General features: G+C 33.5%; 46 protein-coding genes (1 of these 46 running past the window's edge). 15 read left to right on the top strand and 31 right to left on the bottom strand.

All coding sequences use genetic code 11. The features are described from left to right. Window positions 1-421, top strand: partial view of an OmpH/Skp family outer membrane protein gene (locus BUE10_RS21945; RefSeq protein ID WP_177178064.1) — the 3' portion only. The gene continues 83 nt to the left of window position 1, outside the view; only the last 421 of its 504 coding nucleotides appear in the window; the start codon falls outside the window, past its left edge; its stop codon occupies window positions 419-421. Between the two features lie 149 nt (window positions 422-570). After that, on the top strand, window positions 571-1,347 hold the full coding sequence (gene murI, locus BUE10_RS21940) for a glutamate racemase (protein ID WP_073489036.1): 777 nt from the start codon (window positions 571-573) through the stop codon (window positions 1,345-1,347). Here murI and BUE10_RS21935 read toward each other — a convergent pair whose 3' ends face one another. Both BUE10_RS21935 and BUE10_RS21930 read right to left on the bottom strand, forming a co-directional pair. After that, window positions 1,348-2,586, bottom strand: coding sequence for an aromatic hydrocarbon degradation protein (locus BUE10_RS21935; RefSeq protein ID WP_073489034.1), 1,239 nt, complete (start codon window positions 2,584-2,586; stop codon window positions 1,348-1,350). After that, window positions 2,587-3,915 carry a DUF4270 family protein gene (locus BUE10_RS21930; protein ID WP_073489032.1) on the bottom strand — a complete coding sequence of 443 codons (1,329 nt, stop codon included), beginning with the start codon at window positions 3,913-3,915 and terminating at the stop codon, window positions 2,587-2,589. A 281-nt stretch (window positions 3,916-4,196) separates the two neighbouring features. On the opposite strand from BUE10_RS21930, the gene BUE10_RS21925 reads away from it, so the two are divergent. From BUE10_RS21925 to BUE10_RS21905, 5 genes are all read left to right on the top strand, one after another. Next, window positions 4,197-4,988, top strand: a complete 792-nt coding sequence (locus tag BUE10_RS21925; RefSeq protein ID WP_234984790.1) for a DUF6268 family outer membrane beta-barrel protein — start codon at window positions 4,197-4,199, stop codon at window positions 4,986-4,988. A gap of 16 nt (window positions 4,989-5,004) precedes the next feature. After that, window positions 5,005-6,012, top strand: a complete 1,008-nt coding sequence (locus tag BUE10_RS21920; RefSeq protein WP_073489029.1) for a Kelch repeat-containing protein — start codon at window positions 5,005-5,007, stop codon at window positions 6,010-6,012. Next, complete coding sequence (locus BUE10_RS21915) at window positions 6,002-6,331, top strand: DUF4907 domain-containing protein (RefSeq protein ID WP_073489027.1); 330 nt, start codon at window positions 6,002-6,004, stop codon at window positions 6,329-6,331. Before BUE10_RS21920 ends, BUE10_RS21915 begins: the two co-directional genes overlap by 11 nt. Continuing rightward, window positions 6,332-7,423 carry a sensor histidine kinase gene (locus BUE10_RS21910; RefSeq protein WP_073489025.1) on the top strand — a complete coding sequence of 364 codons (1,092 nt, stop codon included), beginning with the start codon at window positions 6,332-6,334 and terminating at the stop codon, window positions 7,421-7,423. Between the two features lie 117 nt (window positions 7,424-7,540). Continuing rightward, on the top strand, window positions 7,541-8,257 hold the full coding sequence (locus BUE10_RS21905; RefSeq protein WP_073489024.1) for a LytR/AlgR family response regulator transcription factor: 717 nt from the start codon (window positions 7,541-7,543) through the stop codon (window positions 8,255-8,257). Between the two features lie 94 nt (window positions 8,258-8,351). On the opposite strand, the gene BUE10_RS21900 is transcribed toward BUE10_RS21905, so the two are convergent. Together BUE10_RS21900 and BUE10_RS21895 are read right to left on the bottom strand one after the other, a co-directional pair. Further along, entirely contained in the window at window positions 8,352-8,864 is a 513-nt protein-coding gene (locus BUE10_RS21900) for a gamma carbonic anhydrase family protein (RefSeq protein WP_073489022.1), read from the bottom strand. Window positions 8,865-8,873: 9 nt separating this feature from the next. Next, entirely contained in the window at window positions 8,874-9,863 is a 990-nt protein-coding gene (locus tag BUE10_RS21895; protein ID WP_073489020.1) for a PorP/SprF family type IX secretion system membrane protein, read from the bottom strand. Window positions 9,864-10,006: 143 nt separating this feature from the next. Between BUE10_RS21895 and BUE10_RS21890 the strand changes: the two genes are divergently transcribed. The 3 genes from BUE10_RS21890 (at window position 10,007) to BUE10_RS21880 (ending at window position 12,271) form a co-directional block, all read left to right on the top strand. Further along, window positions 10,007-10,906 (top strand): NifU family protein, encoded by a 900-nt coding sequence (locus BUE10_RS21890; protein ID WP_073489018.1) that lies wholly within the window; start codon window positions 10,007-10,009, stop codon window positions 10,904-10,906. 134 nt (window positions 10,907-11,040) lie between these two features. Further along, the gene (locus tag BUE10_RS21885; protein WP_073489016.1) at window positions 11,041-11,367 is read left to right on the top strand and encodes a hypothetical protein; all 327 of its coding nucleotides are present in this window, start codon (window positions 11,041-11,043) and stop codon (window positions 11,365-11,367) included. Between the two features lie 91 nt (window positions 11,368-11,458). After that, window positions 11,459-12,271 (top strand): mechanosensitive ion channel family protein, encoded by an 813-nt coding sequence (locus BUE10_RS21880; protein ID WP_073489015.1) that lies wholly within the window; start codon window positions 11,459-11,461, stop codon window positions 12,269-12,271. Between the two features lie 7 nt (window positions 12,272-12,278). On the opposite strand, the gene tsaB is transcribed toward BUE10_RS21880, so the two are convergent. From tsaB to BUE10_RS21845, 7 genes are all read right to left on the bottom strand, one after another. Next, complete coding sequence (tsaB, locus tag BUE10_RS21875; protein ID WP_073489013.1) at window positions 12,279-12,953, bottom strand: tRNA (adenosine(37)-N6)-threonylcarbamoyltransferase complex dimerization subunit type 1 TsaB; 675 nt, start codon at window positions 12,951-12,953, stop codon at window positions 12,279-12,281. 114 nt (window positions 12,954-13,067) lie between these two features. Then, window positions 13,068-14,357, bottom strand: coding sequence for an efflux RND transporter periplasmic adaptor subunit (locus BUE10_RS21870; RefSeq protein ID WP_073489011.1), 1,290 nt, complete (start codon window positions 14,355-14,357; stop codon window positions 13,068-13,070). Window positions 14,358-14,363: 6 nt separating this feature from the next. After that, a complete protein-coding gene (locus BUE10_RS21865; protein ID WP_073489182.1) occupies window positions 14,364-15,815 on the bottom strand; it encodes a TolC family protein in 1,452 nt (483 codons plus the stop codon). A gap of 81 nt (window positions 15,816-15,896) precedes the next feature. Then, on the bottom strand, window positions 15,897-17,015 hold the full coding sequence (locus BUE10_RS21860) for an efflux RND transporter periplasmic adaptor subunit (RefSeq protein WP_073489009.1): 1,119 nt from the start codon (window positions 17,013-17,015) through the stop codon (window positions 15,897-15,899). Between the two features lie 42 nt (window positions 17,016-17,057). After that, complete coding sequence (locus BUE10_RS21855; RefSeq protein WP_073489008.1) at window positions 17,058-18,320, bottom strand: ABC transporter permease; 1,263 nt, start codon at window positions 18,318-18,320, stop codon at window positions 17,058-17,060. Between the two features lie 3 nt (window positions 18,321-18,323). Continuing rightward, window positions 18,324-19,568, bottom strand: coding sequence for an ABC transporter permease (locus BUE10_RS21850; protein ID WP_073489006.1), 1,245 nt, complete (start codon window positions 19,566-19,568; stop codon window positions 18,324-18,326). After that, a complete protein-coding gene (locus tag BUE10_RS21845; RefSeq protein ID WP_073489004.1) occupies window positions 19,561-20,262 on the bottom strand; it encodes an ABC transporter ATP-binding protein in 702 nt (233 codons plus the stop codon). The genes BUE10_RS21850 and BUE10_RS21845 overlap by 8 nt, the downstream gene beginning before the upstream one ends. Window positions 20,263-20,440: 178 nt before the next feature. Here BUE10_RS21845 and BUE10_RS21840 point away from each other — a divergent pair, with 178 nt between their 5' ends. The 4 genes from BUE10_RS21840 (at window position 20,441) to BUE10_RS21825 (ending at window position 29,670) form a co-directional block, all read left to right on the top strand. After that, the gene (locus BUE10_RS21840; RefSeq protein ID WP_073489002.1) at window positions 20,441-21,847 is read left to right on the top strand and encodes a DUF4403 family protein; all 1,407 of its coding nucleotides are present in this window, start codon (window positions 20,441-20,443) and stop codon (window positions 21,845-21,847) included. A gap of 305 nt (window positions 21,848-22,152) precedes the next feature. Further along, on the top strand, window positions 22,153-25,527 hold the full coding sequence (locus BUE10_RS21835) for an RHS repeat domain-containing protein (protein WP_143056024.1): 3,375 nt from the start codon (window positions 22,153-22,155) through the stop codon (window positions 25,525-25,527). A gap of 17 nt (window positions 25,528-25,544) precedes the next feature. Continuing rightward, window positions 25,545-29,159, top strand: a complete 3,615-nt coding sequence (locus BUE10_RS21830; protein ID WP_234984789.1) for a DUF6443 domain-containing protein — start codon at window positions 25,545-25,547, stop codon at window positions 29,157-29,159. Then, window positions 29,137-29,670: a hypothetical protein gene (locus tag BUE10_RS21825; protein WP_143056025.1), complete on the top strand. Its 534-nt coding sequence runs from the start codon at window positions 29,137-29,139 to the stop codon at window positions 29,668-29,670. The genes BUE10_RS21830 and BUE10_RS21825 overlap by 23 nt, the downstream gene beginning before the upstream one ends. A 996-nt stretch (window positions 29,671-30,666) precedes the next feature. On the opposite strand, the gene BUE10_RS21820 is transcribed toward BUE10_RS21825, so the two are convergent. From BUE10_RS21820 to BUE10_RS24390, 17 genes are all read right to left on the bottom strand, one after another. Beyond that, window positions 30,667-30,924 (bottom strand): hypothetical protein, encoded by a 258-nt coding sequence (locus BUE10_RS21820; RefSeq protein ID WP_073488996.1) that lies wholly within the window; start codon window positions 30,922-30,924, stop codon window positions 30,667-30,669. After that, on the bottom strand, window positions 30,914-31,498 hold the full coding sequence (locus BUE10_RS21815) for a DUF420 domain-containing protein (protein WP_073488994.1): 585 nt from the start codon (window positions 31,496-31,498) through the stop codon (window positions 30,914-30,916). The genes BUE10_RS21820 and BUE10_RS21815 overlap by 11 nt, the downstream gene beginning before the upstream one ends. 2 nt (window positions 31,499-31,500) lie before the next feature. Further along, window positions 31,501-32,187, bottom strand: a complete 687-nt coding sequence (locus BUE10_RS21810; RefSeq protein ID WP_073488992.1) for an SCO family protein — start codon at window positions 32,185-32,187, stop codon at window positions 31,501-31,503. Window positions 32,188-32,198: 11 nt separating this feature from the next. Then, the gene (locus tag BUE10_RS21805; RefSeq protein WP_073488990.1) at window positions 32,199-32,858 is read right to left on the bottom strand and encodes a hypothetical protein; all 660 of its coding nucleotides are present in this window, start codon (window positions 32,856-32,858) and stop codon (window positions 32,199-32,201) included. A gap of 78 nt (window positions 32,859-32,936) precedes the next feature. Next, window positions 32,937-33,287, bottom strand: a complete 351-nt coding sequence (locus tag BUE10_RS21800; protein ID WP_073488988.1) for a cytochrome C oxidase subunit IV family protein — start codon at window positions 33,285-33,287, stop codon at window positions 32,937-32,939. Window positions 33,288-33,305: 18 nt separating this feature from the next. Beyond that, the gene (locus BUE10_RS21795; RefSeq protein ID WP_073488986.1) at window positions 33,306-34,292 is read right to left on the bottom strand and encodes a cytochrome c oxidase subunit 3; all 987 of its coding nucleotides are present in this window, start codon (window positions 34,290-34,292) and stop codon (window positions 33,306-33,308) included. Window positions 34,293-34,334: 42 nt separating this feature from the next. Further along, window positions 34,335-34,922, bottom strand: a complete 588-nt coding sequence (locus BUE10_RS21790; RefSeq protein ID WP_073488984.1) for a cytochrome c oxidase subunit 3 — start codon at window positions 34,920-34,922, stop codon at window positions 34,335-34,337. A 2-nt stretch (window positions 34,923-34,924) separates the two neighbouring features. Then, on the bottom strand, window positions 34,925-35,827 hold the full coding sequence (cyoE, locus tag BUE10_RS21785; RefSeq protein WP_073488982.1) for a heme o synthase: 903 nt from the start codon (window positions 35,825-35,827) through the stop codon (window positions 34,925-34,927). Window positions 35,828-35,985: 158 nt separating this feature from the next. Next, a complete protein-coding gene (locus BUE10_RS21780; RefSeq protein ID WP_073488980.1) occupies window positions 35,986-38,100 on the bottom strand; it encodes an energy transducer TonB in 2,115 nt (704 codons plus the stop codon). 19 nt (window positions 38,101-38,119) lie between these two features. Continuing rightward, window positions 38,120-38,863 carry a deoxyribose-phosphate aldolase gene (deoC, locus tag BUE10_RS21775; RefSeq protein WP_083598254.1) on the bottom strand — a complete coding sequence of 248 codons (744 nt, stop codon included), beginning with the start codon at window positions 38,861-38,863 and terminating at the stop codon, window positions 38,120-38,122. A gap of 114 nt (window positions 38,864-38,977) precedes the next feature. Further along, window positions 38,978-39,361, bottom strand: coding sequence for a VanZ family protein (locus tag BUE10_RS21770; protein ID WP_073488978.1), 384 nt, complete (start codon window positions 39,359-39,361; stop codon window positions 38,978-38,980). After that, on the bottom strand, window positions 39,354-39,734 hold the full coding sequence (gene gcvH, locus BUE10_RS21765; protein WP_073488976.1) for a glycine cleavage system protein GcvH: 381 nt from the start codon (window positions 39,732-39,734) through the stop codon (window positions 39,354-39,356). The genes BUE10_RS21770 and gcvH overlap by 8 nt, the downstream gene beginning before the upstream one ends. An 85-nt stretch (window positions 39,735-39,819) precedes the next feature. Next, the gene (gene sprA / locus BUE10_RS21760; RefSeq protein WP_073488974.1) at window positions 39,820-47,040 is read right to left on the bottom strand and encodes a T9SS outer membrane translocon Sov/SprA; all 7,221 of its coding nucleotides are present in this window, start codon (window positions 47,038-47,040) and stop codon (window positions 39,820-39,822) included. 24 nt (window positions 47,041-47,064) lie between these two features. Further along, a complete protein-coding gene (ruvA, locus tag BUE10_RS21755; protein ID WP_053471666.1) occupies window positions 47,065-47,646 on the bottom strand; it encodes a Holliday junction branch migration protein RuvA in 582 nt (193 codons plus the stop codon). Between the two features lie 80 nt (window positions 47,647-47,726). Further along, complete coding sequence (locus tag BUE10_RS21750; protein ID WP_073488972.1) at window positions 47,727-50,018, bottom strand: NADP-dependent malic enzyme; 2,292 nt, start codon at window positions 50,016-50,018, stop codon at window positions 47,727-47,729. Window positions 50,019-50,174: 156 nt separating this feature from the next. Next, entirely contained in the window at window positions 50,175-50,600 is a 426-nt protein-coding gene (locus BUE10_RS21745; RefSeq protein WP_053471668.1) for a CBS domain-containing protein, read from the bottom strand. Between the two features lie 902 nt (window positions 50,601-51,502). Continuing rightward, window positions 51,503-51,748 carry a helix-turn-helix domain-containing protein gene (locus BUE10_RS24390; protein ID WP_083598252.1) on the bottom strand — a complete coding sequence of 82 codons (246 nt, stop codon included), beginning with the start codon at window positions 51,746-51,748 and terminating at the stop codon, window positions 51,503-51,505. 70 nt (window positions 51,749-51,818) lie between these two features. On the opposite strand from BUE10_RS24390, the gene BUE10_RS21735 reads away from it, so the two are divergent. Further along, the gene (locus tag BUE10_RS21735; RefSeq protein ID WP_317043651.1) at window positions 51,819-52,175 is read left to right on the top strand and encodes a hypothetical protein; all 357 of its coding nucleotides are present in this window, start codon (window positions 51,819-51,821) and stop codon (window positions 52,173-52,175) included. A gap of 49 nt (window positions 52,176-52,224) precedes the next feature. On the opposite strand, the gene BUE10_RS21730 is transcribed toward BUE10_RS21735, so the two are convergent. The 3 genes from BUE10_RS21730 to BUE10_RS21720 all read right to left on the bottom strand — a co-directional run. Continuing rightward, window positions 52,225-54,228 (bottom strand): OmpA family protein, encoded by a 2,004-nt coding sequence (locus BUE10_RS21730; RefSeq protein WP_073488969.1) that lies wholly within the window; start codon window positions 54,226-54,228, stop codon window positions 52,225-52,227. Window positions 54,229-54,237: 9 nt separating this feature from the next. Next, the gene (locus BUE10_RS21725) at window positions 54,238-55,149 is read right to left on the bottom strand and encodes a PorP/SprF family type IX secretion system membrane protein (RefSeq protein WP_073488967.1); all 912 of its coding nucleotides are present in this window, start codon (window positions 55,147-55,149) and stop codon (window positions 54,238-54,240) included. Window positions 55,150-55,199: 50 nt separating this feature from the next. Continuing rightward, on the bottom strand, window positions 55,200-57,671 hold a 2,472-nt coding region (locus BUE10_RS21720; RefSeq protein ID WP_143187754.1), incomplete at its 5' end, for a T9SS type B sorting domain-containing protein.

Raw genomic sequence — 57,671 nt, 5'->3', positions numbered from 1 at the left:
TGCCCATGTTGATGTTAGCGAGATTATGTCGAAAATGCCTGCTATGTTAGATGCTCAAAATCAACTGCAAAAATTAAGTGGGACATATGATGCTGAATACAAAAAAATGGTTGACGAATACCAAACTAAAATTAAAAAGTATGAAGCTGAAGCTGCAACTGTAACTGAAGCTGTAAACGGTGACCGTTCTAAAGAAGTTCAGGATATGCAAAAAAGAATTGTTGATTACAGAGACAATGCTCAAAAAGAACTTCAACAAAAAGAAACTGATATCGTAAAACCTTTAATGGAAAAAGTAAGAGCTTCTATCCAAAAAGTTGGTAAAGCTAAAGGTTTCCAATACGTTTTAGATGGTTCTACTCTTTTATTAGCTGATGGTCCAAACATTACTGCTGATGTGAAAAAAGACTTAGGATTCTAATAAACGAATTCCTTTTAATTAAACTGCTTAAATTTTAAAAATTTAAGCAGTTTTTTTTTACATTTATTTAAAATTAAAATCCATTAATATTTCCAGATTTCTACTAAATTGGAATATATTTTTATTTCAAAAAATACTAATTTTGTATTATGACAAACAATAATCCTATAGGCGTTTTCGACTCTGGTATTGGAGGAACTTCAATCTGGAAAGAAATTCACGATTTACTTCCAAACGAAAAAACAATTTATTTAGCCGATAGCAAAAATGCTCCCTACGGTCAAAAAACAAAAGAAGAGATTGTTGCCTTAAGTAAAAAAAATGTAGAGTTTTTACTTGAAAATAATTGCAAATTAATTGTCGTTGCGTGTAATACTGCAACAACAAATGCAATTTGGGAACTTCGTAATGATTATGATGTACCCTTTATAGGGATTGAACCTGCAATAAAACCTGCTGCCAATAATTCTAAGACACAGGTTATTGGAATCCTGGCCACAAAAGGAACCTTAAACAGCGAACTGTTTAATAAAACGGCAGAGATGTTTCAGCATACTACAATTATTGAACAGGTTGGTTACAACCTGGTTAAATTAATTGAAGACGGCAATTTACATTCTCCGGAAATGACCCAATTATTAAAAGAATATTTACAGCCTATGATCGATGCCAATATTGATTATCTTGTTTTAGGCTGCAGTCATTATCCTTATTTAATTCCGCAGATTAAAAAGATACTACCTGACCACATTCAAATCATAGATTCTGGAGAGGCAGTAGCAAGACAAACACAAAATATTTTGCGTGAAAAAGTCGGTTTTACTGACACTCCAAAAAGCGAACCTATATTTTATGTCAATTCAAATCCAGCGGTTTTAAAATCAATTTTAGAAGATAAATATCCGGTAATTGAAAAAGACTTTTAATTAATCAAACTTTCGTTTCACAAACCAAATTCCGTCTAAAGATAAATTAAGAGATATCTTATGGTAATTCTCTTTAATAAGATTCTCTGATATCCTGCCTCTTTGTCCATAGGAATAGGAAATATTTAAGGCCGAAGAGGTGTTTTCGATTGGCAGATTAATTCCGACTGAAATTGAGGCATTGTTAACTCTTTTCCCGTCGACTTCAAGATAACCGGTATCAAAATTTGCTCCCGCAGAATATGTTATTCTATCCCAATATTTGCGAATATTTCTATTGGCATTAAAATAAGAAAATCCGAGGGCAAACCTGTCCTGGTTTACAAAATCACCATAAAGATCAGACTGTCTGGTATCATTCCACAAACTTTTTTCGTAATCTAAAGTCATGTTCAAAACATTCTTAAATCGTTTGCTGATCCCTATTCCTATTTCTAAAGGCATATAATAATCATCCACATCCGAAGCTGCTTCAGACTCAATAACATTAGTAACTCCATCTGTAGACGTTTGAACAGATTGAACTTTTGAGCCTTTAATTTGTGCCGGAAGTTTAAAAGTTGTTCCAATTGTTAATGTGGAATCGATTTTATACTGCGTTCCTAAAGTAGCACGAAATCCATTATAATCTGTTTTTTTATGAACATTAGTAATTGAATTCAAAATAGTAAAGGTGCGGTCGTCTGTAATATTTCCAAATAACAAAGCGGCAGTAGCTCCAACCGTCAGCTTTTTACCAAAACGATATCCATACGAGAAATCGAAGTCATTTAATCCTCCTGAACCTGCGGCAGATAAATTATACGATTCCTGGCTATCGGCAATAGGCAGTAAAAGATTTGAAATTTTATAAGTAGAACTCGAATAAGGCTTGAGTGCGATACTAAACCCTGAATTTTTCGTTACCGGAAAAGCAAAAGCTAAATGCGAAAACTGAAAATTATTTCGTTTCTCTGTTTTGGATTTACTTTGGTAAGTTGTTCCAATGGCTTTTCCACCAACATCAAGCATAAAATGATTTAAAGGCATAAAACCTAAAGACGCCGGATTTAGATTATTGATAAAACCTTCTGACGGCAAAGCAATTCCAGAAGATCCAATGGATGAAATCGCACCAAAATCGGCATCATACACACTTCCTAAACCATACAATGAATAGGGCGAACTCGAAATACTTTGAGAAAATGAAGTCAGCGCCATTAAAATGAAGCAGCTTACAAAAATTATTTTCTTTTTCATTTAATAGGAGAGGTAATAAATTTTTATTAGAATTTTATTTTCGGGGTGTTTTTGATCTCCTAAAACAAGTCTGTTAACTGATTTAGAAATTCCGGGCAATGTTAATATCAGGGATGACCTTGAATCTGATGCTTTCAGCATTTCTTTTTGCAAAAAACTGCCAAGCGGAATGGTATAACCTATATTTTCATTAAACTCATCGCTTTTCTGGCTCAAAGTTCCATAAACTGCCGTTCCTGCAGCATTAAGTAAACTGCCGCTAATTCTGTTTAAATTATCGCCTACATATACTTTTAAAGAATCTGCCAGAGGATATTTATCAGAATACGAATTGTTTACAGGTTTTATAAACATTTGAGCGTCAACAATGGCTCCGTTCGATGAAATATTTTTAAGCTGTTTTATGTTTGGAAAATCAATCCGGCAGGCAACTCCGGTTCCGGACTGAATAAATCCTTGTTTGTTTGTTAAGGAACTTGAAAGTTTACTGGTCGAAATGGGGAGATTTTGAATTATAGTTCCTGTTTTATCGAGCGATATAGAGTTAAATTGTGTCGATGTATTTGACATCAGGAAATCGATAAAAAAAGAATCGACATCTGCATCACCCTGATATTTTGAATAATACATTCGAACTTTACTGGTAGTGGTATGAAAACCTATTACACTCGACGAATTTGAACTTGAAGGAACAAGCACTAATCCTTTTAAATATTCCGTCAGATTATCCAACCCTGTAATTTCTCTCTTTTTTATTTTTTGAAAAAGGGCATCTCCAAAAGCATCACTCATTCTAATATTAATAGAATCTTTTTCTATTGGGCGGGGTTTATACGAAATAGTACCCAGGCTTTCGTCACTGTAACTTAAAGTTGAGTTATTATAAAAACTATCATCATCAGTATTTGGTTTTACTTTTTGGGTCAATCGATGAATGTCAAATTTTTGAACCTGCGTAGTATCTCCGTAATGGTAATTATCATATTTTAAAATCATTGAGATAGAATCAAAAACGAAATTTACAGCCTCGGTATCTGAACCTGAATTATTCAAAGCATAAGAACTTGCAGAAAGCTGGAAATAACTGTTTGATTTTACTTTTCCAAAAACAGGATCATCATAATTACCTATTAAAATACGGTTTTGTCCCGAAGTAATAAGTGAATCAAAATTTATGGTTGACATTTCGACTGTCAGCGTGTCGATTAAAACAACTTTATTATTTATAGCCAAATAATCAGAACCAACAACAAATTCTCCTGCATCAGTATCTGTACCGCATGAAAATATAGTAAAAGCAAAAACTAACATTAATAAAAACTTGCTCATAATCAATTTTTTGAGCAAATATAAAATGCAGTCTTCTGCACCACACTATAACATATACAGTCTCGTGTTTTTAGACTATCAACGGCGAAAAAACATCTACAATGGAATATCGCAAATAAATATTTCATTCGACCTTAAAAAAGGCTGTTTTGTCTATCAAAAAGAGCCATACATATATCTTCTTTTTTTTAAAACCTTCTCCAACCTACTTTTGAACCAATAAATAAGTAATGAAAATAAGGTTTATAATTTGTTCGGTTTTTTTAGTGTCATTTCTAAATATGAAAGCGCAGGAAAATTTTTCAGTACACCTGAATTTAAAAACAGAGCCTACTGACAAAATTGATTTTACTGAAACAAGTATTGGAATCTCGCTCAGCAAAAAAATAAGTTCAAAAAGCCTGATTACAAATACACTGGAATATTCGAATTTGAATATAAACTATGATTTAGGTCGTTATGAATCTTTTGAAGATTTAGACAAGCTGCAGCTGATTAAGGGCAAATTTGAATTTTCGCAGAAAATATCAAATTCGACAAAACTGAATTTTACGTTTACGCCAATGTTCAGTTTTCAGGAAAATTTAAGTTTTTCTGATTTTACACTTTTAGGAGGTTTTGAAATAAAACAGCAATTAAATTCAAAAACAACTTTAAGTATTGGAGCAGCCAGAACAAGTATTTTTGGAAACCCAAAATTTCTGCCGTCAGCCTCTTTAAATTATAAAGTGAATGACAACGCTAATGTGCTTATTGGTTTTCCTGATTCAAGGATTTCGTATTCGAATAACATACGCAACAAGTTTAGTTTAAGTAACAGCTTTAACGGAAGTTTTTACAATTTAAATATTCAGAATGAAATTGATAAAAATGCTGCAAAAGCTACTTTATCACAAATGACAACCTCATTTGAATATGAAAGAAATGTTGACAAAAACTGGTTTTTAAATTTTAAAGCCGGATATGATTTTGACAAAAAATACAAATTAACCGATGGTGAAAATCATACCGTTTATGATTTCAACATAAGCAACGGTTATATTTTAGGAATTGGGATCAAATACAAACAATAAATAAATTTTAAACACTATGAATAATCTAAAAAAAGGAATATTATTCGCAACCCTGCTTTCGAGCCTCTTTTTTATAAGCTGCAGCAATGATGACGATGATGATGATTTAGTAGGTAACTGGATTAAAAAATCAGCGTTTGACGGTCCTGCAAGATCTAGTGCAACAAGTTTTGTAATTGGAGATTTTGCTTATGTAGCAACGGGTTATACCGGAGATGAATATTTAAAAGATTTATGGGCTTACAACTCAACTGGAGATTACTGGGAACAAAAAGCTAATTTCACAGGTGTTGCAAGAAGTTCTGCATCTAGCTTTACATTAAATGATAAAGGTTATGTTGGGCTTGGTTATGATGGAACTAATAAACTGAAAGATTTCTATCAATATGATCCATCTGGAAACACCTGGACTCAAAAAGCTGATTTTGCAGGAACCGGCCGTTATGGTGCCGTTGGTTTTCAGGCTGGCGGAAAAGCTTATTTTGGAACTGGTTATGATGGAAATTATTTAAAAGATTTTTATCAGTATGATGACCAGGCAAATACATGGACGCTTGTAAACGGATTTAGCGGTAATAAAAGGCGTAATGCAACTGTATTTGTAATTTCAGATAAAGCTTATTTGGTAACTGGAGTTAACAATGGGGTTTATCAGGAAGATTTTTGGGAATTTGATCCTGCAACCGATGTGTGGACAAGAAAAAGAGATATCGATAAAGATACTGATGATGATTACACTTGGAATGATGAATATGCCATTACAAGATCTAATGCTTCTAGTTTCTCAATGAACGGATTAGGATATGTTGTTGGTGGTGAAAACATCAAAACAGTTTGGGAATACAATCCTTCAACAGATCTTTGGGAAGAAAGAACAGCTATGGAAGGCGCAACAAGAACTGATGCTGTTGGTTTTACAATTAACAATCGCGGTTTTTATATGTTAGGAAGAGTCGGTTCTACTTACTTTGACGATGCATGGGAATTTAGACCACAAGATGAACAAAGCGACGATGACAATTAATACTAAACAATTCTTCTGGGGTAAAATCCAGAAGAATTTATTGCTTTTGGTACTGGTTTTACAAATCGTTTCCTGTACAAAAAAGGAGGCTTTTAAAACCGAATCATTTAAAACAAATTCAGGCTGGGGATATTCGATTTCTTATAAAGACAAAATCATAATCAAACAATCGATCATTCCTGTAATAAATGATAACAAAAGTTTTTCGACAGAAAAAGACGCCTTAAAAACAGCCCATTTTGTGGTTGAAAAACTCAAACAAAACTTATCTCCAACGGTAACCAAAAATGAATTAATTTTATTAAAAATAAAATTATAAATGACACTAGATACCATTAAAAATACAAATTCAAATAAAATACTATTCCATTTTATGATTTGGATTTTCTTTATTCTAACATCGCTGATTCAATTTTATGAAAGTCCATTTAGAATCAATAATGATTTCTATGTACAATGGGCAACGGGAATTCTGCTGTTTTATCTGAATTATTTTTACTTGGTACCTGCCCTTCTTTTACAAAAAAAATATTGGAAATATTTTCTGTTTATTTTTATTATTATCGCCGTATTTATGATTATCAGGATTCATTATTTTATTCCTGAGTTTAGACATATGAGAACAAGAATGATTCCGCCCGAAGCAATTAACCTGTTTAAGCAAAAAGGCAGAGTAATGATGGCACCTGCGAGACAGCCATTGTTTTTTAAAATTGGCCCATCTTTTTTCTATATTCTAATTATTACCATAAGCGCCGTTATTAGAACATTGACAGAATTTTATAATAATCAGCAAAACAAATTAATCGCCGAAACACACAGAACGAATACAGAATTGATCTATCTGCGTAAGCAAACCAATCCGCATTTTTTATTCAATTCCTTAAACAGTATTTATTCTCTGGCACATAAGAAATCTGATTTGGTCCCTGACGCCATCGTAACCTTATCTGAATTAATGCGCTATATGCTCTACGAAACAGATAACAAAACGGTGGCTTTAGAAAAAGAAATCAATTACATTCAAAATTATATTGAACTGCAAAAACTCAGGCTGAATAATATTGAAGACATTGTAATAAATGTTCACGGCAATACCAAAAACAAGTTTATTGAACCTTTGCTTTTAATTTCTTTTGTTGAAAATGCTTTTAAGTACGGAACCGATTACAAAGGTGCTACGCACGTAAAAATTAAGATATTCATTTCTGAAAATGATCTGGATTTTTGGATTGAGAATACTATCGAAAATTATGAAAAAGATCCTGACAATTCTGGCATAGGACTTATAAATATTCAAAACCGATTAGATTTACTTTATCCCAACGCCCACGAACTAACTATTAATCAGGACAATCATTTTTATCGGGTTCATCTAAATTTAAAATTAGACGAAATCAAAACGACATAAACGTTAAATTGATACTGGAATTAATTCCGTATTTTTATGATAATTTTAAAACTTAATTTATTGGTTTAAAACTACTTTTGACTGCCAAAACAAATTTAAAAACTTAATTTTCAACAGATGAAATGTGTAATTATAGATGATGAACCTTTAGCAGTTGAACTATTAGAAGATTTTGTCAAGAAGGTAGATTCGCTTGAATTGGTCAGTACTTTCAATAATGCGATCGATGCCGTTTCCTTTATCAATCAAAATAATATCGATTTGATTTTTCTTGATATTCAAATGCCGCATTTTTCAGGAATTGACTTTTTAAATACAATCGAAAAAAAACCTTTGGTAATTTTTACAACCGCTTATTCTGATTATGCCGTTGAAGGATTTAATCTTGGTGCGGTTGATTACTTAGTAAAACCCATTCCGTTTCATCGTTTTTTAAAATCTGTGGTTAGAGCGCAGCAAATCAGTAATCCTGCAGCGGCTGTTCACCCAATTTCTGAAAATATTGCCGCTCCGGAAGTAGAACAGGATTTTATGTTTGTGAGAGCTGAATATGAAAATGTAAAAATGAATTTTTCGGATATTCTTTTTATCGAAGGTTTGAAAGATTATGTAAAAATTTACACGACAGATAATAAATTCACGCTAACTTTAATCAGTTTGATAAAATTAGAAAACCTGCTTTCAAGCAAAGGATTTTCGCGAATTCACAGATCTTATATTATCAATATAAAACACGTAAAATCAATACAAAAAAATAAGGTTTTGATTAGCGATAAACGAATTCCAATTAGCGAAAGTTATAAAAATGCTTTCTTCGAAAAAATCAATTTGTAAAGTATTAAATTCCAAAAATGAAAATTCCAAATTCCAATAGTTATTGACACTTCATTGGAATTTGGAATTTTTTATTATTGGAATTTTATTGAATTTATTCTTTAAACCAGCCAGAATACATTACGTAGTTGTTTGAAATACGTTCAATTTCTCCGGCAAAATCAGACTGGTCAATATCTTTTACTTTTTTAGCAGGAACGCCGGCAAAAATAGTTCCTGAAGGAACAACCGTATTTTGGGTTAAAACCGCTCCGGCCGCCACAATCGAATTACTTTCGACAACGCAGTTATCCATTACGATAGCGCCCATTCCTATTAAAACATTGTCGTGAATTGTACAACCGTGAACAATGGCATTGTGCCCTATTGAAACATTGTTTCCTATAATTGTTGGGTGTTTTTGATACGTACAGTGAATTATTGCACCATCCTGGATATTTACTTTATGTCCTATTTTGATAAAGTGAACATCGCCACGAACAACTGCATTAAACCAAACGCTGCAAGATTCACCAAAAGAAACATCGCCCACTATAGTTGCATTTTCGGCTACGTAACAATCTTCTGGAATTGCAGGTGATTTTCCGTTTACAGATTTAATAAGCATAATAAAATTTTAATTAATTGCCGGACAGTTACAATCGTAACGTTCCTTTCTACAAAATATATTAACTCCTAAAGTAATCTGGTGGTATCCGCCAGTATCAAATTTTACATCGCCCGTAACCTGAGAATAGGTATAAGCAAACATAAAGTTTTTAAAATTCACGCCCACAATTGGGGTAAAATATTGTAGTTTTTGATTTGAAACTCCACTTCCAGTACTAAATTGAGCTCCGTCAAAACTCCTTCTATAAGATAAGGCCGCCCATAAACTTCCAAAATCTAAATTCTTATAAGCTTTCAGGTTCAAGTCAATCGATTTTTCTTTTGTTTGATCAAACAATTGGAATAAAATAGAAGGTTCCCAGGTAATTTTATCTCTTTTTCCAAATACATAACCTGCACTGAAAAGAAACTTTCTTAAATTATCACTTTCGTAATCTGTATACAATTCTCTTCTCGTTTCAAGAACGCCCTGAACTGTAGCGTGCGCATAAAAATCTAAATAGTTATATGAAGCTCCAAAATCTACATTAAAATAAGAATCTTTTTGAATCGAACCAAAAACAATTGGATCAAAAGTACCGCCAAATTTTGTTTCATCTAATTGATTCTGAATCAATCCTCCGCTAATACCAAAAGAGAGCTGATTTAAATCGACTTCATCTCTTGAAAACATAATATGATGCGCATAGGTAAGCTTTACTCCTTTTTCAGAATGATATCCGTTTTTATCATTAAAAACAATAATTCCGGCACCAGAACGTTCTCCTATCCTTCCGTTAACACTTAAAGTTTGAAGTGTAGGCGCATCTTCCTGACCAAACCATTGCTTTCTGGCTGTTAATCTAACTTTTGTGCAATTAGCAGCTCCGGCCATAGAAGGGTGAATTAAGTAGTAATTATCTGATAAATAATCAGAGTAAACAGGAATTCCTTCTTGAGAATAAGTATAAAAAGTCGTTATTAAAAAAACAATTAATAACTTAATTTTTAATTTCATAATGGCGGGCTAGTTAGTCTAATTTTTACACTCTTAATAATTTCGTACGAATTATTTGAATAGAGTCTTAATTATTTTATTAAAAAATCAAATATAGGTAATAGTAGAAAATAACTTTAGTAAATTTGCAAAAAATTACTACCATGACAAAAATCACTATAAAAGAGACTCAAAATCCTACTATCCTAAAATTCGAGTTTGAAGATTTTATTACTCAAAATCAAAACTTTGAATTCAAAAATATTGATGAAGCCCAAGCTTCGCCTTTAGCACAGCAATTGTTCTATCTGCCATTTGTAAAAACAGTTTATATTTCAGGAAATTTTATTGCAATCGAAAGATATAGCATTGTAGAATGGAGCGATGTTCAGGACGATGTTGCAGAGCAAATTGCAGCATTTGTAGACAAAGGCGGCGTTATCATTAAAGTTGACGAAAACAAAGCAAAAAAACAACCTATTACGGTTTACGGAGAAACAACTCCTAACCCTTCGGCACTTAAATTTGTGGTAAGCAGAATGTTGACTAGAAACGCGGTTGAATACAAAAATATTGATCAGACTGCTTCTTCTCCGCTTGCACAGGAATTATTCAAATTTCCTTATGTAAAAGAGGTTTTTATTGATGAAAATTATATTTCGGTTACTAAATACGAAATCAACGACTGGTCTGAAATCACTTTAGAGGTAAGAACATTCATTAAACAATTTATTGAAAACGGAGGAACTGTTTTAGATGAAAGTTTAATTCAGACCACTACTAAAAATGATGTTACAAAAGATGAAGCATTTGACAAATTAGATGTTACGTCTCAGCAAATTATCAATATTTTAGAAGAATACGTAAAACCAGCGGTTGCGGCCGATGGTGGAAATATTGCTTTCGATTCTTATAATGAAGAGGATAAGACTGTAAAAGTGATTTTACAAGGTGCGTGCAGCGGTTGTCCATCGTCTACTTTTACTTTAAAAAGCGGTATCGAAAATATGCTGAAAAGTATGCTGAATGATGAAGGTATTAAAGTTGAAGCTTTAAATGCATAAAAATTTCAATTGTATATAATTTTAAGCGTCTCATTTGAGGCGCTTTTTTTATTTTATAATTAATTAAACGAAAATTAAATTGTTTCTCTCCAAAAATAATTAATATTGTAACCTTAACTAATCATTTTAAAACCATGGGATTATCATCATTTTTCAGCAATTTGTTTGGCTCGGCAAAAGAAACAGCAGTAGATTTTGCAGATCAGGCCGAAAATACTTTTGAAGAAGTTAAAGAAGCCTCAGAACCTATAATCGATTCTGCTGCCGAATATCTGGAACATACTAAAGATGCCGTGAGCGAATATGTAGAAAAAGCATCTGACTCTATACACGATGTGATTGATTCTATCAAAGAAGTAATTACTGAAACGGCGAATGAGGATTATAAATTGGTTACAGAAACTGTAGTGGATGTGAGCGAAGACGGAGTAACAGATTCAGACTCTGAAGAAGAGAAGTAACGGAAAGTATTTTTATATAAAAACAAAATATAGCTATATTTGCAAAATCAATTTACCTTCTCTTTGAGAAGGTTTTTTTATTCAAAATAATATGTACATCAATCCTGAACAGTTTAGCGGTTACGCTACAAAATTCATCAATATTTTAATCGATTATTCGCCAAAATTAATCTCGGCACTGCTGATTTTATTTGTTGGTTTATATGCTATTCGATTAATCAACAGAATAATTAGAAAAGTAATGGTTAAGAGAAATCTTGACCCAACATTAACAAAATTCCTTGCTGACATTTTATTGTGGGCGCTTCGGGTTTTATTGTTTGTTACTTTTATTTCAAAACTCGGAATCGAGACGTCTTCATTTGTAGCTATTCTGGGTGCAATGGGTCTGGCAATTGGTTTATCACTTCAGGGTTCACTTTCGAATTTTGCGGGCGGAATGCTGATTATCGTTTTCAAACCTTTTAAAGTTGGAGATACAATCGAAGCTCAAGGAGTTATTGCAACGGTTTTAGAGATTCAGATTTTTGTCACTAAAATGCTGACCGGAAATAATCAAACGGTTTTTGTTCCGAATGGTGCTTTGTCAAACGGAACTATTATTAATTATTCGATGCAGGGAGAAAGAAGAGCCGATTTGACATTCTCAGTTTCTTATGATTCTGACATTAAAAAGGCGAAAGAAGTTTTATTGGATGTTTTAAATAAAAATCCAAAAGTACTTAAAAAGCCGGCACCGGAAGTTTTCGTAAAAAATTTGTCTGCAAGTTCTGTTGATTTTGCGGTTCGTCCGTGGGCAAAAAATATTAATTACGGAGCTGTTTTTTCTGATACTTTAGAAAATTGCAAAACAGCTTTAGACGAAGCAGGAATTTCTGTTCAGCCGTTTACTGTTCAAAAATAAAAGTAGTTTATTGTTTTTTTGATGGCAGTGTCATCATAAAATCTTTTAAATAATAAGGTTCAAAATAAGCGACATCAACAGTGTCGCTTTTTTGATATTTATCAAAACTGATTTTACTCATTTCTCTTGCCGAAGGGTATTTGATTTCTTCTAAAAACACAAAGTTTTCTTTAGTTAAAACTGGTTTGCATTTCTCTGCACAATCTCCAACGAAATAAATCTTTTCTGTATATGCTGCAAAAGATTCTTCTGTAATAATCTCCGCTTGAATTCCTCTTTCAACTTCTAAATCAGCATTAAAAACCTCGCTGTAAACTTCCATTCTTCTGGCGTCCAGCATCGGAATAATTTTTCCGTCAGAAACATTCGCTTTTGAGGCCAAAGTCTGTAAAGTATCTACAGCAATTAATGGAATATTTAATGCAAAACACAGTCCTTTTGCTGCCGAAACCCCAATTCGTAAACCTGTATAAGAACCTGGTCCCTGACTTACTGCAATGGCTTTTAAATCCTGAACTGAAATACCTGATTCTGCAATAACTTCTTCAATAAAAACATGAAGTTTTTCAGCATGCGAATATCCTTCTTCAGCAATTTCTTTACAGAGAACAGTTTCTCCATTTTTTGCAATTGAGACTGAACAGTTTTTGGTAGCGGTTTCGATATTGAGAATGAAAGACAATGTGCGTAATTTTAAAATTAATATTATGTCAGGCTGAGCGAAGTCGAAGGCTTATAAAGCAACGAGGCTTCGACTTCGCTCAGCCTGACAAATATCTTAAATATATCTTATTATTTATTTCTTAGGAGCTTCTGCTTTTTTAAGCTTTACTTTATCTCCAGAATTTAACTCTTTAGAAACTGTTGTATATGGCCCAGTAATTACCACATCTCCCGGTTTCAAACCAGACATTACTTCGATATTTGTATCATCCTGAATTCCAGTTTTAATAATTCTGATTTTAGCTTTGTCTCCTACTTTTACAAAAACGCATTCGAATTTTTTATCGCTTTTTGGAGCTGCTTTTTTCTCATTTGGATCTTCAACCGTAAAATCTTTTACAGCAGTTGTGTCAGATTTTACCACAACAGAACTAATTGGCACTGCCAAAACATTGTTTTTAGTCGTTGTAATAATATCAACAGTAGCTGTCATTCCAGGTCTAAAAGGCGAATACGCTGCTGGTTTTCCTTCTAATAAATCCTGATATGATTCTTTTAAAATACGAACTTTAACTTTGAAATTGGTAACCTGATCTGAAGTTAATGTTGTACTTGCAGAATTTGAAATACTGGTTACAACACCTTTAAATTTCTTTTTTAAATAAGCATCGACTTCAACATTTGCCTCGTCCCCTATTTTAATTTTTACAATGTCATTTTCGTTTACATCAACTTCAACTTCCATGTTATTAAGGTTCGCAACTCTTAAAAGCTCCGTTCCGGCCATTTGCTGCGTTCCTAAAACACGTTCTCCCAATTCAACATTTAGTACCGAAATTGTACCATCTGCAGGAGCATAAATTGTTGTACGTCCTAAATTGTCTCTAGCTTCTGTTACAGATGCCGAAGCACTTTGAACATTATAGTAAGAAGATTGTTTTGTTGCCTTTGCAACTTCATATGTCGATATAGCTTTATCCCAATCTGATTTTGAAATTACACCTTTATCATAAAGCGTTTTGTTACGCTCATAATTTGCTTTTGCCTCTTTAAAACTGGCTTCAGACTGCACTAAACCGGCTTTAGTTCCAGATAAATTTGCTACCGATCTTTCTAAACCTGAAGTATACAAATCAGGATTTATTTTTACCAGTAAATCGCCTTTTTTTACAACTTGGCCTTCTTTTACATTTAATGCAATAATTTCACCGGAAACCATTGATGAAAGTTTTACTTCAATTTCCGGCTGGATTTTTCCTGTTGCCGAAACTGTTTCTACAATTGTCGAAGCGTTTACTTTTGATGTTTCAACTTCTTTTCCTTCATCTTTGTTTCCTATTACTCCTGCTTTGGAAAGCCCTATTAATGCTATGATAATAATTACAGCTCCGCCAACTAAGAAGTAAATTGTTTTTTTTGACATAATAAATTATTTTGTAATAATTGGAACAATTGGAATTCCGAAATAAAATTCAAGTATTTTTATTTTGAACATGTAATCGTATTTCGTTCTGATAACATCAGATTGTGCATTTGTCAGCAATGTTTGTGCTTGTGTAAAATCGAATGAATTCATTAAACCAACATCGTACTTTTCTTTAGCATAATTATATGCCTGCTGTCTTGCTTCTAAAGTAATTGTTGAAGATTCATAAGTATTTAAAGCGCCTTTTGCATCTGTAAATGCTGTATAAACGTTACGTTGCAAATCTAAACTTTTTTGCTCTAAATCTATTTTAGATTTCTCTAAACTTACTTTGTTTCTTTCAACATTGTTTCTTGTAGCGAAGCCATTAAATATTGGAACCGATAGCTGTAAACCAAAAGACTGCCCTTTATTATCTTTAAACTGGTCTAAAATTGGTGCAGCATTTCCTAAAACAGAACTGTAATTATCGCGTACTACAGGTTGATTTGTTCCTTCAACATATCCAATTTGCTGGGTAGGATTTGCTGTGTTTAAAGTCGATCCGGTAATAATATCAGAATAACTTGCTCTGGTATTAAAGTTATAGAAAGCACTTAATGTAGGCTGATAAGCTCCACGTGCTATTGAAACATTTTTTTCTGCAATTTCAAGATTCGTTTGTGCTAATTTTAACTCTGTTCGAGTTTCCTTAGCTTTATTATAAATATCAATTGGGCTTTGCGCCATGATATTATTTTCGTCTTGTAAGTTTGTATTATCTATTACATCAAAATCTGCAAATTCTTTTAATTGTAAAAGCTGAGCCAAACTTAATTTCGAAATCAATAAATTGTTTTCAGAAACTGTAATATTTTGTTTATCTGTAGCTACAGTTGCTTTTAGATCAAATAAATCTCCACGCGGAATTGTTCCTGCATTTACCATTTCTTCAGAGCGGGCATAACGTTTTTCATCAATTGCTAACTGCTCTTTTTTTACTTTTAAATCTTCTTTGTTAGATAAAATCTGTAAAAAAGCGCTCGCAACATTTAATGAAATATCTTCCTGCATTTTCAACAATTGATATTTTGAAGCTACAATAGAAAGATTTGCTCTTCGCAGTGTATTTTGATTTTGAAGTCCTTTGTAAATATCAACCCCAACAGAAGCTCCAATAGATGAATATTGTGTAGTTTGATTTTCAAGTAAACCTGTTGTGATATTTTGGTTCAAACCAATATTCCAAGAGTGTGACGCATTTGCATTAACTGACGGAAGATAATTACCTATTGCCGTTTTTTTATCAATCGACGCCGTTTTTAAATCTAGCTCAGTCAACTTTATTGTAATGTTATTATCTAATGCATATTTCACACATTCTTCTAGTGTCCATTGTTTTGATTGCGCGTGTCCGGCTAATCCAAACCCAAACAACATAGCAAAAATAAGACTATTATATTTATTTATTTTCATATATTTTGAATGAAAGCGCAGTAAACCAAACCACGCAAATTTAACATTTTTTAAACCCAAAAAACTCTTTACAGCTTCAAATTACTTTTTCTCTTCTTTCTCGTCAATTAAACCCTGATTCCAGATTTTAATTTTATCCGTGTTTTTTATTCCGCTTTTAACCTGAACGTAAATTCCGTCACTTACACCCAAAACTAAATCTCTTCTTTCAAATTTTTGAGGTGCTGTTTCAACTTCTACATATGGTTTTTGAGTTTTTTTGTCAAATTGAACTAATGATTCTTTTATAGCCAGAACTTTATCTGCTTTTTCAAGAATAATAGATGCATTTGCACTTAAACCGGCTCTAATAAATGTATCATCTCTATTTTCTAATCTTGCTTTTATTTCAAACTGAATTGCTCCGTTTTCTACAACTCCTTTTGGTGCGATATCAGTCAAAACTGCTTCGAATTTTTTATTTTCAATTGCTCCAACAGTAATTTCAATTGCCATTTTTTCTTTGATTTTCCCAACCTCAGATTCATCAATTTTTCCAATAAAAATCATTCTTCCAACATCGGCAACACTTGCAATTGTAGTTCCTTCGTTGAAATTATTACTTTCAATAACCTGGTTTCCTACTTTTACCGGAACCTGTAAAACCATTCCGTTTACTGTTGAACGAATTAAAGTATTAGCATAACTTCCTAACGAAGTAGTTGTACCTGTTTTTACAATATCTAAGTTTTGTCTTGCAGCCAGATAGGTTTGTTTTGCTTGTTTGTAAGCTACTTGCGCTGCATCAAAATCATTGGCAGAAATTACATCTTTATCAAAAAGTATTTTTTGTCTTTGATAAATTTTCTCCTGATTATCTAAAGCAATTTTAGCAGTCTGAACCTGATTTTGAGTACTGCTTACGTTAGAAACGTTTGCAACCACTCGAATTTTAGCGATCATATCTCCTGCTTTGATTTTTTCTCCTGCTTTGATATAAACTTCTTCAATAATACCTGAAATATTTGGTTTGATTAATACCTCTTCATCAGGTTGAATGTTACCAGTCGCAATTGTATTTTTTACGATCGTTTTAATCTCTGCTTTCTCCGTTTTAAAAACAATTGGCGATTCTTGATTCTTTGCGTATAAATAGTAAAGCGCGCCAAAAAAGACTATAGCAATTAAAATTAAAATGGTTACGGTTACTCCTTTTTTCATTTTGTTTTTTAGTTTAATCGATTATTTTTTTGATTGATAATTTTATTCTGTTCGTAAAGCATCTACAGGCTTTACATTAATTGCGGTCTGCGCCGGAATAAATCCTGCCAGCAAACCAGATCCTACTAATATTACTAAGGCAACAAATACAACTCCTAAGTCAACACTCGGGTTGGCAAACATGGTATCGTTGCCGGGCGGCATCGAATCTAACGCCAAATTTAAGAGAGCTATAATTCCTGTTGCCACGGCAATACCAAACATTCCTGAAATGATCGTTAAAAATATAGATTCAGATAAAATCTGACTGCGAATTGCTCCCGGGGTTGCGCCTAAAGCTCTTCTGATGCCTATTTCTTTTGTACGTTCTTTAACTACGATCAGCATAATATTTGAAATTCCAATTACCCCCGAAATCAAAACTAATGTCCCAACAAAATAGGCAATGATTTTTAAGATATTAAATAAACTCTGCACCTTGTTGAACTGCTCGTACAAATCAAAATTTCCTACTGCTCTGTCATCTGCAGGATTTATGGAATGAAGCCCTTTGATTATTTCTAAAATTTTAGGTTTCAAGGCGGTAATAGAGGTTTCATCTTTTGCCGTAAGTGCCATCCATCCTACTTTATCTCCATAATTAAAAGCCTGTTGAAATGTTGTAAACGGAATAAAAATATTCTTTTGTTCCTGTTCTGCATTTCCTCCTTGCTGTTTAGATTTATAAACGCCAACAACCATAAAGTTGATGCCGTTAATCTTGATATAAGTCCCTACAGCTTCTTCTTTTCCATAAAGTTCGCTGATAACACCTTTACCAATTATGGCTATTTTTCTTTTATCCTGAATATCCTTCTGGTTTATAAATCTGCCGTTTATAATATCCATTGGCTGTTGTTTAATCAACTCCGGATAATCTCCATAAATAGTAAAAGCAGACGTTTTTGTACCTCGAACTACATTATTTGTTCCGTTAAAATCTCCTAACTGATTTCTTGGCGAAACATATAATAAATCCGGCAGCGCTGCTTTTAAAGCTGCAACATCGCTATTTCTAAAATCATAACGACGTGTTTTTGGCAGTCCTTTATACGCTTTAGAGGTTGTCTGACTCCACATAAACATAGTATTTGTGGCAATTCCGTCAAATCCTTTTTTAATACCGTTTTCTAAACCTTGTCCTGCTGCAAGTAATATCACCAATATAAATATACCCCAAAACACTCCAAATGCAGTTAAGATTGTTCTAAAAACATTTGCTGTCAGGGCCTGTAAAATCTCATCCCAATTATCTTTCTTAAACATAATTTATTCTTCTCTAAGTGCTACAATAGGTCTAATTTTGGCTGCTCTGTATGCAGGAAAAAAACCTGCCATAGCGCCTGCAAACACAAGTAAAACAAGCGTCGTGAATGCTACGCTAAAATCAACTTGCGGATTCACAAAATATTCGCTCTGTACTTGCGGCCCAACAAATTCAAGCAATAACAAACTTGCCAGCAAACCAATAAAACCAGCAACAGTAGTAATAAAAATAGATTCATGAAGGATCATAGAAATAATAGAGAATGGTGAGGCTCCAAGGGCCTTTCTGATTCCAATTTCTTTCGTTCTTTCTTTAACAATAATAAGCATAATATTACTTACCCCTACAACTCCGGCTATAATCGTACAAATTCCAACCCACCAAAAGAATAACCTGATATAGAGATTCAAATCATAAAATTGTTTAACATCTTTAACTGAATTATAGGCATTTATCCCTCCATCATCATCAGGAGCTACCATATTTTTACTTCTAAGTAAAGCCTTTAAGTCTTGGGTAAATTTCTCAGATTGAGCCAAAGCTTCATCATAATCTTTTGTTTTTTTTAAGGTAAAGAAAATGTTACTTATTTTATCTCCGCCTCCGTACGCTCTCTGAACAGTCGTTTTAGGTAAATACGCTCTGGCTTCCTCTCTCTCTCCTCCCGGATCTGTAAAAACTCCTACTACTTTAAAATTGACATTATTGATTGAAATTTCCTTTCCCAAAGGATCTTTGTCTTTAAACAAATCTGTTTTTATTTTCATCCCAATAGCAACAATTTTTTCATTATTTGTCAAATCATTGCTATTAACAAATCTACCTTGAACAATAGTAAGATTTTCGACTCCGGCATAATCCGGATCTACTCCTTTATATTGATAAGTCCCCGATTCTTTCCCATATGTAAATGAAGCACCCCAAAAATTATATGATGCAGACCTTAATTCTAATTTATCACCAAATTTTTGAACCGATTGATTATAATCGCTATTTCTAAATTGAATTTGTCTGCCAGGATTTAATCCTTTATATTCTTTAGTTGTAGTTCCTGACCAAACTTCAATAAGACCAGTAGCATCACGCTCAAAACTTTTTTCAATACCATTTTGAAGCCCTTTTCCGGCCCCTAGCAAAATCACCAAAATAAAAATTCCCGAAGCCACCGAAACCCCTGTTAGGAATGTTCGTAGTCGGTTTTTGGAAATTGCATCAAATATTTCCTGCCAACGCTCAATATTAAACATAAGATGAAGCTCTAACTTGTTCTACTAATTTATCATCGATAATTAATCCATCTTTCAGGACTACATTCCTTTTGCACATTGCGGCAATATCAGGTTCGTGTGTAACGATCAAAATTGTTTTTCCTTCATCGTTAATTCCTTGAATAAGCTCCATAACTTCATACGAAGTTTTGGTATCTAAAGCTCCCGTTGGCTCATCGGCCAATAAAACTTTTGGGTTCGAAGCCAGTGCTCTTGCAATTGCAACACGCTGTTTCTGTCCTCCAGAAAGTTCGTTTGGTAAGTGATGAGAATGCGAACCCAAACCTACTTTTTCAAGATATCTCATTGCAATATCGTAACGTTCTTTTCTTTTCACACCCTGATAATACAAGGGCATAGCAACGTTATCCAATGCTGATTTATAGTTGATCAAATTAAAAGATTGAAAAACAAACCCTAAAAACTTGTTTCTGTATTTTGAAGCCAGGGTTTCGTTTAATTTTTTAATTGGCGTATTGTCTAAAATATAACTACCAGAATCGGCTTCATCCAGAATTCCTAAAATATTAAGAAGAGTCGATTTTCCAGATCCTGACGATCCCATAATCGCTACTAATTCTCCTTCGGCAATATTAAAATTTATTCCTTTCAACACATGCAGTTCCGAACTTCCCATTTTATAGGATTTATGCAAATCTTTAATTTCGATCATGGTATTGTTAAATTTTTAAAACAATAATAATATATTTTATAAGTAAATTATGATAATAAAACGTTAATAATTGTGTTTCATTATCTAAATAAGACGGCAGTTGTTATCAAATGTTACACTTTATCAAGATAATTTAATAGTTTTCTTAATTTTGCTTCACTTAAAAAAATCATTAATTATGAAATTTTTTTCCATAATCTCAGTGTTTGCGGTAACTGCCACATTCTTTAGCTGTTCAACTTCTCAAAAATTAGAAACTTTAAAACCAGAACCAGATGACGCAAGTCCACTAATTTATGATGCCAATCCTTCCTTTATAAATCTGCCTATTACGGTTAAACTGAATGACATTGAAAATCAAACCAATACACTTTTAAACGGATTAATTTATGAGGATAATAATATTGAAGATGACGATATTGAAATGAAAATCTGGAAACAGGCTCCAATAAAAATTCAAAATGATCCTGCAAATCCGGATAAAAAAATAAAAACGATTCTTCCGTTAAAAGCGACTATTAAATACCGAATTGGAACAAAAAAAATGGGGATTGAACTTTACGATACGAGAGAATTTAATCTAAATGGCGTTATTACATTATCCAGCGATGTTGCTTTAACGAATTGGAAACTGAATACTAAAACCGAATTTAGATCTTTAGACTGGAACGAAAGTCCAACGATGACAGTATTTGGAAAAAACATGCCGATTACTTATTTGATTAATCCGGCAATTTCCATTTTTAAATCTAAACTGGAACATAAAATTGATGAGGCTATCGAAAAATCTATGGATTTTAAACCGAATGTTTTATCGGCTTTAGAAAAAATCTGTACGCCTTTTCAAATGAGCGATACTTATGAAAGCTGGTTAAGAATTGTTCCTGTTGAAGTTTACTCTACCAATGCAAAACTGAAAAATGATTCTTTTTTACTCGAAATGGGAATGAAATGCAATATGGAAACTATTGTAGGCAAACAGCCTGAATCTAAATTTAATGCGAGTAAAATTATTTTGAAACCGGTTACCAAAATCCCAAATCAGATATCGGCAAATATCGCGGCGATTTCAAGCTATATGGATGCTTCAAAAATTATGACGAAGAATTTTGCCGGACAGGAATTTGGTTCAGGAAGCAAAAAAGTAACAGTTAAAAATGTTTCGATCTGGCATAAAAACGGAAAAATGATTATTGCTCTTGATGTTCTGGGCTCTATAGACGGAACACTTTATTTAAACGGAATTCCGCAATATAATGCGCAGACAAAAGAAATTTATTTTGACAAACTGGATTATGTTTTAGATACCAAAAGCAAACTAATGCGAACTGCAAACTGGCTTGCACAAGGTTTTGTTTTAAGAAAAATGGAAGAAAGCTGCCGATATTCGATACAGCCTAATTTAGAAGAAGGCAAAAAGAGCATGGCGGCTTATCTTAAAAATTATTCGCCAATGCCGGGCGTTTTTGTAAACGGAAAAATGGAAGATATCCAGTTTGATAAAATTCAATTAACGAATCAGGCGATTATCGCTTTTATCAAAATAAACGGAACTGTGAATGTTTCGGTAAATGGATTGAAATAAAAAGAAAAAGCAAAACAATTATTTAGTCTCAGTCGGAAGAAAAAATCTTCCGACTTTTTTATATAGAATATCTTCCCCTAAATATTTAAATCAGTAATAAATGCAGAATAGGAAGGACATTCTCTTTTTTTAACCATGATCCATAAAGCTATTAAAAATAAGAAAAAAGAGATATTAACCATAGATATTTTTTTGTTAATATCTATTAAAGTAACAATAGTTATTTTAACAAAAATTAAGTCTAAACTTGTATTTTCTTACAAAGAAATATATTAATTTAACATTTTAACACGCCATTACCTAATATGTTTAAGCTCACTTTTTTTAAGTTACTGCTATTTGCATTGTTTTTACCCAATGTAATTTTTTCTCAAATTACTAAAGATCTTCCTAATTATTTTCCGGTAAGTCCAAATGCAGCTTCTTTCGCAAAACAAGGTTTATACCCTATAGACTATTCTACAGGAAAATTAAATATTAGTATTCCAATATACACTATCAAAACCAAAGAACTAACGGTACCAATCTCTCTTAGTTACAATACTTCTGGAATTCAACTAAATGAAACTGCTTCATGGGTAGGTCTTGGATGGAATTTAAATGCTGGTGGGGCAATTGTACGTAATGCAAAAGGAAGGCCAGATGGTTTAAATTATTGGACTCCTATTCCAATATTATCAAGCAATTTCGCATTTACAAAAGAGAACTACCAAGTTTTATTTGATATGCAAAAAGGCGATAGAGATACCTCACCGGATGAATATATTATTAGTGCCCCAGGGTTATCTGGTTCATTTTATTTTGACCAGAATGATTCTTATAAAGCATATTTCAGAGATTTTCAAAATACAAAAGTTAGAATAATTTCAGACACTGAAATTGAAATCACAAAAGATGATGGGACTATCTACAAATTTGGGAAAAACCTTCAAAATGCCGAAGTTCTTGAAATTACATCAAATCCATCTGAGTTAGTTCAATCTTGGGGAAGTAGCTTTATTTCTGCTTGGTATTTAACAGAAATAATTTCTGCTAATGGTAAAGAAGTAGTTTCTTTTTCATATAAAACGATAAACAGCACGGATTATCCCGTAATAACAAGCGAACATTTAGAATTTATAGATGGAGGATTTTCTCCTTCCACTTTACCAAATTATCCATTAGGAAACGGATATTTATTTCCAATTAAAAAACAATTTTTACAGACTATTACATTTCCTAATGGTAAAATAGATTTTATATCTACTCTTGACCGACAAGATTTGATGGATGACTATAAATTAAACTCTATAGAAGTTAATTCAATATTAAACAATCAAGTTACTTTAGTTCAAAAATCTAGTTTTACTTATGATTATTATTTAAGAACTGGTGGAGGAAATTTTAGTGTATCTTACTCAGACCCACTTGCCAATAATACAAAAATACAAAATAGTAAATCTTATGCTTTACGGTTAAAAGAAATTATTAACAATAAAACTAACACAAAACATAGTTTTGAATATAATTCGTCACCGATACTACGAAGAGGAACTACGGGTCAGGATTACTGGGGATATATGAATGGCAACACTGGTTCATTAATACCCCCTACTTCAGCAGATATAAAAAGTTCTATTCCGGCAAATGAAAGAACAATAAACTTTGGCACCGGTAACAGAAAAGGTGATGAAAATATAATGAAGTCAGGGGTTTTAGAAAAAATCGTTTATCCTGAAGGAGGTTATACAATATTTGAATATGAAGCTAATAGATATATTAAAAACATAACTAATATTTTAACGGAAGAGAAAAGTGCTAGTATATCGGCTTCTGGTGTCGGCTGTACCCCTAATTATAATGAGATATCTTTTACGGTAGGGTCCAATTATGTAAACCAAAGTGGTAAAATATCTTATTACTTCTCTAGTGCAACAAATGAGACAACTGGTAATAATTCCTACGTTCAATTTAACACTACCACTTATTACAGACTCAATTACGACCCAGTACAACAAAAATATCCTACTTCGTCAGGAACAGTTGCTACTAATTTTGGTATTGGATATTCAAATACACTTAAGGCGAGAGATTATAGAAGTGGTATTTCTGGTCCTTCAGGGTGTCCATTCTTAAATATAAATGCTACATGGAAAGAAACTACGGGGACAGTTATTGTTCCAACTACAATTTTCATTGGTGGTCTAAGAATAAAATCAATCAAAAACTTTTTACCTGGAATAACTCTACCAGTAACCGAAAAACAATATACTTATGAGCAGGAAAATGTATTGAATGATGAGGGAATGGGGATATATGGTCGAAAAATAATATTCCAAGATAACATTTCAGTCGCAAAACCGACATATTCTTCTTCTACAATTTACAATTCCAACATTGGAAGCGGTCCTAGTATGACTTATGGAAAAATCACAGAAACTGATATAAACTCAAGTAAAAATGGGAAAATTGAATATTATTATGAAAACATTCCTACTCAACGAGAAATTGGTATTCAACCTACAATTTTTATGCATCCACAATATAACACTCTATCGCCTTTATTCAGCATAATTTCTCCTTATGCAACACAAATTAGCGATTTTGGTTATTATAAAAGTGATACTTGGAATTATGGATCCCTTATAAAAACTAAATATTATAAAAATGATTCACCTGTTTCTTTTAAAGTTATAAAAACCATTGATAATACTTATCAAAAACTAATCGAAAAAACTTTATCTACTAATATAATTTTTAATATTGTTTCACCACCATATAATGTCTCACAAAATTTCCCATCTGGAACTTATAATCAAGTATGGGATAGTCATAGCTATCAATTTTTCTATTTTACAGGAGGTATTTCATTAGGAAAAAAAGTACTAACAAGCACTACAGAGACAGAGTATGATGATAATGAAAATCCTACCAACCAAAAAATCACGACTTACAGTTATGAAAACCCGCTTCATTATCAGCTGACCAAAACAGAAACAGTAAACAGTAAAAATGAAACATTAAAAACACAGCTGAGCTACCCTCAGGATTTAGTTTCTACAGGACAGACAGCAGAGATGCAGGGTTTGATAAACCAAAACAAAATTGACAAGCCGATAAAAACAGAAACTTTTGTCAACAACGTACAGACATCTGAGTCTATAACCAAATATGAACAGAGTACCGCTACTGGCAATCTGCTTTTACCAAAAGAAATCCATTCTTCAAAAGGATTGGTTGAAACCTTCCCTTTCAATAATGCAAACCGTAAAATAAACTTTACTCTATATGATACTGATGTAGTGAGTGGGGTTACACTTGGAAACGGAAATGTCCTGGAATATTCCCTTGAAAACGGTACTCCTGTTTCAATTATCTGGGGATATAACAAATCACAGCCTATTGCCAAAATCGAAAATGCTGCCTACAGTCAGGTTTCATCATATGCTGCAAACCTGCAGAATCTTTCCAATACTGGAACTGAAGCGGATTTGATCTCTGCTCTTAATACTTTGAGAACCGCACTGCCAAATGCCATGGTTACCACTTATACCTATCTGCCGCTTGTTGGAGTCAGCACTATTACAGATCCAAAAGGCTATACAACAACATATACTTATGACAGTGCAGGCAGACTAGAATTTGTAAAAGATAATGCAGGCAATATCCTTTCAGAGAACCAATACAATTATAAGCCATAAATAAAACCAAAAGCATCATGAAAAATCTAATCCAATTCCTTTTGGTTTTGTTTCCTTTTATGGCAATAAGCCAGACACAAACCCAGAATTACATCAAAACGGTAACCTATAAAAAACCTTCTCTTGTAAAGATACCAGCACCCACAATTTCTGAAGCTTCTCAAAATGTCACTTATTTTGACGGATTGGGAAGACCTGTTCAGCAAATAGCAGGACAGCAGTCTAAATCAGGAAAAGATATCATCACCCATATTGAATACGACGGTTTTGGAAGACAGGTAGAGGAATACCTGCCTTTTAAATCGTCTAACACCAATATGACTTATGATACAGCTGCTGAGGTGAATGTTCTATCTTATTATAAAACCCCTAGTCTGGCTGTCACTGGAAATTCTGCTATGGAGGCTACTGATTATCCTTTCAGCCGAAAAGAACTGGAAGCTTCTCCGCTGAACCGTATGCTGAAACAAGCCGCACCGGGCAATGACTGGAGATCAGGATCTGGGCATGAAATAAAGATGAGCTATCAGACCAATATTAAAGATGAGGTAAAATTATTTACCGCCGTTACAGCATGGGATGCTGCATCTGGATTGTATAAGATCTCTTTTGTGGACAGCGGATCTTATACCGCAAATGAACTCTATAAAACCGTTACTTATGATGAAAACACAGCTGCTTCCCCTCTTGAAATAGACGGTTCAACAGTTGAGTTTAAAAACAAAGAAGGACAGGTTGTACTCAAAAGAACCTATGCAACGGTTGGAACTGGGGCAGTGAATCAAAAACATGATACCTATTATATCTATGATATTTATGGAAACCTGACTTATGTGATCCCGCCAAAAGCTGTGGATTTAATTGGAAGTACCGTAAGTACTGAGACTGATATAACTTCTACTGCAGTGGTTACATCCTCAAGTGCTGCTTTGAATTTAACGGCATCCAATTCTATCCGTCTTCTGCCGGGATTTCATGCGCAGGCAGGAAGTACATTCTCAGCTGTCATTGACAATGCAAACCAGACGGTTTTAGATAATTTATGCTATCAATATAAATATGATCACCGCAACAGGCTGGTGGAGAAAAAACTACCAGGAATACAATGGGAGTTTATCGTTTATGACAAACTCGACAGGCCTGTAGCTACAGGACCCGCTAATTCTCCATTTTCGGATTTGACTTCTGTTGGATGGCTCATCACCAAATATGATGCTTTCAGCCGTCCGGTATATACCGGGTGGTCTACAGCTGCAGCGGCTACGCCTGCAGGAAGAATAACCCTGCAGAATGCGCAGAACAGTGCGTTACTTATTAACGAAAGTAAGCAGACAAGCGGAACAATCGACAATATTGCTGCCTATTATACCAATACAGTAGAGCCGAAAACCTTTAAGCTCCTTACAGTTAATTATTATGACAATTATACTTTTCCAAGTGATAAGCCTATTACAATTCCTGCCAAGATACAAGGAGATGATGTTCTGAGTACATCACAGATAAAAGGACTGGCATCTGCCTCATGGAAAAGGGTGCTTACCACAAGCACTGCCGGGCTAGGAGAAACTGCCGTTACTTTTTATGACCTTAAAGCAAGACCCGTTGGAAGTTATACCTTAAACCACTTGGGAGGTTATACTTCTGTGGAGAGTAAACTTGATTTTTTAGGCAAGACACTCTGGACTGTTACAACACACAACAGGTTAGGCACACCGGGACTGGATCTTATCACAAAAGATGTATTTACCTATTCAGACCAGGACCGATTAATGACCCAGACCCATCAGATAAACTCAGGGACAGTTGAGCTTATCCTAAGTAATACCTATGATGAACTGGGACAGTTAATATCTAAAAAAATTGGAAACACAGAAGCCCTGCCAACCCAGAATATTAATTATACCTATAATGTACGCGGATGGCTTACTGCTATTAATGATATAACATCGCTTACAAAGCCAAACGACCCGAAAGATTTGTTTGCTTTTAGGATCAATTACAATACAATCCCGTCTGGAATTACAGATGTAAAGGCATTGTATAATGGAAACATTGCAGAAACATCTTGGGCAACAAATTCAGATAATGGCTTGGTTAGAACTTACGGCTACAAATACGACAACCTTAACCGATTAAAAGAAGGTGTTTATAAAAAAGGGACTGTATTGAGCGCTTACAATGAGGCTTTATGGTATGATAAAAACGGAAACATTACAGCTCTTACCCGTAACGGGAACAGTGAAACTGCCCAGCAGATTGATAATTTAACCTATACTTATGCCAATAGCAGCAACAGCAACACGCTGATGAAAGTTGCTGACAGCAGCAGTAAAACATTAGGTTTTGTGGACAGCGCAGCCAACACCGTTGATGATTACAGTTATGATGTCAATGGCAATATGACCAAAGACAGCAATAAAAATATAACCGCCATAACCTATAACCATTTAAACCTGCCAGTCAAAATTACCTTTGCTGCTACAGGGAATATTGTTTATATTTACAATGCTGCAGGGCAGAAAGTGCAGAAAATTGTAACTAATGTTTCTCCGGCAAATATTACAACAACCGACTATTTAGATGGTTATCAATATACCACGGACTGCCAGTCTTGTAGTGCTGTATTGAAGTTTTTTCCAACAGCAGAAGGTTATGTTGAAGTTTCTGGAAGTTCTTTTAAATATATATATCAATACAAAGATCATCTTGGCAACATTCGTCTTAGTTATGATAAAAACTTGGTCATTCAGGAAGAAAACAATTATTATCCTTTTGGATTAAAACAGGAAGGCTATAATATTTTGAAAAATTCTACTAATGATGCTTTAAAGTTCAAGTATAATGGAAAAGAACTCCAAGATGAACTGGGGCTTAACTTCTACGATTATGGTGCACGTAATTATGACCCTGCACTTGGTCGTTGGATGAACATTGACCCATTGGCAGAAAAATATTATGGTATTAATCCATATGCATATGTTTTTAATAATCCAATTGAATTATTTGACCCAAATGGTATGGAGGTTAAATATGTGCGCCAAGAAGGACAAACTAGAAAAGAATTCCGAGAGATGAAAAGGGAATTTAAGAGAGAGAATCGACAACTTATGAAAGATTCAAAGACCCATCGCGATAATTTTAATCAATTAAAAGACTCAAAGAACGTACATAATATTACTTTCAGTAGAAGTGGCGGTTCAGTAACGGAAACTGTAGGGGATATAAACCGAAATGGAGGAAATGGGACAAATATGAATATTGACTTGAGTCAGAAAGGTGCAGAAAATGAGTTTGTTGTTGCTCATGAAGTCGGTCATGGAGTAGATATTGATAAAGGAGTAGATTCTCCAATCGAAATGCCTAGCATATCTATAAAGGATAATCCTAATGATGTAGTTCAAAAAACATTTGACACTAATAATCAAAACAAAGAAGTCAATGAGAGAAGCGCCTCTCATACTGAAAACATTGTAAGAGGAGAAGTAAGTAACTCAAGGGGAGTTACAGTTCCATTACGAGAAACATATACTTTGGAAGTACAATATATCAGTCCTTTTTCTGGCAAGGCTGGTGTTAAAAATAAAACTATCAACGTTAAAAATGAAAGTTATGACTATTATAAAAAGAAATAGGATATTATTTATTGTGATAATTTTTTTTGGATGTTCTACACAAAAACAATCTAAAAACGATATTTGTAAAAAAGTTAATATTGAATCCGAGGATGAATACAATGGGAATAATCAAATTATTTTAAATAATTTTTCTGATTTTAATTCAAAATCGAATAAAGTACTAGATATAATACGTGTATCTAGTACAACAGGATATGAACATAAGGAGAACTTTAAAAGGATTTTTATTGAAGATAACAAAGTATTTATAATTGAAGATAACAAAACTACTCAAGAGGCAAACTTAAATTCAAAGCAATTACAAGAGTCTTTTTTAAAATGCAATGAAATTAAATCACTAATAAATTGTACTAGTAAAAAATCTCAAAATTATCTATATAGATTTTTTGTAAAGAAAGAAAATAAGATTGTTATGACATTTACGGCTAATAACCAAATAAAAAATATTGATTCTGATTTAATTAAAGAAGAGCTTTTTTTTATTAATTTTTTTGAAAAAATAAAATAGTGGGATAAAAATATTTAATAATACTAAATTGTATTGTGAGGTACTGTTTCAGAGTTAGCGATACGAGATTTTAGATTTCTAACATGTTGAAATAGAGCGAATGTTATCAATAAATAATTTAAAGATGAGCATTACTGCTCATCTTTTTTGTTTTAATATTGCCTTAAAGGAACTAAAATGAGTAAAAATATTTCCTCGTGTTACAGAGTTAGTGATGATTTTAATTGCCGCTTCAGGAACTGCGTCTACGGTTGTATCAAAAGCAACAGAAAAAAAGAAAACTACTGGTCAATAGAGAAATAAAAATATTATGATAAATAAATTAATTAGTTGGATAAAAAAACCAGAGAATATAATATTATTAGTTATATTTTCTGCAATAACAATTATGGGCATAATAGATGGTAATCTAATTATAATAATAAAAGTTTATGCGGGAATTGCCTTGTTTAGTGTATTTATAGTGTTAATTCTTTATTTAAAGAGCAAATTTTGGTAACGTTTGGATTATGTAACGTACCCGCTCTCCGAAGTGTTCAACTGAAAAAGTTGCGCAAATGTCTCTGACTTTGCGCAATTATTTTGTTCTTAGAAATTATAAGCGTTTCAAAAGTCTCTGACTTTTTGAATAGGCTTTTTGATGAGATTACTATTAAACTTATATCTAAATTATTTTAAAGTCAGAGACTTTTAGACGTCTACGTTTTTTAAATATATTTATTTTTAGTAGCGAAAAGTCAGAGACATTTGTGGAGCATGTTGCATAATAAGAACCCCCGCTCCCGCACGAATCCTTTCGTGTGTCACAAAGATAATCGGCAAAGAATATAAGGAAAAAAACTTTCATCAATTGTAGTCCCTTGGTGCGATACGTTCTGAAAACTAGATTTTAACTAGTATATATAGCCACACGAAAAAGAATTCATGCGAGAGCAAAGGAAATGTTTCAGTAAACGGATTAAAATAAACAAATTGAAATAAAAAAATGCAGTATAATTATACTGCATTTTTCTTTTTAGATCGGTACATCTTATAAATAAGAAAACCAATTATAGCTACAAGTAAATATGGGATTATCATTAAAAAAACGATTCCGTCATTTACAGCTTCTGCTTTCTTTATGTTAGAATCTCCTGCAAGTGCGGCACGGCACATAGCACATTGGGCATTCGCCGAAATTCCAATTAGGAAAATACAAATTCCAAAAATAAAGCTTTGGAATTTGGAATTTGAGTTTTGAGTTTTAGTTTGCATAGTAAGGAGAAATCATTAAATAAACTACAACACCAGTTACCGCAACATATAACCAAAGCGGGAATGTTATTTTAGCTATTTTTTTGTGTTTATCAAAACGCTTCGCAAGTGCTCGTACATAGGTTACCAATACAAACGGAATGATTATAATGGATAAAAGAATATGTGTGATTAAAATAAAGGCATATAAATATCTAACAGCACCAATTTTGGCTTTTTCTACTGCATCTAAAATTCCGTCATGATTTACATCACCAAATTTAGTAGAGTCAGCAGTCATATGGTATGCAACATACATCGCCAAAAAAGCCAATGACAAAGCAATTGCAAAAGTCATTAAACGTTCGTGCAGTTTAAGTTTTCCGTTTTTAACGGCAATTACTGCAGCAACTAAAACAATCGCCGTAAGACCATTTGTAGAGGCATAAATTGGAGGTAAAAAGGAAAGCGGTTCTACATTTATTCCGAAATCTTTTAATTTGATTGCAAAAAGAATTCCTACGAGTACCGGTATAACAATTGAAACCGCAATGATGTATTTATTGTATTTTTTTTCTAATGAATGATCTTCCATTTTTATTCTTCTAATAATATTTTAATATCTTCCTGAATTTCTCTAACGCCTTTTTTATCTAAACCGTCGTAATAGATATTTGGGTTTCCAAATTCATCTTTTCGGCAGCGAATGTTTCCGTCTTTGTCAATTAAAGCAAACAATCCTGAATGTTCAAATCCACCGCTAACTTTTGAGTTTTCTCCAGCATAAAGATTAAAACCTTTGTTCGACAAATCCATAATTGTAGCTCTGTCTCCGGTTAAAAAATTCCAGGTAGAAGATCTTACTCCTAATAATTTTGCATGATCTTTTAAAACCTGCGGTGTATCATGATTTGGATCAATGGTAATGGAAACGATTCCGAAATTAGGATTACCAAAAAATGTTTTTTCAATTTCCAGCATGCTCATATTCATCTTTGGGCAGATTGACGGGCAAGTTGTGAAGAAAAATTCTAAAACATATACTTTTCCTTTATAAGTCGCATTAGATATTTTAACGTTATCCTGATTGGTCAATTCAAATTTTGGAGCTGCACCTATCGTTACTAATTTTGTATCTTTAGAACTTTTAGAGCCAACATTATCTAAACGATTTCCTTTTACAACATCATCATTTTTAATTCTATCAACAATTTTTGGCACTGCATAGATTCCGAAAATCAAAATAATAAACGAAATCCCTATGTAAGATTTATTTTTGAACATTATATGTGTATTTAAAGTTGTTTTGTGGCGTTATGGTTCTTTTTAAGAGCGGCACGGTATTCATACAAAATGATTTTAAAATCATCCAGCATTTCGTTACTTAGTTCTGACGGATGAAAAGTATCATAACCTTCTTTATATTCGTCGTCATTTTCATTTTTATTTCCGCCTTTGCGGCCTCTTAAATTTCTTTCTTTATCTACAATGAAAACATTTGATGTACCCAATTTATCATCCAGTTTTCCTTTTAAATGTAATTGATTATAAAATGCCTGAATATCATCTGGTGAAGCAAAAATAAACTCCCATCCAGAAACATCTGTAAAAGGTTTAAGGGCATCAACAAGCTTTTGAGCTTCATTTTCTGTTCCAAGCGGACAGATTACTACAAACTGAAGATCTTCGAAACCGTGGTAGCGTTTATAGATTTTTTCGTTAAGGTTAAAGTAGTTTCCTCTATTGCCTAAAATATCAGTACCGGAAAAACCTAAAACAGTAATTTTTTTATCTAAAGAAACTTTTTTGCCGTCAAGAGATTTCCAGTTTCCAAAGTCAGCAATTTTTGGGGTAATAATGGGAAGTTTTGTAAAACTATTTACACCTGAAGCAAAAAACAAATAGGCTACAATGGGTAAAACAAAAAGCACAAAAAGAACTATATTTTTTTTCATTGTTTTAACGGAAGTTATTGAGGTACAAAAATAAAAAAAGCTCCGTTAAACGGAGCTTCTTTTCGAATTAATATCATGTTAAAAATTCCATTTAATAGTAGAATCTTTAAAAACCCCATAAATATAGTGTCCTTCTGTCAACAAGATGAACAATAAATATAATACTAGGAAAACAACTGGTGATACAACAGCCCATCTAAGGCTGCTTTTTTCACCTTCCATGTGCATGAATGCCCATACAATATAATAAGCTTTGAATATTGTTAAGATATAAAATATCCAGTTTAACAAATTCAAACCAACAAAATGATTAAACTCTAATACTCCCGGTTTGTAAATACCAAGGATAACTTCTACTGTAGTTACTACTGATAGTAATGCAAAAACAAACCAGATTCTTTTTGTATTTGATACGTGTTCGTGTGACATAATAATTAAAATCTAAAATTAAACTAAGTAGAAAACTGTAAATACAAATACCCAAACTAAATCTACAAAGTGCCAGTATAAACCAACTTTCTCTACCATTTCGTAGCTTCTTCTCTTTTCGTAAGTTCCTAATAACACATTAAAGAAAATAATGATATTAATGATAACTCCAGAAAATACGTGGAATCCGTGGAATCCTGTGATGAAGAAGAAGAAATCAGCGAATAGTTTACTACCGTATTCATTTCTAGTTAAGTTTGCTCCTTCTACTACATATTTTGCGTCAACTAAACGAGCTTCAGATTCTGCTCTAGTTAAAACAGTTTTTTTCTTTTCAGCAGTAAGTTTTTCAGTTCTGATTAATACATCAGGGTGTGCTTTAAAACCTGCCTGAATTTCAGCAACAGTATAAGTTGGCTGTGTCTCTGCATCCTGAACAAACCAAGTTGCATGGCTTCTTGTTAATTCTTCTCTTTGTTCTGGCAATTTTACTGCAAAATCTGCAAGAGCAACTCTTGTTCCATCTGCTTTAACAAACTGTAATAAACTTCCTCCTTTAGTTTCAACTGCACCGTATTCTCCTTTAATGAAGTTTTTCCACTCCCAAGCTTGAGAACCAACGAAAATTAAACCTCCAATAATTGTTAAGAACATGTACACAGCAACTTTTGTTTTCTTTAATTGGTGACCTGCATCAACAGCTAAAACCATTGTTACAGATGAGAAAATCAAGATAAAAGTCATTAAGGCTACATAATACATAGGAGCCGAAACACCATGCATAAAAGGAAAGTGAGTAAACACTTCATCAGCCAATGGCCATGTTTCAATAAATTTAAATCTAGAAAAACCGTAAGCACCTAAAAATCCAGAGAATGTCAAGGCATCCGATACGATAAAAAACCACATCATCATTTTACCATAACTTGCTCCTAGTGGCTGGCTATGCTCTCCGCCTCCCCAAGTTTTTTCGTCGTTATTTGCAGTAGTAACTGTCGCTTCCATAAAAGATATTCGTTAAAAAGTTCCCAAATTTACGTTTTTTTCTTATTTAAAGAAATATAAAAATAAAAATAATAATACCCATAATAAATCCAAAAAGTGCCAATACATCGCACCTAGTTCTATACCAAGAGTTTGAGTCGGATTGTATTTTTGTTTAAAATGATTATAAATTATAATTAAAAGCGAAATTAATCCGCCCGCCAAGTGCAATAGGTGTGTAAACGCAATTACATAAAGGAAAGTTGTAGTAATTGAGCTACCTTGTCCTGTCATATAATACCCGCTTTCTACAATTTGCCCAAAACCTCTGAATTGTAAAATTACAAACAGAATTCCCAAAGCAAATGTCCCTAAAAGAAACGCAGAAGCAGCACTTCTGTTTCCTTTTTCGATTGCCTTTTTCGCTAAATAAAAAGTAATACTGCATCCAATAATAACTGCTGTACTAAAATAAAACGCAGTTGGTATTTGAAAATTAGTCAACCAGTCTGCTCTTGATTTACTTACCACAAACGCACTTGCAAGTCCTGCAAACATCATGGTCATACTTACCATTGCGAACAACAAAATCAGTTTGGCTGATTTTGATTTTTGTACCTGTTCTTCACTTACTTGAATTGTCATTTCCATAACTATCTTAAAAATTTATCTACTATAAATACAATCTGCAGTAACGAAATATACGATACGCTTACCAGCATTAATGTTCTTGCGGCTTTTGGTGTTCTTAATTGGTACAAACGCACCGCATAAAACAACATCCATAAACCTAATAAAAACACTAAAACTGCAGCGATTGGTGAAATAAACAACTGCCCTGTATATCCCAAAACTGGCAATAGAGAAGCTATAATTAACCAAATCGTATATAAAATAACCTGCAAAGCTGTTTTTCTATCCTTCTTTCCGGTTGGAAGCATGTAAATGCCTGCTTTTGCATAATCATCATACAAAAACCATCCAATGGCCCAAAAATGAGGAAACTGCCAGAAAAACTGAATTAAAAATAACGTTCCGGCTTCGATACCAAATTCTCCGGTTGCCGCAACCCATCCTAACATAAATGGGATTGCTCCGGGAAAAGCTCCAACAAAAACAGATAATGAAGTTACGGTTTTTAAAGGAGTATATATGCTTGTATATAAAAATATTGATACTGCGGCAAACATTGCCGACTTTGCATTTATGGTATACAACAATGCAATACCTATTATAGTAAGCAAACTTGCAACAATTAATGCTGTTACGGGAGACATTCTTCCGGAAGGAACCGGACGATTTTTTGTTCGATCCATCAAAGAATCGATATCTTTTTCAATTACCTGATTGAAAGCATTTGAAGCTCCAACCATGCAATAGCCGCCAATTGACAAAATAATCAAAACACTCCATTTAAAAGGATGTTCGTCATTAACTCCTAATAAATATCCGGCGATTGAAGAAAACAAAACACTAATAGCCAAGCCGGCCTTAGTTATCTCTTTGAAATCCAGAAATATTGATTTGATTGAAATTGTATTTTTAGCAGCGTTCAATACCGTAGTCTTTGTATATTTTTTTTGAGTGCTGCAAATGTACAAATTAGATTATAGAATTTGGAACTTTAAATTTAGATTTTTTCCAATAAAACCTCTACAAAATAAGAACTTTCCAATCTTTAACACTATTATTTCGAAAAATCTTATTAAAAATTCTAGTAATCAAAATACCAGTTAAAGATATCAGAACGTAAACCAATAGTAAACCAGGTTGTACTTTGCTTAAATGTTGTTGCCGTTTCCTGAGTTGGATCAAAATTCCTGTAAATAAAACTTCCGAATAATTTTAAATTTGTGATCGGATTGATCAAATATCCTCCTTGGATATCAGCAATAAAAATACTGGTTTTATTTCCCTGACCTACTTTTACGCCAGTATCATACGGACGGTTTAAATCGTAATCTTTATAGATATTTCCTCCGTAATTATAACTGTTTTCTGCGGTATCAAAATCTAAACCTCTTTTACCAACTGTAAATTTAGCATCGGCAAAAAGACGTCCTTTATGGTAACGGCCAATTGCCATAAATTCTTCAAAATTTCCTCCCCATTGATGTCCAATACTTTGATTATTATGACCATAATTCGTAATTGGATCGCTATGAGAATACACATAAGGACGAACGTGATTGTATTCTAATTGTAAAAGCAAATCTTTTACATGAAAAGCGTTGTAATATTTAGCGCCTAACTGGTAACCAAATTTATTTTTCCAACTTTGATCTCCAGACTTCATATCACCAATCGAAAATTCATCTAATAAAAACTGAGCATATAAATTGACATTGTTATTCCATTTGTATTTAGATGTCATTCCTAAAAGCGCATTTCCGCTTCGTGATGATGAAGCAAACTCAACAGAACGGTAAAAAATAATAGGGTTTACAAAATTAACATCAAACCCTCTGTTGTTGGTATCTGTCCAAACTACTGATTCAAAGAAACCTAAATTCAGTTTATTCGAAACATTCCAGCTCAAATAATGATTCGCCATATATTTGCTTGCATACGTTCTGTCCACCGTTACGTCTGGGCGAACATCTTTAAGCCACATATAAGTATTGGTATATTTAATTTTCCAGAAAGTCGTATTGATTTTAAAATAAGGATAAGGACTTGCTCCGTCCGTTTCAAGCAACGAACGATATCCGTCTCCAATAAAATTTCTGCCGTAACCTAATTGCAAGTCAAATATTTTACTTGGCGCAAAAGTAATATTGGCTTCTGCCAAAGGAAAATCGTAAGCATCTGTTTTAAATCTCTTAGCAATTCCCATTCCCGGAATAATCGCCGGATTTCCTCCAGAAGGTTTTAATGTTTCTGCATAATCGTTATAATAACCTGCAAATCTTCCCTGACTTTCAAAAATAGTTGTGGTAAAATTAATCTGTTTTCCTAAGCCTCCTCTAAAATTAAGTCCACGCGTATTTACATACGAATAAGACGCATCAAGATCTGAAGCTTTTCCCATTTGTAAATCAAGAATTGGGTTTAAGGCCAGCCAGTAATCTTCACCCTGAATCTGAACCAGGTTTTCATTCCAAAGCTTTCTGCCCCACCAGCCGGAAACTTTTTTCTGAAGCGATTCATTTACTGCTTTTAAATTATAATATTTTGAAACCTCAGCATAAGTATACGGTTTTGAAGCAGTATGATTATTACTCCCTACTTGGTTCATTGCGCCATCAAACTGTGCATAATAACTATGCGAAAATGGAATATTTAAATGACTTTCAAATTCAGGCATATTGTATTTTTTGTATACAATACTGTCTAATTCCGTCATTGGTTTTTCAATTGGCTTTTCAATTTCAGATGCTGCCAAAGCTTCTGCGGCAATCTGATCTGCGCTTTTTAAAGGAATATCAATTGAAATAGTATATTTTGAATAAGTCGGTTTTCCGTTATAAGTCGAAGGTTTTATTTTCGGGAATTTTCCAAAAACACGTTTTGCTTCTTCAACTAGTAAATCATCTGCTGCATTTACGTAAATTACTTTAAACTCACCGTTTGCATCCACTTCAAAAAGCACTTTTACTTCTCCTTTGTAATTGTTTTGTTTTAAGTTTTCAGGAATTTGAAAATTATCATATACAAAGTTCTGTACTTCTCTGTAAAAACAATTTTCTAAATTTTTAGACTGAAGATTTTCGCAATGCGGAAAAATAGGAAACTGCTCTGAAGTAAAAGCAGGTGTGACATTAGTCTGCTGTGCAAAACTAAGCAAGGTAAACAGGCTGATAATAAAAGATAAAAAAAACTTATTCACTAGATTGGGGCTTAATGATTTAATATTGATTTGTAGTATTTTTTCCGTCTGCGATCGCTTTTGCTGCCGAAGTCCCGATACGTTTAACTCCTAAACGAATCATTTCTACTGCATCTTCATAAGAGCGAACACCGCCGGCAGCTTTTACCGGCAAAGGCGATGCGTTTTCGAGCATCATTATAATGGTAGGAATTGTGGCTCCGTTTGGCAGATCATTTTCGGTTTTATAAAAACCTGTTGATGATTTTACGAAAACAAAAGCATAATCTTCTTCTTTAAAATTCGATATAACAACATTTTTTATTAAAGCCGAAAGCTGGATAATTTCTTTATCCGTCAATGCTGCGACTTCAATAATCCATTTTACTGTTTTATTACTGGCTAATCCTATTTGGCTTCCTATTAGAATTTCTTCTTTTATTAATGAAACGTCTCCGTTTTTAAAAGCTTCATAATTGCAGACAAAATCTAAATCATCGGCGCCATTTTCGATCGCTTCATTGGCTTCTTTGATCTTAGATTCTAGACTTGAATTTCCCTTAGGAAAATCTATTACCGTTCCAACCAGTAAATTCGAATTTTCTTTTAAGATCATTTCTTTGGCCAGACTCACATGTTCAGGTCGAATCATGATGAGTTTAAACTTTTCCTGAATTGCTTCTGCAATTGCATTTTTAACTACAATACTATTCTCCTCTTCCGAAATTCCGGCTTGAGCAGCAGTTTTTAAATAAGTAGAATCTAAGTATTGCTTAACATTCATAATATTGAAGTTAGATCGAATGGGGCAAAAATACATTTAAATTCAGAAAAAATACTGTTTTAAAAGCTTGATTTTACGCCAATAAAAAACCCACCGAAGTGGGTAATTATATTCTTATATTTTATCGATTTGTTTTTTAAAAGCTATCGCTGAAAAAACTCCTACGAATGCACCTAATGCATTTGCTAAAACATCTGTTACATCTGATGCCCTAGTTGTTGTCATGATACTTTGTAAAATTTCGATTGTTATTCCGAAAAAAACAGAAAAGATAAACGAAATCAAATACGCTTTATAATCATTAGCATCTTTTCCTTTAAGTTCTTTCTTAAAGAATAAGATCCAGGAAATCGTAAAGCCAAAGTGAAAACAAAAATGCACAATCTTGTCAATACTCGGAAAATTTACCGCCGGAATATTGCTTGAATCTATTAAACAAAAATACGCAATGATTCCAGAGCAGATAATTGCCCAGATTAACAATAATTGTTTAGGCACCGATAAGTTGTTTATAAGCTTCGTCAGATAATAAACTATCTATTTCTGATGCATCAGCAATTTTAATTTTAATCATCCATCCAGCTCCGTAAGGATCAGAATTTACAGTTTCAGGAGCGCTTTCTAATTCTTCATTAAAAGCAATAATTTCTCCAGTTAAAGGTAAAAACAAATCAGAAACTGTTTTTACAGCCTCAACTGTTCCAAAAACCTCATCTTTATCAAGTGTCTGATCTAAAGTTTCTACTTCAACATACACGATATCCCCTAACTCTTTTTGTGCAAAATGAGTAATTCCTACAGTCGCAACATCTCCTTCGATGCTAACCCATTCGTGATCTTTTGTGTACTTTAAATTTGCTGGTATGCTCATAATAGTATGTTTGAAAATTGATATTTTAATAATTCAGCAACAAATGTAATAATCTTCTAATAAAATCCCGATTAGAAACCTAAATTTAATTTCCGAAATTATATCGAAGCGTAAAACCTGATCGAATGTTCGTTAACGGGAATGATGTTGAAATCACTGCCTTTGAGAACGAATGATCGTAATAGAATATTGCTGTAAGGTTTTTACTGAACGAATAATCTGCTGTTAATTTTAGTGACCAGATATTTTGCCCGGCCGCTAATTGATTGTTATCGTAATCTAAATAGCGAACTAAAGTTTGATTGTTTCTAAATGAAAAATCAGCTTTTATATTAATGTCACTTTTAATAATTCCTGTTGGATTATCAGCAAGTCTTGATGAAAATATAACGTCTTTAAATCGATACCCTAAACCAACTACGTATTCAATACCTTTAACTTCTGTCAATAAATTATTATCGAAACTCATTGATAATGCTCTGTCTTTTTTAATTTCAGAAAGAACTCTCAGCGAGCTTTTCAATTCAAAATCCATTCTAATTAATGGGCTGAATTGTTCTACTAAATTGATATTAGACATAATAATTTCATTGAAGAAATTGGTATTAACATCCTGCACTTTTGGCGAATCATTATAATCAAAATTTGATCTAAACTGATTGATTGTGTATGACGCTCTATAATTATGCTGTAATGAAAAACGCTTGAATTTATCTTTAAAATATTTATAACGCATTAACCCATTGTACTTAATACTCCAGTTTGGAATTGGGAAACTTCTAAATATATCTGTTGATGAATTAGAAGCATCATTTCCTGCATATGCTGCAAGGAATGAAGGCAATAATACGGCCTGATTACTCTTAGTATATCCTATTGGATATCCTTGATTGGCTGTATAAATCGCATAATTTGCATCTGTCTCTGCCGGAATTGGATTGTTTGCATCTCCATATCTTGGAATTACAACACCAGATCCATAATGCTGCTCTGCTAAACGGTTTGCAATTATTAAACGGTTATTTCTAAAGTCATCAAATGCAGCCGACTCATTTTCGTTACTGGTTTGAAAAGCTGTCTTTATTAATACTGTCGAAATAGAGAACATTCCGTAAGTATAAGGAGACAATGGCATATATTCACGTGTTGCCGGATCAACCGTATATTGTTCTGAAGTATTTTCAGAATACGAACGGTCCATTGACAAATCAATTTTTAAATCTGGCAGTAAATCAATATTAGCTGTAATCTTCAACAGTTTATTAGTAACCTGTGAATAGCTTTGGTTGAAATCCTGATAAGTTGTTAACCATCCGTTTTTAGCTGCTTCGTAACGCACATCATCCTGACTTCCGAAAATAAATCCTAAACTTGGTTTAGATGTTCCTAAGAAACCAATACTTGGCGTATAACCCGGTAAAACCGTTCCGCTGTTTTTGGTATAATTAATCTGTACCATTTTAAGACTTGTTAATACTCCAATTAAACCATCGTAGAATGGACTGCTGTTTACTACTGGTTTAGCTGTATTTACAATTTTTTCTCCCGGTTTTGGCGGCGCTGTTGGTTTAGGCTTCGCTTGCTTTTTTGCACCAGGAACTAAACCTAAATACTTATACAGCGTAGCCATAGTTAAGGTCGTTGTAAGCGTATTTGAGTTCGCATTTTGAATTGTATTTCCTAAATCATAAATAGTACCGGTATTAGGATCTTCGTATTCAGAAAACGCTGTTGATGAACGCTGCCAGTTATAATCTGCCGTATAAGAATAATTCGCTTTTACAAAACCAAAAATTGGAATTTTATTAATTGGAATTTCATAATTCAAGACCAATTGCTGTGCATGCTGGTTTGGCGTTCCAATATCGAAGTAATCATCCCAGATATTAAAATCTTCTTTTGGAGTATTGTCATCGTTTAAGAAGTTTCGAACAATGTTATTTGATGTTGCACTATAATTAAGCTTTAAAGATTTAGTTAAATTAAAACCAAAACCATATTGATAATTAAAGGCAAAATTTCTTCTGTAAAGCGGATCAAGTCCAATACTATTTTCAGTTAACTCAACTTCTCTAAATTGTTGACGATTGCTTTGTCTTAAAATATTAGAATTGAAAGATATATTTGAAGGAAGATAATTAAAATTGAAATCACTTAATAATTTCCAGTAATCACTTTTCTTCATAAATTTAGTACTCTTAAACGGAACAACTTCTTTTGGCTGGAAGGTATAGGCATAGTTTACCGCCGTATTTGATTGTTCGTCTTCATAATTTTCTACTTCATAATCATGGCGTTCTACCTGATTGTATGATTGTGAAAATGTAAAGTTTTCAACATCATAAACATGAGGTTTTTGCTCGGCTGCCCTGTCTTTTCTTACTCCGATAAAGTTGATACTTTTACGTTTTGTATAATCTACAGCACGAGTTCTAATATTGTCTTTTTCTGCCTGATCTGTCGTTTCTCTAATTAATTGATCTAACTTAATATCCTGGTTAAACGGATCATATTCCGGAGTAATTACTTCTTCGCCAATGGCATAATTAAATGGCAGGTTAATTCCCCATTTTTTAGGCAGTAACTTTCCTATGTTTAAATTAGTAACGATGTTATACTGCTGAATATCTTCACGGCTGCGTTCGTTTGCTCCCTGCTCTAAAGACCCGAAACCAATTGTACTTTTTCTACCCGTTGCAGAAAGTGTAGCAAGATCGGCCATATTGGTGTCGACATTTAATATCGCCGCCATACCGCCTTTGTTTTCTAAATCAGACATACGAAGTTCGTTAAACCAAACCTCTCCTTTAATATCTTTATGATCTGCCCTACTTTTTACTCCGACCATTAAATTTCGAACTAAACCGAAGTTAGGATTTCCTTTAATACCTAAAGTTAATCTGTCGCTTCCGTCACCGCCTTCAGCATCTGGATCATTATCCGGGTAATAAATACCATTGACATCTCTTTTAGTAGAATTGATATCAATGCTCATCCCTTTGATTTTCATTTTTGTCAGCAATTCGAGCGCCAAATCAATATCATTCTCTTCCATCCAAACCTGATCTGGACTTATAGCGCAAGACCCTCCTGTAGGAGTTACTTTTAATGGAATTTCGACTTGATAAAAGTTTTGTGTAAAGTCATTTCCAAAACGAATGAAACCTACCATTTCATCATTTTGAAGTGTATTTTCATTTGGCAGAGATTCGGCGTGTAAAAACATTTTCAGTTTTTTATACTGACGCATATCGACACTTACGTTTTTGAAAACTGCTCTCGAATCCTGATATTGTAAACCTGAACCTGCAACTCTTACTGCTAATGCCTGTTCGTTTTGATTAATAACCGTATTGTTATTGTACAACTGCTCTCTTTGTACTCCCGGAGGAATTACATAGTTAACTGGACATTTATTACTGTTTTCCTGAATATTTACCGCTGCAACATCAAATTCTACAGTAGAATCGTCTGGTTTTGGGTGATTAACATCTAGTGTTCCTGTATATCTTCTCCATTCCCCTCTTACTAAATCTAAAGCACCAAAACGTACCGTTGCCTGACTGTTAAATCCGGTCATGAACATACGCATGAAACGAATAGATCTAAAGTCTGTAATATTACCAATGGTATTTTGCGGCTGTGAAACAGGAATTTTAAACTGAATCCATCTCGCAGTTGTGGTGCCGCCATTTGGCAATTCTACAGGGCCTACATCACCTGGTTCACGAATGTCTGTAATGTAATTTTGACCAATCTGCATTCCTGGTTTAATATCAATACTATATTCATAATAGGCATTGATTGTACTCATCGTGTTGTCACGGTTAATATCTTCAACATCCGGCAAAGTTGTAGAACCACGATTAGGATCATCAATGCTTACTGCAGAGTTTCCTTCAGTACCGTTATAATTTTTATAGCGCTCTAAAACACCACCGTCTGTATTTAAGTAATAAGTATAATCATCTGCAGCTGGATCTGCCTCACCGGCATAATTTGTATACACTTGTCCTTCTTGAGAACTTGGTAAACCATCTAAACCAATGTCCTGATTTTTTCTATTGTCAGGATTGGTGTCAAAAGCATAAATTAAAGATTGCGAAGCCGGAACATCACCCCAAAGCGGCCTCGGATTAACCTTTATCTGATCTGGCCCTAATCCGTTTTCGTATTGTTTTCTTCCGTCTTTTAAAACATCTTCAGAGATTTCTCCTAAGTTGAAGTAAATTTTACCTGTATTATTTGCCGGAGCTTCTGAATTTCCAACATAAGGATCAAGAACCCAAAACTGAATGTACTCGACATTTCCCTGCTCAAAATTGGTTGAATTTAAGGCACGCATAATTCCACCAAAATTTGTTGCGGGATTAGTTGTTCCAAAATCAGGATTATCATTATACGGACCTCTTTCAGATGGATAATACGTTAAATCAAGTGTATTAACCACCTGTATCTGCCCTTGTGCAATATCTGTATTTGGATATAGCTCTCTGCTATAAATTCTTCTTGTTGTATTTAATGATAAATCATCATTTGAGATTCCGGATGGTTTTGAGGTATAAAATATAGGGTCAATGGTATACCATGATAATTTTGCTCTTTTATAACCGTATCGTAAATCATTAAAATTAGCATTAAAAGTAACATCTGCATCATTAGTGATAAATGGAACAGAAGCTAAACTCCATGCATAGGCAGAACGCATATCTATGGTTGACTGTGAACCTTCAAAATCGTCAATATAAATTGTTGCTTCTCCTTCAAAATCACTGGCTTTTGGCGCATCTGGTTTTAAAAATGCGATCTCACCACGAATAGATAAATTCGAAGGAACATCTGTATCAACATTTGGAAGCTTGTTGGCTAATCTGGTTAAGAATGGAACTTCTGTTGAATAGTTTCCGTTGAATCCAAAAATGGTATTGTTTACTGATTCCTGACCATAACTTGATTTTTGCGTAAATGGTCTTTCTGTCATTTTTAAGAAAGTTCCACCCACTACAAATTTATCCGAAATTTTATGCTCGACATTTAATCCCATAAATCTTCGAGTCTGCTGTCCGAAGATTGAATTATTTTCTAATGAAACTTCAATTGGTGTATTTGATGCCTGCAATGAAGGGTCAAGAATTTGAACCCTCCCTAATTGATAATCTACGCTGTAATCTATTCCTTCAACTAAAACTCTTCCGGCTGCTGTAACTACAACAGAACCTTGTGGTACATTGAATGCTCCAATAGGGATTCCGTTACTTCCAGATGATTTGTATTTTCCTCTTAATAAGAATTTGTTTTTATCACTGTCCTGCAATGCACCAGCTTGTGTGTTTCTGTACATATTTCTAAACACGTACTTCTGCTGGTTTGCATTATAGGTTGATGGATCATTATAATTTTGACCACCATCTTTCAATTTATTGAATATAAGTTCCCCAAAAGGTTCTTTTGTGGTAAATATGATTCGTCCGTTTTGAACATCAACAGTTATTCCCGGAATATAATCGAAGAAACCATCACCACCAGCTTGTGGATCGTTATTATAATTTAAACGGTCTAAGTTGAAAACATTTAATAATGGGGTTTGATCGACTTTCATATCCGATGTTGGGTTTGAAGGAAAACTCGATCCCTGAACCGGCGTGATATAATTTATTGGCGAAGGATCTGTGTAAAGGATATTTAGTCTGAAATCGTCTTGTTTAATTTGATACGCTTGTGGAATTTGATAAACGTTTTTCATCATCAGGTTCCAAACCGGATTTTGAACGTTTGTCAAATTACTTTTCAGCATTTTTAAAACTAAACTCTGCGTAATAATTGCCTGATTTGCGTTGTTATTTCCTGTTACAACAGTTCCGTCAACACCATCACTACCAAATTCCCCAACCTGATATACTTTCCCTCCAATTGTGTATTCGAAAGCAACGGCCAGAATTTCATCATTTGCCAAACGCTGCTGTAAAGACAGGTATCCTAACTGTGGATTAAATGTATATTCTGCAGTGGTTAATTTTCTGGCATTTTCTAAAACAGAATAATCTGTTGCTTCGCTGACATTTGTGTTATTGAATCCAGATTTTGCTGTTACAATTTCTCTAATTTTAGAATTTAAAAAAGAGCTAGCCTGGCCTATTGTTGCCGGATCGTACTTATTGTTATTGTTATTAGTTGGTGAATCTATCGGATTATTGAAAAATCCTGCAGTTGAACTAATAACTACAACTTCGTTATCCGGTACTCCTGTAATTTGAGCTTCACCTAAATCCTGAAGCGCAATAATGTTTCTAAGGTTATTATTATTGGTGCTTACACGATTTTGTTTATTGGTTACCCAAACTTCTAATCTTGTAATTTGAACACGGCTGTCAATAAATGGATATTTTTTTAATGATGCATCGTACTTATTTCTAAAATATTGCGATAAGAAAAAGTGACGGTCATTATCGTAGTCTAAAGCATATAAATCAAAGTTTTGAACCGTTCCTCCGTTTTCTGCAACGACACTTTTTGTCTGTGATTTTTGTTCGGAGAAAACCCCTGTAATGGTAGTTTTTCCAAATTGCAATTGTGCTTTTACCCCAAATAAACTTTGCGCTCCACGTATTAACGTACTGTTCAGCGGCATGCTGACGTTACCAACTTCTACTTTTTGAATAATATCATCTTCTGAAGGAGTGTAAGCTAATTTAAACAAGTTTTGAAATGCAAATGTCGATTGGGTATCGTAATTGGCATTTACTTCTAATCTTGTTCCCACTTTTCCCATTAAACTCATACTGATACGCTGATCAAAGTCGAAGGTAAGACTTGATCTGTTTCGAGGAGAGAATGAAGGATTGTCTTGTTTGGTGTAACGAACACCTAAATCCATTTCGACAGAACCTGTAGGTTTTACATCAATGGTGTTACTTCCAAAAACGCTTTCAAAAAGACTTGAATTGATATAGTATCTTGGCAGTAAATCTTTTTTAGCTGCTTCGGCCCCGGTTTTTTTACCATCGATTGCATCCGCCTTTTTTCTAAAATAATCTCTTCGTGATTCTTTTAGAACTAAATCTTCGTATTCTTTGGGAGTTAAAACAATAGGATAATCGATTGAAAAACCATCAACCGAACTGGTGTAAATATATCGATCTGTAATAGGATCGTATTTATAAGCCGAAAGTATGCTTGGAGGATTATCGATCTCGAGTTTCCCTACAGAAAACTGAGTTTTAGTTGTATCTTGAACCGCCGGATTTACTTGTGATCGTATAACATTACCACAAAATAAAACCAGTAAAAAAATACAAATTTTACGCATACAATTGGTTATAAAAAATTGGTTTTATAAGCTTTTTAAAGCCTTTTTAATGATCGTTTCTACAGTAGCTTCCGGATCTTCTTTGACGATCTTTTCTACTACTTTTTCTGAAGTTTTGCGAACGAAACCTAGAACTTCCAAAGCAGATAACGCTTCATCTCGATTTGTATTGTTTTGAACTACTGAAACTTCATCCAAATCGTACAACTTTAACACTTTTTCCTTCAAATCCAGTATTACACGCTGTGCAGTTTTGTTTCCAATTCCTTTTATGGATTGAATTAAACCTACATCTCCTGAGGCAATTGCATTAATAATTTGTCTTGGTTCTATTGAAGAGAGCATTGTTCTGGCAATGTTTGCCCCAATTCCCGATACAGACAAAAGCATTCTAAATATTTCTCGTTCAGATTTTTCTACAAATCCGAATAAAGTATGCGCATCTTCTTTGATTTGAAGATGCGTATACAATTTTATAAAATCAGCATTAGGGATTAATGAAAAAGTATGTAAAGAAATATTTACGTGGTATCCTACTCCACCGCAATCAATTACAACTTCTGTGGGATTCTTTTCTACTAATTTCCCCTGCAAATGTGCTATCATAGTATTATTAAATAAGTATCAAATATAATAAAAATGCAATAAAAATAAGACAATATTATTCGATCCTTAATTTAATGCTGCTATTGAGCCAACTTATTTTTTTTATTTTCTTTTTCCTGAGCGTCGATAACAGCGATTGCTGCCATGTTTACCATTTCTTCAACGCTTGCTCCTAATTGGAAAATGTGAACCGGTTTGTTCAATCCCATCATAATTGGCCCAATAGAAGCTGATTTATTCAATTCTTTCATCAACTTATAGGTAATATTTGCTGACTCTAAGTTAGGGAATATCAGTGTATTTACTTTTTTTCCTGCTAGTTTAGAGAAAGGGAATTTTTCCTGAAGCATTTCTGAATTTAAAGCAAAGTCTGCCTGAATTTCACCATCTACGACCATCTCTGGGTGATTTTTATGCAAATACGCTACAGCATCTCTAACTTTTGAAGCATTTTGATGTGTTGATGAACCAAAGTTTGAATACGAAACCATTGCAATCACAGGTTCAATTCCGAACATTTTTGCTGTTTTAGCAGTCATCAAGGCAATGTTCACTAAATCTTCAGATGATGGATTAATGTTTATTGCAGTATCTGATAAAAACATTGGCCCACGAGAAGTTAACATCATATTTGCTGTTGCAACAAGTGAAGCTCCGTGTGCTTTTTCAATTAACTGAAGCATTGGTTTTACTACACTTGGGTAACTTCTTGAGTAACCTGTAACAAGAGCATCTGCTTCGCCTTCGTTTACCATCATGGCAGCAAAATAGTTTCTTTCGCGCATGAATTTTTGGGCATCAAGCAATGAAACTCCTCTGCGTTCTCTTGTTTCCCAGTATGAAGCTGCAAATCTGTTACGTCTTTCTTCTTCTTCGTTTGTTTTAGGATCAATGATTTCTAATTCTGCATCAAAACCTAGTTCCTCTTTTAATTCTAAAATAGTCTCTCTGCTTCCTAATAAAACCGGGATACCAATCCCGTCTTCATGTACAATTTGTGCTGCTTTTAATACATTTAATTGATCAGCTTCAGCAAAAACAATTCGTTTAGGTTCTAATTTAGCACGATTTGTAATTAAACGTACCATTTTATTATCATTACCCATACGTTCGCGAAGCTTATCTTCATAAGCAGCCCAGTCTGTAATAGGATTTTTTGCTACTCCAGATTCCATTGCTGCTTTTGCAACTGCAGGCGCAACAATTGTAATTAATCTAGGATCAAATGGTTTTGGGATGATATATTCTTGTCCGAAACCTAATTTTGTTGCTCCATAAGCTACGTTAACCTGTTCTGGAACTGGTTCTTTTGCCAAAATAGCCAATGCTTTTACAGCGGCCATTTTCATAGCTTCGTTAATTTTTGTAGCACGCACGTCTAACGCTCCTCTAAAAATGTAAGGGAATCCTAAAACGTTATTTACCTGATTAGGAAAATCTGAACGGCCTGTAGCCATAATAACATCTTTACGAGTTTCTACAGCTAAATTATAATCGATTTCCGGATTTGGATTTGCCATTGCAAAAACAATCGGGTTATCTTTCATGGTCAATAACATTTCTGGCGAAAGAATATCTCCAGATGATAATCCGATGAAAACATCGGCTCCATTTACAGCTTCTGCTAATTCAATTTTTGGACCGTCGATTGCATATTTTAATTGTAAATCTGATAATGAAGGATTGTCTTTTGTTAAAAGTCCTTTACTATTAAACATTAAAACATTCTCAACTTTTACACCTAATAATACGTATAAATCTGTACAAGCAATTGCTGCAGATCCTGCTCCGGAAACTACTACTTTTACGTCTTCGGCTTTTTTTCCTGCTAATTCAAGTGCATTGATTAATGCTGCAGAAGAAATAATTGCGGTTCCGTGCTGGTCATCGTGCATTACCGGAATATCTAATTCTTCTATTAATCTTCTTTCGATTTCAAAAGATTCCGGTGCTTTGATATCTTCAAGATTAATACCTCCAAAAGTTGGAGCAATATTTTTTACAGTCTGAATAAATTCTTCAACGTCTTTTGTGCCAACTTCGATATCAAAAACGTCAATATCTGAGAATATTTTAAACAACAAACCTTTTCCTTCCATTACAGGTTTTCCTGCTTCTGGACCTATGTCTCCAAGACCTAAAACAGCTGTACCGTTTGAGATTACGGCAACTAAATTTCCTTTTGCGGTGTATTTGTAAACATCTTCAATGTTTTCTGCAATTGCTAAACAAGGTTCAGCAACTCCTGGCGAATAAGCCAGCGATAAATCTCTTTGGGTTGCATATTTTTTTGTTGGAACTACCTGAATTTTTCCTGGAGTTGGCTCTGAGTGATACAGTAACGCCTCTCTTTTTTTACTCTCTTTGTTCATTATTTTAGCTTTTATTCTAGCTTACAAAGATATAAGTCTTACTTTTAAAATGGGGCGTTTTGGTGCTTTCTTTTGTTAAAATATCAAAATTGAGAAGTCAAAAAAAATAGTCCGAGCTGTTTCGGACTATTGAAAAAAGTATTTTAAAAAGTGTATTTACTGTGAGATGTAAGAGTTTAAGTGATTAATAGTGTCTTTTTGAATTTCGATAATTGCCTTAACAACATCGCTAATTGAAATAATTCCCACTACTGTCCCATCTTCTAAAACAGGAAGATGTCTGATCCTTTTTGAACTCATGAGTTCCATGCAGTCTTCGATATTATTTGAAAGCAGTACCGAGAAAACGTTGCTTTCCATAATTTCATGTACAAAAGTTTCTTTTGAAGATTTGTCTTTTAAAACAATTTTTCGAGCATAATCCCTCTCAGACAAAATCCCTTTTAAATCGTTTCCGTCAATAACAAGAATGGCGCCTATATTTTTATCGCCCATTACTTTTAAGGCTTCAAAAACGGTTGTTGTTGAACGTACGGAATAAACATTCCTTCCTTTTGCATTAAGTATTTGATGTACAGTCATATCTGAAAAATTTTAGATTTATAAAGTTAAAATAAAAACAAATACGATGCGCAACGAAATCGATTTTTTAAAATCTCAACTTGTTCATTTTAAACAAAATACATAAAAATTGAAGTTTTCGAAATTATACACTAAAGAAAGAAAAGATTTACAAAGTTTTTTTGTAGAAAAGTAGATTTTTTAACGTTTTTACGTGTTCGTGATAAAATATGAATTTCATTATATATTCCTGTTTTTGTCGACGATCAAATGTCCCTATGGGACAAAATGCATGTCGGATATTTTTTTTTGCTACCGACCAGTCACTCCTAGCGGAGTGTTTGTAGAAATTAAATATAATAGTAGAATTTCGCTAGAAATAAAATATCGGTAAAATCAAATGTTATAATTTTTGGAATACTCCGTTAGGAGCAATTAGTTGGTAAAAAAATGAAATCATTCATCCAATAATATCCCGTAGGGAGGTAGGGAGATATGAAACAATATTAAACGTATAGTCCCTATGGGACAAAATGTGTGTGGATATTTGCAATAGTTACCGATATATAATTTCTACAAAATATTAAATGATGATAAATTGAATATAAATTTTTAGAAAATACTCCGTTAGGAGTAATTGGTTGGTAGAAAAAAAAGAAATTTCAACCCAAACAATTTCCCGTAGGGAGATATGAAACAATATTAAATGTATAGTCTCTAAGAGACAAATGCATGTTGATATTTTAAATGGCTACCGATATATAATTTCTACGAAATATTAAATGATAGCAAAACCGAATATAAATTTGTATAGAATACTCCGTTAGGAGTTAAATATCGGTAGAAAAAAAAGAAATCCCAATCCAAAAATATCCCGTAGGGATTATATAAAAGGATAATTTTAATTTGGAAGTCTAATTGATTTATTGTGGGTTTTCAAAAAATATTTTACCTATTAATACGCTCGATTCTATTTTCAATGAATCTGATATTGAAAAAAGTAAACTAATGGTAATATTTTGTTGTCCTTTTTCAATGCGCTGAATAGTCCTTACATCAACATTGCACAATCTGGACAATTGTTCTTGTGTAATCTTTTCTTTTAATCGAAGTTCCTTAATTAGTAAACCCAATCTAACAATCTCTAGTTTGTATTTTTCATTTTCCACAAATCAAATCTATCAAACTGATGAAAAAAATAAAACGACATATATGTCGTATATAAATAAAATCTTATATTTGAAAAAAAATATCGTCATGGAAACAAATGAAATTAAAAATTTAGAGCAATTACACAAATTAACCGCCAGATATTTCAGCACCTTAAAACCAGCTGACGATAAAACAGAAAATAATGTCGCTCAAATTAAATTCTCAAATTATTTTGAACTTGGTTGTGTTATAACCAATATGCTAAAAATGTGCATTTTGACATTAGACCAACAAGCAGATAAAATTTCGGAAACAAACAAAAATCCCGTGAATGTGTCTCTGATTTTAGAAACGGTTTTAGAAATGTTTCCTTTAGATGAATTTGAGTTTTTAAGTGAAATTAGTGAGATGCTTATTGAGAAATCTAACAACATCAATTCATAAATAAAAAGCCCTTTTCTAGATTGAAAAGGGCTTTTTTTATATTATTAAATTACATACTTGTAATTATAAATTCGCTTCGTCTGTTTTGCTGGTGTTCTTTTTCGGTACATTTTACACCATCGGCACATTTATTAACCAGTTGCGTTTCTCCGTATCCTTTTGCTGTTAAACGGCTTCCATCAATTCCTCTTTGCTCCAGCCAGTTTTTTGAAGACTGTGCTCTTTTATCTGATAAAATCTGATTACTTTCTGTAGATGAACGACTGTCTGTATGTGAACGAATATCAATTTTTATAGTTGGATATTGTTTTAGCATATCAACGATTTTTTGAAGTTTAGGCTCAGATTCTTTTTTAATTGTTGCTTTACCTAAATCGAAAAAGTTCATTGGGATGTTTAAAAGTTTTACCAAATCGGTTCCTATTGTAATGTTAACTTTAACTGGTTTGATAGAATTGCCTTTTATTACAACCGGCATTGCTTTTACAATTGGTTTTGGTTTCTGCTCTAAAGCTATTGGCAGCGTAGTTGAACCTGTTGCTTTTTTTAGTGTTAGAGAAACTTCTTTAAACAAATACTCTTCTTTTGATGTTTTAATAAAATATTTTTTTCCGCATCTTACATCGGCAAAAGCATAATTTCCATTTGCATCTGATTTTGTTTCAACTGCAGTTTTACCAGCTTCATCAAATAAAATCAAATTAACATTTGATAGTCGTGCGTTTGTTTCCTGATCTGTAACTATTCCTGATAATTGCTGCTCACAGATTAATCTGCGGTTTTCTGTAAAACGGTAAATATCATCAAGTCCGTGGCCGTTTACTCTATTTGAAGAGAAAAAACCGTTTCTGTTTTTACTATCAATTATAAAAGCAAAATCGTCTTGCTTACTGTTTATTGGTTCTCCAACATTTAGTACTTCATCAAATAAACCTTCTTTGGTTATTCTTGAAACATAAATATCAAGTCCGCCCAAACCTGGTCTTCCGTCGCTGGCAAAATAAAGTTCGTTTTCATCTGAAATAAAAGGAAATGTTTCTCTTCCTTCTGTATTAATTTCAGGTCCTAAATTTTCTGGTGTACTAAAAGTTCCATCGGCAGCTATACTTACTTTGAATATATCCGAAAGTCCAAATGTTCCGGGCATATCTGACGCAAAATACAATGTTTTTTCATCAGGACTTAAGGCTGGATGTGCTACACTGTATTCGTCGCTATTGAAAGGAAGTTCCTGAACTTCTTTCCATTCGTTATCAATTAAAACTGCTTTATAAAGTTTTAAAAACGTAATGTTATTTTCGTTTTGTCTTCTTTTACCGTTTACAGAATTGTTTCTGGTAAAATACATGGTTCGTCCGTCTTTTGTAAAAACCGGAGTCGATTGATTGAAGTTTACTTTTAAATTTTTTTTGTGAAATAGTACTGGTTTTTCGATACTTCCGTCAGCATTTAATTCTACTGTATATAAGGTCGAAATGGCTTTGTTTGTCCATTTAAAATTCTTTTTGATAATCGCACCTGTATCTCTTGCAGATGTAAATACTAATTTATTGTCTAAAATTGTACTTCCATAATCTGAATCTTTTGAATTAACCCCGGCATCGGCAATATCAAATCGGCCTGAATTTGCTTTAATATCTTCCAGATAACTTTTATTCTTTAAAAACAAAATGGCTCTTTTATCTGAAGGTGCTTTTTGGCTGAATTTTTCTAAAACTTCATCTGCTTTACGGTAATTCCCAATTGATTTTAAGCATTGAGCATATTTGTACCTATACTCAGCTTCCTGGTTCTCATTTAAATTAAATAGTTCCTGATAGTAGTTTAGGGCTTCTTCTAATTCTCCTATGAAATAGTAGGAATTACCAAGTCTTTGAAATATTCTTTCTTCTTTAACTCCTTTTTTTACTAAACTTCCGTACGCTTTTATAGCATCCGCGTAAGCGTAATTATCATATTTTTGATCTGCATTTTTTATACTGGCAGTTTGTGCATTTACATTGAAGAAATAGCAAAAGAACAAAAAGGAATAAATTAAATTTTTCATCTTCATATTTAAATATTAAAAGAATCTTGGTGAGGTTAGTTTGCTGTAGTTATTAAAGAAATCAAAACGAAGGAAAATTTCATGTGATCCCGAATTGTATTTTTGTAAACGTGTGGTTTCGTGATCATAACCGTATCCTATATACATTCCTCTTGTAACCTGAAAACCTGCCATTGCACTTACAGAAGCGCTCCAACGGTAAGCAAGCCCCACGACAAATTTGTCATTAAACATAAAATTTCCTGAAAGGTCTACCTGCAAAGGTGCTCCTTCTACCATTTTTGTTAACAATGCCGGTTTGAATTTTATGTATTCTAAACGATCTAAATTGAAAACATAACCTGCCATGAAATAGTAGTTTATTTTTTCTTTGAAGATGGCAACATCGTTATCATCGTATCTATTTGTTTCGATAAAATTTGGAACTGATAATCCTAAATAAGCACGATCTGAATGCCAGTAAATTCCGGCTCCAATATTTGGTGTAAACTTGTTTCTTAAATCCTGAAACATCTCATCATTTTGATCTTCATAACTTAATTTGGTTTTATCAAGATTGAAAAGATTTGCTGTGGCTTTTATACCAAATGAAAGTTGAAATGACTCCGAAGTTGGAACGCTATAAGACAAATCTGCAGACAAAGTATTTTCAGTCGTTGGTCCGATTTTATCATTTACCAGCGAAACTCCTAATCCTAACTTACTATTGTCCAGAGGTGTATTTACTGAAAAAGTACTTGTTACCGGCGCTCCGTCAAGTCCAACCCATTGTGTACGATATAAACCGAAAGCACTTAATACGCCGCGCGAACCTGCATATGCCGGATTGATTTCGATTGTATTATACATATATTGTGTGAATTGAGAGTCTTGCTGAGCAGAACACACAATTGTAAAAAACATGAAAATTAAGCCTAATTTTTTCATTTATAAGAGTTTTAAAAACGGCTTAACTTATACTAAGCCGTTTATAATTTTTATTTATTGATATATAAATAACCTGATTTTTCGTGAGGGTTTGAACCGCTGTCTTTATATTTTAGAATATAGAAATAGGTTCCTACTGGCAATCCTTCTGATTGTTTCATAGTTGTGCGCCCTTCTGAATATCCTTTAAATACTCTGTCTTCATTATTGTAACCTTGCTTTTCGAAAACTAAAACACCCCAGCGGTTGTAGATTTCTACTGTATTATCTGGGTAACATTCTAATCCCTGAATGTAGAATCGTTCATTTTTGCTGTCTCCATTTGGAGAGAATGCGTTAAGAACATTGATTTCACAACCGTTTAATGTTATTACTGTAGGTTTGTCTCCATTGATACCTGAATCGTCTGAGATATCTTCAACCACTACTCCTTTTGCACTGCTTCCTTTAACACTTGCCTGATTGGTAACTTTTCCGTTATTAATATCGGTTTGTGTTATTTTATAAACTGCACTAAAGTTTGTATCGTTTGATTCGCCAACAGCTAAACTAATAGCTTGTCCTGAAACGATCACTCCCGGCAGTGGATCTGAAATTGTAATTCCTGTTAACGGTACATTTCCTGTGTTTGTTACTACGAATTTGTATGTAATTGTTTCACCTGCATTTGCAATTTTGTTATCGTTATCGTCATTAAACACTGCCGTTTTAACAATTGCAATTCCTGGAACTTCTACAAAAACTGATAATGTTGCTGAAGCACAATTTCTTGTCGTTGCTGCTTTCTCACAAATTTCATATGTAATTTCATAAGACCCGCCTGGTGTATTTGGTTTTACATTTACGGTTCCGTCAGCATTAAATTCAAAATTTGTATTGTTAGATGTGTTTGAAATCGTAACATCTGCAGGATTAACTGCCAATCCGTCTAGTAAATCATTATCTAAAACATTTATGAATTCAAGAGAACCATTAATTCCATCAACCGATATTACTCCGTCATTGTTAGCCACAATTGGTTTTGTTGGTGTAACCGGAATAACTGTATTCAAGACTTCAATAGTTACAACTGCCTGACTGCAATTAGATGAACTTAAAGCATCACATATTTGATAAGTCAAATGATAAGTTCCCGTTGGTGTTCCAGGTTTAATATCAACTGTACCATCTACATTCAAAATTAAATTAGCATTTGGAGTAACTGTACTTAAAGTTACGTTTGCTGGAATAACTGCTGATCCGTTTTGTGTATCATTATTAAATACATTTATACCTCCGCTGATTCCTTTGCTAATATCTATTGGTCCTGCTGTATCGTTATTTGCTTGGATAGCAAAAGTTGGTCTTGCATTACAATCTGCTGTAGCTGCTGGGTAATTTACCAGCACACTAACTGTTGGGTTTAATGATAATACCATTGTAACCGCTGGTCTTGTTTTCTCAAATCCATCAGCACCTTCTGTCCATTGACCATTTGTGTTTATCCATCCCGGCCAGTCTACTCCGTTTCCGCTACTATCAATAGCTGCACCCGGCCATAAAATATTTCCGCTTAATGGCAAGTTAGTTTGAGTAGCCACTACATTATTTGCACTATCAACCCATTGAATTGTTAACAAATTAGTAGGTGTGAAATTATCTGCTACAACATTGTATGTTACATAAGGAACGTTATTAGAACAATAACTACTTGCTGTTACTGTCATTGTTGGTTCATCAACTGTTACTTTAATCGAAGCTGAACTACAATTTGTTGGGTTCAATTTTTCACAAATCTGATAAGTCAATTCATATGTTCCTCTTGGTGCATTTGCTCCCAAAGTAACTGTTCCGTCAGGGTTCAATGTTAAGAATCCTGTTGGATCTGGAGTTACAACTGAAAGGTTCATATCATTTGCAACAACTGGTAATCCGTTGTTAGTATCATTATCAAAAACATTAATAATGGTTTGAGGATGATTTACTCCAACTACTGATCCCACTACGTCATCAATTGCTTGTAATACTGCACCGCTAATTACTACAACTTTAGAAATTACTGCATCACAGTTTGTCGGGTTTGTAATCTCACATATACGGTATTCTACATCGTAGATTCCTGCCGGTGTATTTGGTGCAACTGTTACGGTTCCGTCTGCATTTAGTGTTAATCCTGTTGGAACACTCACTGCTGTCAAGGTTACCTGTCCTGCTGAAGTGCCGATTACAACCGGGTTTCCGTTTAAGGTATCGTTAGCTGTTAAAGCTATTGTTGTGCCTCCTGTATTTCCGTTTATTGATGCTGTAGTTTCTGTTACTGCATCAATTACTGGTGTTGGTGTCGGCGCTCCTACTGTTACACTTACTGTGTTTGAACTGCAGTTTGCTGGGTTTAGTTTCTCACAGATCGTATAAGTTAACTGGTAAGTACCTGCCGGAGCATTTGCACCTAATGTTAAACTTCCGTCCGGGTTTAAAACTAAATATCCTGTCGGATCTGCAGTAGTAGTTGTCAGATTTACATCTGATGGAACTAATGCTGT

This window comes from Flavobacterium sp. CF108 (genome assembly GCF_900129795.1).
GTDB lineage: Bacteria > Bacteroidota > Bacteroidia > Flavobacteriales > Flavobacteriaceae > Flavobacterium.
The sequence above is the reverse complement of the archived record's forward strand: the minus strand, read 5'-3'. Positions and strand labels throughout refer to the sequence as shown.

Coding starts and splice junctions, on each gene's coding strand:
- BUE10_RS21745 (WP_053471668.1), bottom strand. CDS start 50,600: ATGACTGTACATCAAATACTTAATGCAAAAGGAAGGAATGTTTATTCC.
- BUE10_RS21865 (WP_073489182.1), bottom strand. CDS start 15,815: ATGAAAATAAATAAATATAATAGTCTTATTTTTGCTATGTTGTTTGGG.
- BUE10_RS21830 (WP_234984789.1), top strand. CDS start 25,545: ATGAAAAATCTAATCCAATTCCTTTTGGTTTTGTTTCCTTTTATGGCA.
- BUE10_RS21845 (WP_073489004.1), bottom strand. CDS start 20,262: ATGATCGAAATTAAAGATTTGCATAAATCCTATAAAATGGGAAGTTCG.
- BUE10_RS21825 (WP_143056025.1), top strand. CDS start 29,137: ATGACTATTATAAAAAGAAATAGGATATTATTTATTGTGATAATTTTT.
- BUE10_RS21790 (WP_073488984.1), bottom strand. CDS start 34,922: ATGGAAATGACAATTCAAGTAAGTGAAGAACAGGTACAAAAATCAAAA.
- BUE10_RS21860 (WP_073489009.1), bottom strand. CDS start 17,015: ATGAAAAAAGGAGTAACCGTAACCATTTTAATTTTAATTGCTATAGTC.
- BUE10_RS21850 (WP_073489006.1), bottom strand. CDS start 19,568: ATGTTTAATATTGAGCGTTGGCAGGAAATATTTGATGCAATTTCCAAA.
- BUE10_RS21915 (WP_073489027.1), top strand. CDS start 6,002: ATGACAATTAATACTAAACAATTCTTCTGGGGTAAAATCCAGAAGAAT.
- BUE10_RS21920 (WP_073489029.1), top strand. CDS start 5,005: ATGAATAATCTAAAAAAAGGAATATTATTCGCAACCCTGCTTTCGAGC.
- BUE10_RS21890 (WP_073489018.1), top strand. CDS start 10,007: ATGACAAAAATCACTATAAAAGAGACTCAAAATCCTACTATCCTAAAA.
- BUE10_RS21815 (WP_073488994.1), bottom strand. CDS start 31,498: ATGGAAGATCATTCATTAGAAAAAAAATACAATAAATACATCATTGCG.
- BUE10_RS21905 (WP_073489024.1), top strand. CDS start 7,541: ATGAAATGTGTAATTATAGATGATGAACCTTTAGCAGTTGAACTATTA.
- BUE10_RS21800 (WP_073488988.1), bottom strand. CDS start 33,287: ATGTCACACGAACACGTATCAAATACAAAAAGAATCTGGTTTGTTTTT.
- BUE10_RS21870 (WP_073489011.1), bottom strand. CDS start 14,357: ATGTCAAAAAAAACAATTTACTTCTTAGTTGGCGGAGCTGTAATTATT.
- BUE10_RS21900 (WP_073489022.1), bottom strand. CDS start 8,864: ATGCTTATTAAATCTGTAAACGGAAAATCACCTGCAATTCCAGAAGAT.
- BUE10_RS21895 (WP_073489020.1), bottom strand. CDS start 9,863: ATGAAATTAAAAATTAAGTTATTAATTGTTTTTTTAATAACGACTTTT.
- BUE10_RS21910 (WP_073489025.1), top strand. CDS start 6,332: ATGACACTAGATACCATTAAAAATACAAATTCAAATAAAATACTATTC.
- BUE10_RS21795 (WP_073488986.1), bottom strand. CDS start 34,292: ATGGAAGCGACAGTTACTACTGCAAATAACGACGAAAAAACTTGGGGA.
- BUE10_RS21925 (WP_234984790.1), top strand. CDS start 4,197: ATGAAAGCGCAGGAAAATTTTTCAGTACACCTGAATTTAAAAACAGAG.
- sprA (WP_073488974.1), bottom strand. CDS start 47,040: ATGCGTAAAATTTGTATTTTTTTACTGGTTTTATTTTGTGGTAATGTT.
- BUE10_RS21885 (WP_073489016.1), top strand. CDS start 11,041: ATGGGATTATCATCATTTTTCAGCAATTTGTTTGGCTCGGCAAAAGAA.
- deoC (WP_083598254.1), bottom strand. CDS start 38,863: ATGAATGTTAAGCAATACTTAGATTCTACTTATTTAAAAACTGCTGCT.
- BUE10_RS21930 (WP_073489032.1), bottom strand. CDS start 3,915: ATGAGCAAGTTTTTATTAATGTTAGTTTTTGCTTTTACTATATTTTCA.
- BUE10_RS21750 (WP_073488972.1), bottom strand. CDS start 50,018: ATGAACAAAGAGAGTAAAAAAAGAGAGGCGTTACTGTATCACTCAGAG.
- BUE10_RS21835 (WP_143056024.1), top strand. CDS start 22,153: ATGTTTAAGCTCACTTTTTTTAAGTTACTGCTATTTGCATTGTTTTTA.
- BUE10_RS21805 (WP_073488990.1), bottom strand. CDS start 32,858: ATGAAAAAAAATATAGTTCTTTTTGTGCTTTTTGTTTTACCCATTGTA.
- BUE10_RS21810 (WP_073488992.1), bottom strand. CDS start 32,187: ATGTTCAAAAATAAATCTTACATAGGGATTTCGTTTATTATTTTGATT.
- BUE10_RS21725 (WP_073488967.1), bottom strand. CDS start 55,149: ATGAAAAAATTAGGCTTAATTTTCATGTTTTTTACAATTGTGTGTTCT.
- BUE10_RS21880 (WP_073489015.1), top strand. CDS start 11,459: ATGTACATCAATCCTGAACAGTTTAGCGGTTACGCTACAAAATTCATC.
- gcvH (WP_073488976.1), bottom strand. CDS start 39,734: ATGAGCATACCAGCAAATTTAAAGTACACAAAAGATCACGAATGGGTT.
- BUE10_RS21855 (WP_073489008.1), bottom strand. CDS start 18,320: ATGTTTAAGAAAGATAATTGGGATGAGATTTTACAGGCCCTGACAGCA.
- murI (WP_073489036.1), top strand. CDS start 571: ATGACAAACAATAATCCTATAGGCGTTTTCGACTCTGGTATTGGAGGA.
- BUE10_RS21840 (WP_073489002.1), top strand. CDS start 20,441: ATGAAATTTTTTTCCATAATCTCAGTGTTTGCGGTAACTGCCACATTC.
- BUE10_RS21935 (WP_073489034.1), bottom strand. CDS start 2,586: ATGAAAAAGAAAATAATTTTTGTAAGCTGCTTCATTTTAATGGCGCTG.
- BUE10_RS21730 (WP_073488969.1), bottom strand. CDS start 54,228: ATGAAGATGAAAAATTTAATTTATTCCTTTTTGTTCTTTTGCTATTTC.
- ruvA (WP_053471666.1), bottom strand. CDS start 47,646: ATGATAGCACATTTGCAGGGGAAATTAGTAGAAAAGAATCCCACAGAA.
- BUE10_RS21820 (WP_073488996.1), bottom strand. CDS start 30,924: ATGCAAACTAAAACTCAAAACTCAAATTCCAAATTCCAAAGCTTTATT.